Here is a 56,002-nt window from a genome sequence, read left to right as displayed (position 1 = left end):
AGACGGTCAGCGCCAGCGCGTCCCGCCCGGCACGGAACTCGAAGGACGTCGGCGGCATCAGATCGCCGGAACGCAGCAGCTCGTCGGCGATGTACTCGGCGTACAACCAGGCCATGGGGACGAGGAGTTCGCCCCCGCCGGTGCCGTCCGTGCTCTCTTGACCTCTGTGCAGCATCCCTTCCTGCCTTCCTCCGGTGCGTGCGCGTCGCCCGTCGCCGGGACCTTTGGGGTCCTGGCGCAGGATTCCCACCTGCCGCGCGGCGTCTGGCACGCGCGCTCGCCGCGTTGCCGAACCGCCCACGTGGCTCCGCCACGAGGACGCTCCGGCGCCTTGCGATCGCACGCACCAGACGCCGCGCGGCCCGCCCTTCGGGCGGACGGTGCGAATCCTGCGCCAGGACCCCATCCGGAACACGGATGAGGACAGCCGATTACTCAATCGGGGTCCTCAGCAAGGCGCTTTACGGAGGTTTGACTTTCCCATTGGTTTCACCGCAGGTCGGCCGCGTATCCCGGAAGCACCCGGCGCAGGGCCCGCAGCGCGTAGTACGCGCGGGACTTCACCGTACCGGGCGGAATCCCCAGCATTTCGGCGGCCTCCGCCACACTCGCCCCCTGGAAATACACCAGCACCAGGACTTCACGGTGCTCCGGAGTGAGTGTCTTCACAGCCTCGCGTACGTCGAGGGCGGCGGCCGCCCGTTCGGCGTGATCGGCGCACACCCGGGCGTTCTCCAGCACCGCGTCGCCGACCTCGGCGGGGCGTGCCTGCCGGGCCCGTCGCGCGTCGATCGCGAGCCGACGTCCCACGGTCAGCAGCCATGGCCGTACTGACTCGAAGGCGTCGGCGCGCAGCGCCTCGGGGTGCTGCCAGGCGCGCACGAGGGTCTCCTGCACCAGGTCCTCGGCGCGTTGCCGGTCGCCGTCACTGAGCCGGAGCAGGAGCGCGAAGAGGGGCCGGCCGTGCTCCCGCTGCAGTGCGGCGAGCTCGTGCTCGGCGGTCGTCCCGTTCGTGAGGGTGGTTCCGGCCGTCATGGCCGTATGGCACCTCAGCACGCGGCCGGGGGACAGGGCACGCACAAGGATCTGCGGCGGACGGTCGATCGCGTCGACGAACGGTTCGATGAACGGTCCCTTCCGCGTCCCTTCCCCGTCCCGTCCTCGTCCCTTACCCGTCCCGCCCACCCCGGACGGGTCAAGAAGGCGGCCAGGCCGTTTGCGGAAGCGGGCAAGCTCATACCTATTCGTCAGCAAATATGACCACAGTGGGGTGAGCTGATGATTGCACGCAGACGGCAGGTTGCCCTGGCCCTCACGGCGCTTCTCGCCGGGGGCGCCGCCTGTCAGGCGCACGACCACGAGACACCCGGGCGCCCGGCCCCGGTCCCGGCCGCCGCCGCACCGCGCGACTTCACACTCGTCGCCTCCGGTGACGTCCTGCCGCACAGTTCGATCATCGACCGGGCCCGCTTCGACGCGGGCGGGAGCGGCTACGACTTCCGTCCGATGCTGGCCGGGATCCGATCCGTCGTCTCCCGCGCCGACCTGGCGCTGTGTCACATGGAGACCGTCTACGGCGCGAACGGCGACTACACCGGCTACCCGACCTTCAAGTCACCGCCCGAGGTGGCCCAGGGCCTCGCCGTCACCGGCTACGACGGCTGCTCCACCGCCTCCAACCACAGCCTCGACGACGGCTCCGGCGGCATCCGCCGCACCCTCGACGCCCTGGACCGCGCGGGCGTACGGCACGCCGGATCGGCCCGCACCGAGGCCGAGGCGCGCACGGTCACCGTCCTGCGTGCCGGGTCGGCGAAGGTCGCCCACCTCGCCTACACCTATGACACCAACGGTTTCCCGCTGCCCCAGGGACAGCCCTGGGCGGTCGACCTGATGGACGAGAACAAGATCCTTGCGGATGCCCGGGCCGCCCGGAAGGCGGGCGCCGACGTGGTCGTCGTATCGCTGCACTGGGGCACCGAATGGCAGGACGAGCCCGATGAGCAGCAGCTGGCCCTGGCGCGCGATCTGACCGCGGCCCGCACCGGCGGGCGTCCCGACGTCGACCTGATCCTCGGCACCCACGCCCATGTCCCACAGGCGTACGAGAAGGTCAACGGCACCTGGGTCGTCTACGGCATGGGAGACCAGATCGCCGGCGAGATGTTCAACAACGAGGGCGCCCAGGACCCGCGCGGCAACCAGTCCACCCTCGGCCGCTTCACCTTCGTCCCGCCCGCCCGGCCGGGTGAGCGCTGGCGGGTCGCGAAGGCGGAGTTCCTGCCGCAGATGTTCGACGTGGACGCCGGCCGGGTGGTGAACCTCAACCAGGCGATCGCACGGGGCGCCGATCTCGAGGGCGTCCGCGACCGGATCCGGGAGGTGGTGCTGAGCCGGGGCGCGGCGAAGGACGGGCTGACGATGGGGGAGTAGCTCAGTCGGAGGCGGTGTCCTCCTGGTCGAAGGTCCGCAGCATCTCCTTCAGGACGCGCGCGCAGGCCCGCAGTTCGGCGTCCGTCAGATCGCCGCCGACCTGCCGGTTCAGGGCGTGCTCACGGGCGAGGATCGCGTCGATGACGGCCTCGCCCTCGGCCGTGATCCGGATCAGCGAGGACCGCTGGTGCGCGGGGTTCGGTGTGACCTCCGCCCAGCCCGCGGCCACCGCGTCGTTGACCATGCGCTGCACGAACTGCCGGGTCAGCGTCATGAGCCGGGCCATCTGAGGCACCGTCATGGCGCCGTACCTGCGCAGCAGGACCAGGACGGAGCGCACGCCGACGGAGACCCCCTCGATCTGCTGGCCCTGTTCGAGCTTGCGCAGGCCGCGTCGGTAGAGCGCGCCGATCAGGTCGAACACCTCGGAGACGCGGTGGCCGAGTTCGTCGGGGGGAAGGGGGGCGTCGATGTCGTTCACCCGCTCATCATGCACCGGCTCATCATGACAACCAGGTTGTCAAAATCGCCAGAAGATGACACCTTGGTTGTCATGACAGCTGCTTCGGAACTGAGCTTCTTCGCGTCCACCGACGGGGACATCGCCTATCTCGACACCGGAACCGGGGACCCCGTGGTCCTGCTGCACGCCGGCTACGTCGACCACCGCCTCTTCGAGGCCCAGGTGCCGGTCCTCGCCGCCGGACACCGTGTCGTCGCCGTGGACGTCCGCGGCCACGGCTGGACCGCCAACGCCATCAAGCCCTTCCGCTGGGCCGACGACCTCGCCGGACTGCTGCGCCACCTTGACGCGGGTCCCGCGGTCCTGGTCGGCGTCTCGATGGGTGGGGCCATCGCCGGTGACACGGCGATCGAGTATCCGGAACTGGTCCGGGGGATCGTGATGAGCGGGGCCTCGGTCAGCGACTTCCAGTACACCCACGAGGCGACCCGACAGATCGTGGCCGACTCCCAGCGGGTGCTGCACTCGGGCGACATCGAGGGCTGGCTGAAGGTGTTCCTCAAGTCCGTCGCGGGCCCCTTCCGCGAGACCGAGGAGACCGACCCGCGCATCCTGGACCACCTGCGCGAGATGGCCCTGCACACCATCGCCAAGCACACACCGGGCGAACGGAACTGGCACGTGCCCATGACCGACACCTGGCCCCGGGTCCCGAAGATCGACGTCCCGGTCCTCACCGTCAACGGCACACTCGACTCACCGGACCTGCTCGCCGACGCGGAACTCTTCGCCGGCACCGTCCAGAACGGCCGCTCGGTGCTGGTGGAGGGCGCCTCGCACTTCCCGAACCTGGAGAGGCCCGAGGAGTTCAACGCGCTCCTGCTGGACTTCCTGCGCTCGCTCTGACGCCTCACCGGCGCCGGCCGTGCCGATGACGCCGCCTACGCCGATTGCGGTCACTCCGGCTCTTCGGTGCAGTCGATCGGTTTGCGGCGGAGAATCCCTCGCCCATCCGGGACCCAGCCGTGCGCCTCATCTCTTCGCGTGCGGCAAACGGCTGACGGCGGATCATGACCGCGATAGGTGCTGGGGGCACTGGACTGAACGGCTGTTCAGGAGGAGGGGGCCGGAGTAGTTTGCCGCGCAACCACAGCGCAGCGGTCTCGGAGCATCCGACATGACCAGTGAGCCACACAGCCCTCTGCAGACCTTCCGGTTGCCCGCCGTCGTGCGCGGCACGCACGGCGACCGGGCCCTCGGCCAGGCTCTGGTCGCCGCCTGGCAGTCGGACGGCATCTTCCAGATCCGCGCCACGCGCCCTCAACAGGTGGCGACAGAGCGGGCGTTGGCCGCGTCCCGGGTGTTCTGTCGCAGAGCGCTGAACGAGAAGGCCGTCCATGTGTCGGACCTGAGCTACAGCGGTTACGTGGCCTCCGGCGAGGAGGAGACGGCCGGGCAGCGGGACGGCTCGGAGATCTTCACGGTGTGCCCCGACATCCCGGCGGACGACCCTCGCGTCATCGACCGGTGGCCCTGCCACGGACCGGTGCCCTGGCCCTCACCCGGCTACGCCCGCGCCATGAAGGACTACATGACGGTCGTCGGCGAGATCGGCGGGCGTCTGCTCCGGCTGACGGCACTGGGGCTCGGCCTGGACGACCCCGACCCCTTCACCCGGCTCACCACCGACGGCTGGCACCACATGCGCGTCCTGCGCTTCCCGCCCGCCGACGCCACCTCGGAACGCGGCATCGGCGCCCACACCGACTACGGCCTGCTCGTGATCGCCGCCCAGGACGACATCGGCGGCCTCCATGTCCGGCCGCCCGTCCCGGGAGAGGAACGCGGCCGCAACTGGCTGCCCGGCGAGTCCATGGCCGGCCGCTACGAACACGAGGAGCCCTGGACCTACGTCACCCCGGTCACGGCCGTGTTCACCGTCTTCCCCGGTGACATCATGCAGTTCATGACCGGCGGCGCCCTCCTGTCGACCCCGCACAAGGTCCGCCTCGCCGCACGCGAGCGGTACACCCTCGCCTACTTCCACGAACCGGCCTTCGACGCGGTGGCACGCCCACTCGACGCTCCGGACTCCGCCGAGTACCTCCACTACGGCACCCACTTCACCCGGATGTTCATGCGCTGCTATCCCGAGCGCGTGACCACGGCCCGTATCGAGGCGGAGGGCCGGCTGAAGGTACTGGACCGGCTGCGCGAGGAGGCGCTCGCCTGACCCCCAACGGGCTTACGGCACCACGGTCACCGGCCACCGCCCCGCCTTGACGAGGCGCACCGCGACGGAACCGACGATCCGGTGGCCGGCCTGCTCCGAGGCTCCGACGACGACCGCGTCGGCCTTGAGCTCGTCCGCCGCCTTCGTCAGCCCGCTGTAGGGGTCGCCGCGGAAGGTGTGGAACTCCCAGCGCACATCGAATATCCCCTTGTTCTGCTCGGTCGCCAGCCGGATCTGGGCGACCAGGTCCTCGGCGATCTCGTCGGTCGTCTCGGCGACCGGCGCGCCGAGCGCGGCGCCCGAGGCGATCACCGGCTGGACGTACACGACGGCGAGCAGCGCGTGCTGCCGCCGGGCCAGACCGCCGGCGTATGCCGCGGCGCGGAGCGAGGAGTCGGAGCCGTCCACGCCGACGACGATGACCTTGGGCCCGTCCGTGCCCCGCTCGAACTGGTGCGCATGCTGTTCCGTCACGGCTGTGAGGCTATCGGAAGCCGCAGGTCCGGCGGGCATTCGGGGACCCGTCGACAGGGGTGCGCAAGTTTTCCCGAAAAGGGGCACCCGAGGGGCGGGCCGCGAGCGGGCCGTCACCCAAGCCCGCCGCCGCCTTCGGCACCCGGCCTCGACGGAGGGGACGAGGCCGGGGACGAAGCCGATTGCCCCCGTACGACGTCGGCCTGACGTTCCGCCATGCCGCCGGGTACGTCTTCGCTGGGCCGGGTGGGTGTATTCGTGCCGCCACACCGGTGTTGCTGAGGTGCGTCGGTACTCCGCCGGGCGACTGATGAGTCATGACGAAGGATCAGTTGCTCACACGGCTGTCGTCGACGGCGGCGGTGCTCACCCGGCGTCGGGCCCTGCTGGCCGGTGCCGCCGTGGTAGGGGCCGCCGGCACGGCCGGAGTGCTCGCGGCGGTCACCGGCGAGGAGCCGGTCGGGCCGGCGCTGCCCGCCGCCGGCCCACCGGCCCGCCGCGCGGTCAAGTCCTCGGCCTACCGCCTCCGGCCCCTGACCGGATACGGCCCGCCGCACGCCACCCGCCGGAAGACGCCGGTGCGCCACGAACCGTTGCTGAAGGTCTCCGGACGCGGCAGGACCATGGTGCTGACCTTCGACGACGGACCCGATCCCCGCTACACCCCGCACATCCTGGACACGCTGGCCGAGTACGACGTACGGGCGATGTTCTTCGTGTGCGGGGAGATGGCGGTCGACAACCAGGACCTGCTGGCCCGGATGTCCGACGAGGGACACGTCGTCGGTAACCACACCTGGTCCCACCCCCTGCTCACCCGGCTCACCCGCTCCCGCATCCGCTCCGAGATGGAACGCACCTGCGACGTCATCGAGGACGCCTACGGCGAGCGGCCGGAATGGTTCCGTGCTCCCTACGGCGCCTGGAACCGCGCCGCCTTCCAGCTCGGCGCCGAGCTCGGCATGGAACCCCTGGCCTGGACCGTCGACACCCTCGACTGGACCACTCCGGGCACCCGCCGCATCGTCGGCACCGTGGAGAACGGCGCCGCCCCCGGCGTCGTGGTGCTCTCGCACGACGCCGGGGGCGACCGCTCCCAGAGTGTCCGGGCGCTGCGCGACTATCTGCCGCAGCTCATCGATTCCGGCTATCACCTCACCGTCCCGAGACGGCAGTACGTATAGCCGGAAGCGGGACGCGCCCGCCGGGTCGGGGAACGCTCAGCGGACCTCGACCAGGCGGGCGAAGGCGACGACGTTGCCGTCGTAGCCGTTGTTCTTGGAAAAGCCGCCCCCGCAGGTGATGACCCGCAATTCGGGGGCGCCCTTGGAGCCGTAGACACGGTCTCCGGGGAAATTGTTCTTCTCGAAGACCTCGATGCCGTAGATCTCGAAGACGGCCGTCTTTCCGTCCTTGCGCCTGATCTCGACGCGATTTCCCTTCTTCAGGGCTCCCAGTCCGTAGAACACGGCGGGGCCCTGTTTGTTGTCGACATGGCCGACGACGACCGCGGTGCCCTTCTCGCCGGGGGAGACCGCGCCGGTGAACCAGCCGGCCAGATTCGGGTCCTCCGGCGGCGGCGCACCGACCCAGCCGTCCGAGTCGAGGCCGACCGGCACCATCGGCGCGTCGACCCGGATCGCCGGGATGGAGACCCGGTCGGGCGCGGCGTACGGCAGGGGAGCGGGGGCGTTGCCGAAGGCGGAGCCGTGCACCCGGCTGTCCGCCGCGGCCGCCGACGCGGGCTGCGGCGGGCCGACGTCGAACTCCCCCGAACCGTTCCGGATGAGCGCGAGACCGGTCAGCAGAACAAGCGCTATCACGCCCCAGGGAGCGCGCTTCTTCCGCTGCTCCTCCTCTTCGGCCAGCCCGGCCAGCTCGGACGCAGACATTGACTTCCCCTCTCGACGCGGCCGTCGCCACGTCATTCGCGCATAAGAGAACGCTAAGTCCCGCTCACGAAACCGGCGACGGGGTGGCGGCGAACGGGTGGCCCCCGGACGCGGGTCGTGCGCCATCCGAGTTGCCGTGAGCAGGAATTTTCTGACGGTCCGTGACCTGCGGAGATATCCGATTGTGCGCTTTTCGTTCGGCGTGTCCTCTCACCAGTACGGACCAATGCCGAAATGCGGGCTTGCGCACGGCATCTGAGGGTCTGTCTGGGAGGCGTTTTCTCGCCGATACACCGGGGACCGTTCCCGGGGCGTCTCCCGCGGAGGATTCACATGCGTACTACTCGTGCCCTGGCGGCCGCCGGCGCCGCGGTCGCCGTGCTCGGACTCGCCGCCCCGGCGGCCGTCGCGCGGGACGGCATGAACCTGAGCCCCAGCAATGTCGTCGCCCTGCCCAACGTCATCGCCCGGGGCGGACAACTGACCATCACCGTCAACAACTGCACCGGCCCAGCCACCGCGAGCTCGGACGCGTTCCGGACGATCAGGCTGAGGACGGGGGCCAACAACCTGGCGACGGGACGCGCCACCGTCAACCGGAACGCGGCCACGGGATCGCACAGCATCAGCGTCGTCTGCGCCAACGGCACCGTGATCAACCCCACGGCCTTCACCGTCATCGGCGGAGTCCGCGGCGGCCTCGGTGGCAGCAGCTCCGCCGGGGCGACCCCGACCGACATGGCCATCGGTGGCGGTCTCGTGGCCCTGGCCGTCGTCGGCGGCGGGGTGTTCTGGATGCGCCGGCGGTCCGAGAAGCACATCTGATCTCCGCCCCCTTCGGAGATTTCCGACCGCACGTGGCACAGACCTTCGCCCCGGATTCCGAGAGGAACCACCGGGGCGGAGGTCTGCGCGCCCGGCACAGCCGTCACGCGTCGTCCTCGCCGGGGCGACGACGGGAGAAGTAGTACGCCGCCCCGATCGACCCCGTGATCAGCGCGGCGCCCATGCCGAGCTCCTTGAGGTCGAACCCGGCGATGCTGCTGCCGCCCTCACCGGCGTGCACACCCCGGTCGGGGTGGAGCGGCATCGGTGTGGGGCCGTCCGGGCGGCCGCCGGCGATGGTCACCCGCGTGGACCCGCTCACGCCGTCGCAGGTGAACGTCACCCGGAACACCGAACCGGGTCTGGCGTCCCAGTCGACAACGGCCGTCGCGTAACTCTTGTGCGGCGGGATGATGACGGTGTCGAGGACCGCCGATGTGACGGTCGCCGAGCCCCTGCAGCCGCCGTGGTTCCGTTCCAGCAGGAGCGCCACCTGTCCGCCCGCGGCGACGGTCGAGGGCAGGACGCTGAAACCGAAGGGCGTGATGTCGGTGTCCTTCGCCATGGCGGCCGGTGCGGAGAAGGTCAGGGCGGTCGCGCCCAGCAGTACGGCCGAAGCGAGGCGTATCGCGCGCATGGTGGTTCCTCCGGTCCCCGAGGAGCAGCTGCGGATCTTTTCCGCCTTCGTTGCACATGCACCTCGATGACCGAAACGCTAGGAATGGGTGTACGTCTGCGCGATCTCTGTCACTCCGAATGGGGTATGCGTGTGGGCCGCTCAGGGGACGCCGACGGTGTGTCGGACGCCGGACGTCCCCCGGCTGTGCCCGCGGTGGGACGCCGTCAGCCCTTGATGTCCGGGAAGAGGGCGAAGAACGGCTCCGCCGACGCCGTGATGCCACGGCTGTAGGGGGCGTCGAAGTCCCAGATCAGGAAGAGCAGGAAGGCGATCAGCGCGGAGAACAGGCCGGCCAGGATCAGCTCGCGTGTCGTCCGCCGGATCTGCAGCGCGAACACCATGCCGATGGTGACGACGCCGCCGCCCAGCAGGCCGAACCAGACCACCCCGGGCATGGTGGGCTCCACCGAGTCCGCACGGGCGTTTCGGGCCTGGTCCACGGCCGCCACCTGGTCGACGAGCGGCTGGTAGGCCTGGGCCTCGAAGTCGGTCCTCGGCTGGTAGGAGGTGACGTCCGTGCGCATCCGGTCGAGGAGCTCGGTGCCGCGCCCGGTCATGCGGCGGTGGTCGGCCATCTCCTTCCACTCGGTGGTGACGACGTGTCCGACATAGGCGTTGACATCGGCCCGAATGCGGTCACGGGTGTCGGCCGGATAGACCTGGACCCGCTCCGAGATCTCGTGCAGCGCCTGGGCCTCCGCCTGGACGTGGTCCTGGGCGGAGCTGCGGGCCTCCCAGACGCCCGCGATGGCCAGACCCAGGACGATGGCGTACACCACCCCGATCCACATCGTCATGTACTCGATGACGTCGGGGGTCTCGCTGGGATCCTCGTCCACGGGTGCCGCCTTGTGGCGGATGAGCGTGATGGCGACCACCACGGCGCATGCGGCCAGCATCGCGAGGATGAGAACAAGCCATTCCGGCAAGGGATGCCTCCAGGATCGGCACTAGCGGGGCCGCAGGGCGGCCACGGCGACCACCGCGGGCGCGGTGATGAGCAGGACGTAGATCACGGGCGAGGTCGTGCTGTGTGTGGGCCGGTCGGGCGCCTTCGCGTGGTGGTAGGCCGGGTAGGTCACCGGGGTCGCGGAGGGGGCCGGGGCCGGCCTCGGCGGCGGCTTCCGCGTCGGGGTCGGGGTGGGAGCCGGTGTCGGGGTGGGCGCGGGGGGCGGCGTGGGTCGCGGCCGCGGGGCGGGCGGTTGCGGTGCCGGTGCGGGCGGCGGGGGTGGGGGAGGCGGTGGCTCGGGGGGCGGTGTCGGCTTCGGCTTCGGCGGCTTCTGCGTCGGCGTGGGGTCGGGAGTCGGAGTCGGAGTCGGCGTGCACGGAGGCTCGGGGGGAGTGGGAGTGGGAGTGGGAGTGGGTGGGGGCGGGGGCTCGGGTTTCGGGCACGGCGGGAAAGTGGGCCAGGTGGGGCTGCCGGCGACCGCCACCGCCTGCGCGCCGTCGGGGCCGACGGAGGCGTACGCGCAGGCATCCGCCTCGGCCACCCCGGCCGTGGGACCGATGAGCGCCCACGTCAACGTCAGCAGGGCCAACACCCGTATGGCGGAGGCGGATTGGGGTGATTCGGGTCGATGCACGACGAAGATCATGAGGCCTGCCGCGCCGCCACACGCGCGGGCGCGAAGAGATTGGTCCGAAGGAGGGACAAGAGGCCGCCCGATGTTTGGATTCGGGGCGCTCGTCCGTCCGACGGTGGGTACATCTGTGCGGTCTGGGGTGGGTGTGGTCACAGCTTCCGAAAAGAAATATGCGGGACGGTTGAACACAACCCCTGCTCCGGTGCGTACCCATGGTCGTGCGGCGGCGCAGCAGGGCGCTGCAACACCCTTTTGAATTATGGGGAGTTGACGATGAAGACCTCCTGGCGGAACGCCTCACTCGTGGCAAGCGCCGCGGCGGTGCTGGTGCTGACGACGGCGTGCGGTCAGGAAGGCGGCACGTCGTCGGTGGGCAGCCAGAACGTCGGTGCCACGGCGGCGGCGGGCGGTTACGGCGGTGTCGGCTCCGGTATCGGGACCGGTACCAGCCCGAGCGCCAGCTCGACCGTGGGTGGTGGCCAGGGGAACCTGGGAGCCCAGTCGGCCTCGGCCGGCAAGCTCGAGGTCTCCGCGAACGCCGAGCTCGGCGACGTGCTGACCGACAGTGCCGGTCTCAGCCTCTACCGCTTCGACGAGGACACCGCCGAGCCGCCGAAGTCGAACTGCAACGGCGACTGCGCGACCGCCTGGCCGCCGGTGCCCGCGAACGACGCCTCGGCCGGCGCCGGTATCGACAAGGCGCTGCTCGGTGAGGTGACCCGGGCCGACGGCAGCAAGCAGCTGACCATCGCCGGCTGGCCGGCCTACCGCTATGCGAAGGACACCAAGGCCGGCGATCTGACCGGCCAGGGCGTGGGCGGCAAGTGGTACGCGCTGGCGCCCACGGGCAAGAAGGCGTCGGTCGCCAGCCTGCCCGGACTCTCCACCCGCAAGGACCCCAACCTGGGCGAGATCGTCGTCGACAAGAACGGCATGACGGTCTACCGCTTCGCCAAGGACAAGGCCTGGCCCGAGCCGGTCTCCAACTGCCTCGGTGCCTGCCTGGAGAAGTGGCCGGTCGTGGCGCCGGTGTCGGCGAACGACACCAAGGACGTCCAGAAGAAGGGCCTGATGAGCTTCACCCGCTCCGACGGCGTCAAGCAGCAGACGGTCAACTGCTCGCCCATCTACACCTTCGCGGCCGACAAGCAGCCCGGCGACACCAACGGCCAGGGCGTCGGCGGCACCTGGTACGCCGTCCGCCCCAACGGAGACATGGTCGGCGTCTCCGACAAGTGACGGCGGTCCCACCCGAACCACCGGTCCGCCCCCTCCGCGCCGCACGGAGGGGGCGGACCGGTTTTTGCCGTCATTCCCCCCAACTCCCCGCGAGTCGGCGCCCGCTCCGGAACTCTCCGGAGTGCGGCGCCTACTTTTCGTAGGGAGTCCACGGAGTTCCGCAGCGGCACGTGCCGCAGGCAGTGACCGGGAACGGACGGTCAATTTCCGTTTCCACTCGCTCCCTTGGCGGTCGATCAGTAGCCTCAGCTCGAACACCGGATCGTCTACGCCTTGGAGAGATACATGGAGCGTCCCGCCTGGGCTCCCCGGAGCATCGACATCTCGGTGCCCAGCGTCGCGCGTATCTACGACTTCTACCTGGGCGGTTCGCACAACTTCGAGGCCGACCGGGAAGCGGCCCGCAGGGCCATGGAGTTCGCGCCGGGGCTGCCGAAGACCATGCAGGCGAACCGGGCGTTCCTGCGGCGGGCGGTGCGGTTCGCCGCCGACGAGGGCATCACCCAGTTCCTGGACATCGGTTCCGGCATCCCGACCTTCGGCAGCGTCCACGAGGTGGCCCAGAGCGCCCGCCCCGGCGCCCGTGTCGTCTACGTCGACCACGACCCGGTGGCCGTAGCGCACAGCCAGGCGGTCCTCGAGGGCAACGCGGACGCGGGAGTCGTCGCCGCCGACCTCCGCAAGCCCCGCGAGATTCTCGACAGCCCCGAGGTTCAGCGCCTGATCGACCTGAACCGGCCGGTGGCCCTGCTTCTCGTTGCCATACTGCACTTCGTGGAAGACGCGGACGCCCCCTACGGAGCGGTGGCGGAGCTGCGCGACGCACTCGCGCCGGGCAGCCTGCTGGTGCTCACGCACGCCTCGTACGAGGGAATGCCGATTCCGCAGGAGCGGACCGAGGGCGCGGTGGACGTGTACAAGGACATCCGCAACCCGCTGATCATGCGCTCGCGCGACGAGATCGCGCGGTTCTTCGAGGGGTACGACATGGTGGAACCGGGACTGGTGTCGCCGCCGCGGTGGCGGCCCGAGTCGGCGACCTGGAACCCCGACGACGAGGATCCGTGGGCCTTCTCCGGGTTCGCCGGCGTGGGGCGTACGGCGTGACCGCCGAGCCGGACGGGCCGGAGGACAGACTGCGCCGGTTCGCGACGATCTGGAGCCGGGCCGTGTTCCCGGTGACGTCGACGTCCGCGACCCGGCCGGAGTTCGAGGAACAACTGCTGCCGCTGGCCCGCCGGTTGAGCCAGGCGCTCGCGGCCAGGGTCGTCGACACGGACGAGGGCCGGGCGGTCGGCGCCGCCCTCGTCGACGCGCACTGCACGGATCCGGAGGCGCTGACCCGCTCCCTGGACTGCGTCGACGCCTATCTGGTGCTCTACTGCGGCGGCGACGGCGACCGCGAGGACCTGCGGTCCCGTTCCGCACGCCTCCAGCACGCCATGGCCGCCGGGTTCGCGCAGGCGCTGCGGGAGCGGACGCTGGCCGAGCAGGAGGCCATCGCGCAGGCCGCCCTCGAGGCGCAGGGCGTGGTGGCGCAGGCGCTGCACGCGACCGAGGCCCGGTTCCGCGCGGTGTTCGAGGGCGCGGCGATAGGGATCGGCATCGCCGACCTGGACGGCAACGTCCTCCAGGTCAACGGCGCGCTGCTGCGCATGTTCGGCGTCACCGACCAGACGATGCGCGGCCGCCGGGTCCAGGAGTGGACCCACCCCGAGGACGCCCCGCAGACCTGGACGCTCTACGACGAACTCGTCCGCGGCGAGCGCGAGCACTACCACCTCGAAAAGGCATTCCACCGCCCGGACGGAACGGTCCTGTGGACCAACCTGACGGTCTCCCTGCTGCGCGACGCCGACGGCGTCCCGCAGTACCAGCTCGCCCTCATGGAGGACACCACCGAGCGCCGGCTGCTCAACCTCCGGCTGCGCTACGAGGCCACGCACGACGCGCTCACCGGACTGCCCAACCGCACGCTGTTCTTCGAGCGCCTGGAGAAGGCGCTGAACGCGGGCGAGGGCCAGCGGTTCGGCCTGTGCTACCTCGACCTCGACGGCTTCAAGACCATCAACGACAGTCTCGGCCACGCGGCCGGCGACCGGCTGCTCGTGGAGGTCGCCGACCGGCTCCAGTCGTGCGCGACCGCGCCGGGCGAGATGGTGGCCCGGCTCGGCGGTGACGAGTTCGTGGCGCTGACCACCGGCCCCGACACCGAGAGCGAGGTCGACGACCTCGCGGCGCGGATCATGAACGTGCTGCTCGCCCCGGTCCGTATCGACGGCCGTGAACTGACCGTGCGCGGCAGCATCGGCATCGTCGAGGGCCCCACGGGTGAGCGGGGTCCGGCGGAGGTCCTGCGCAGCGCCGACATCACCATGTACCGGGCCAAGTCGGCGGGCGGCAACCGCTTCGAGCTGGCCGACCCGGAGGCCGACGCCCGCGCCATCACCCGGCACGGGCTCACCACGGCGCTGCCCGCGGCTCTGGACCGCGGCGAGTTCTTCATCGAGTACCAGCCGCTGGTCCACCTCGGCGACGGCAGTGTGCGGGGCGCCGAGGCGCTGGTGCGCTGGCTGCATCCGCAGCACGGGGTGCTGGGCCCGGACCGGTTCATCCCGCTCGCCGAGCACACCGGGCTGATCGTGCCGCTCGGCCGCTGGGTGCTGGAGCAGTCGGTACGACAGGCCCGTGAGTGGCGAGAACGGTACGGGGAGAACGGTCCCCTGAGGATCAACGTCAACCTCTCGCCGTGCCAGCTCACCCACCCCGGCCTGGTCCAGGACACCGTCGACATCCTGGAGCGCGCCGGCGTCGAACCGGACGCCCTCTGCCTCGAAGTCACGGAGTCGGCCCTCATCGGCGCCGACGACGACCTCCTCAAGCCGCTGCGCCGGCTCGCCGAGATGGGCGTCGACATCGCCCTGGACGACTTCGGCACCGGCTACTCGAACCTGGCGAACCTTCGCCGCCTCCCGGTCAGCGTCCTCAAGCTGGACCGCTCCTTCACCCAGAGCATGCAGCAGTTCCCCGCCGACCCCGTCGACCTCAAGATCGTCGAGGGTATCGTTTCGCTCGCCCACGGCCTGAACCTCGCGGTGACGGTCGAGGGGGTCGAAACCGGGGCCCAGGCCGAGCAGTTGCGGATACTGGGCTGCGACACGGCCCAGGGCTGGTACTACGCCCGCCCGGGCCCGCCGGAGCGACTGCACGAACTGGCGCTGGTCGACGCGACGGGCTGAGTGCCGCCCGGTCCTAGGGCAACGGCAGTGACCGCAGGGAACCGTGGGCACGGGCCATGACGACGATGTGGCCCGTGTCCCCGCCCGGCGCGACGAGCACGGGGTGTTCGCCGCCTCTGGTCTGCGCGTACGCCGCGGACATGCGGGGCGCGGCGGTTCCGGTCCCCTGCGGACCGGCGTGCAGGTCGATCGAGAGCACGCGGCCCCGCCTGGCGCGGTCGTTGACGGGGGTGAAGGTCACGAACCGGCCCCCGGCCACGGCGGCGTCCGCCTCGGTGGCGTACGTGCTCCACAGCTTGCGGTCGTTCTCGAGGTCGTACGCGAACCAGTTGCCCGCGCTCGTGTCCTCGGCGCCGGCCTCGTACAGCACCAGGATCCCGTCGTCGGAGATCACCCCGTGTACGGGCTTGTCGATCGTGTTCCTCGGGGTCGGCAGCGCCCTCAGCGTCGCCGGATCCAGGCGCCGCATGGGCGGGAAGGTGTCCCCCGCGGAGAACGGGCTGCCGGTGCAGACCAGGTAGTGGCCGCCGGTGACGAGGTGCGGGCACTCGACGCCCGTGGGGCTGGTCGCCACGATGTCGCCCGTGCGGGCGTCGCGGGCGGTGACCCGGGTGCCGTCGGCCGTGTATACGCGGCCCCGGAAGGCGGCCAGGGGTTCGCCCGTGCTCCAGGCGACGGTCCGGTGCCAGAGGGGCGTGCCGTCGGATGCGCGAACGGCGTCGAGGACGGCGGTGTCGGTGAAGGGATCCGGTGCGTCGAGGGCGTAGACGATCCCGTCCGCAGCGGCGAGCGCGAGGTAGGCGCGGCCGGTGCGCAGTTGATGGGTCCACGCCTGCGCACCCGTTCGCAGGTTCGCCGCGCGGAGCCTGCCCGCGACCCCGGTCACGGCCCGTTCGTCGGCCGCGTCGACGGCCAGTCCGGCGCTCTTGCCGTGGTCGCCCGCGGACAAGGTCCAGGTGATACGGCCGTCGGCCCGCGAACGCCCCACGAATCCGCCGGAGTCGGTCGCGCACACCACCTGGTGCGCCGTCGCGCCGCAACTGCCGTGGGCCTCCCCGCTGGAGAGGGACGCCGCCCACGCGCGCCACGGGCCCGAGACGGACCTCGATGTCGTCTCCACCGTCGGCCCGGAGCTCCGCGATCCACCGGACGCGGGGGTGTCCGCGCACCCCGCGAGCATGACCAGCGCCGCGCCCACCACGACGATCCGCCGCTTCATCCGCCCACCCCCGCGCAAGAAAAACCCATGCTACGACCGCTCACCGCTCCAGGAGCATCCGCTGCAACTCCCGTGCCGCCCGCGGCGGAGCCACATCGCTGCGGTGGGCCAGCGCGATCGTCCGGTGCAGGCCGGGCCGGGCGAGCGGGGTGACCCGCAGCCCCCGCCCGGAGCGGGTGGCGACCATGCGCGGTACGACGGCCACGCCCAGCCCGGCCCGCACGAAGCCCAGCACCGCGTCCATCTCCCCGCCCTCCACCGCGAAGTCCGGCTCGAAGCCCTCGGCGCGGCATGCGGCCACGGTCAGCTCGCGCAGGTCGTAGCCGTGCCGGAACATCACCAGGGGCTCGCTCTCCAGGTCGGCGACGCGCACGGTACGGCGGCCCGGGCCACCCGGGGCCGGCGCCTCGGGGGAGGACACGACGACCAGGTCCTCGCGCAGCAACTCCACCGTGGTCAGCGCCGGGGACGGCGACGGCAGCGGGAGGACCACCAGGGCCAGGTCGAGGGCGCCGCGCGCGAGCAGCCGTACGAGATCGTGCGAGCCGCCCTCCTCGATCATCAGCCGGATGCCGGGATAGCGGTCGTGGAAGGCGCGCAGCACGTCCGGCAGCAGACCGGTGCACAGGCTCGGGGTGGCGCCGAGCCGGACCCGGCCGCTGCGCAGCTGCACCAGCTCCTGCACCTCGTGCCGGGCGGTGTCCGCGTCGGCCAGGATGCGGCGGGCCAGCGGCAGCAGGGCCTCGCCCGCGTCGGTGAGGGCGATGTTGCCCCGCGCCCGCAGGAAGAGGTCCGCCCCGAGCTCCCGCTCCAGGGCCCTGATCTGCTGCGACAGGGAGGGCTGGGCCACATGGACCGCCTCGGCGGCGCGGGTGAAGTGCCGGGTCTCGGCGACCGCCACGAAGTACTGGAGCTGCTGGAACTGCATCCTCGTACGATAGCCGCTCTCTATGGAATCAAGCCGGACCATGTCTTGGACCGATGGGGCTGGTCGGCCCTAGCGTCTTGCCCATGGCTCTGGCAACGCGGACGGGCCGACGGCCGTCCATGGCACGCACCGTGTGGGACAGCTCCGTCGGCAAGAAGACCGTGATGGCCGTCAGCGGGCTGATCATGCTGCTGTACCTGGTCGTCCACATGATCGGCAACCTGAAGATCTTCTTCGGGGCGGGCGAGTTCAACCACTACGCGCACTGGCTGCGCACGGTCGGGGAACCGTTCATGCACTACGAGTGGACGCTCTGGATCATCCGCGTCGTGCTGGTGGCCGCCGTCGTCGCGCACGCCATCTCGGCGTACCAGCTCAGCCGCCGCGACATTCGGGCACGGCCCGGCAAGTACGTCCACAAGAAGCCGCGGGCGAGCTACGCGACGCGGACCATGCGCTGGGGCGGGATCATCCTCGGCCTGTTCATCGTGTGGCACATCCTCGACCTGACGACCGGCACCGTGCACTCCGGCGGCTTCCAGGAGGGCCACCCGTACCAGAACGTCGTGGACACCTTCTCCACCTGGTACGGCAACGTCATCTACATCGTCGCGATGCTCGCCCTCGGCCTGCACGTCCGGCACGGCTTCTGGAGTGCCGCACAGACCCTCGGCGTCGGCAGCCGCACCCGCGACCGTGCCCTCAAGGCCGTCGCCAATGTCCTCGCACTGCTGCTCACGGCCGGCTTCATCGCCGTACCCGTGGGTGTCATGACCGGAGTGGTGAGCTGAACATGACCTACGTCGACTACACGACCGGCGCGCCGCTGGCGGACGGCAAGGCTCCTTCCGGGCCCATCGGCGAGCGCTGGGACAAGCGCCGTTTCGAGGCCAAGCTGGTCAACCCCGCCAACCGCCGCAAGCACACGGTGATCGTCGTCGGCACCGGCCTCGCGGGCGGCTCCGCCGGTGCCACCCTCGCCGAACAGGGCTACCACGTCGTCCAGTTCTGCTATCAGGACTCCCCGCGCCGCGCCCACTCCATCGCCGCTCAGGGTGGCATCAACGCGGCCAAGAACTACCGCAACGACGGCGACTCGATCCACCGCCTCTTCTACGACACCGTCAAGGGCGGCGACTTCAGGGCGCGCGAGTCCAACGTCCACCGCCTGGCACAGATCTCGGTGGAGATCATCGACCAGTGCGTGGCGCAGGGCGTGCCCTTCGCGCGGGAGTACGGCGGTCTGCTCGACACCCGCTCCTTCGGCGGGGTGCAGGTCTCCCGGACCTTCTACGCCCGCGGCCAGACGGGTCAGCAGCTCCTGCTGGGCGCGTATCAGGCGCTGTCGAGGCAGATCGCGGCCGGGAACATCGAGATGCACCCGCGCACCGAGATGCTCGACCTGATCGTCGTCGACGGACGGGCGCGCGGGATCGTGGCCCGCGACCTCGTCACCGGTCGCGTCGACACGTACTTCGCGGACGCGGTGGTGCTGGCCTCCGGCGGCTACGGCAACGTCTTCTATCTGTCGACGAACGCCATGAACTCCAACGCCACCGCCATCTGGCGGGCCCACCGGCGCGGCGCCCACTTCGCCAACCCCTGCTTCACCCAGATCCACCCGACCTGCATCCCGCGCACCGGCGACCACCAGTCCAAGCTCACGCTGATGAGCGAGTCGCTGCGCAACGACGGCCGGATCTGGGTGCCGAAGGCCAAGGGCGACACCCGTCCGCCGAACCGGATCCCCGAGGACGAGCGCGACTACTACCTGGAGCGCATCTACCCCTCCTTCGGCAACCTGGTGCCGCGCGACATCGCCTCCCGCGCCGCGAAGAACGTCTGCGACGAGGGCAGGGGGGTCGGGCCGGGCGGCCAGGGCGTCTACCTCGACTTCGCCGACGCCATCCAGCGCATGGGCCGGGCAGCCGTGGAGGCGAAGTACGGCAACCTCTTCGACATGTACCAGCGGATCACCGACGAGGATCCGTACGAGGTGCCGATGCGGATCTACCCCGCCGTGCACTACACGATGGGCGGACTGTGGGTGGACTACGACCTCCAGACCACCATCCCCGGCCTGTTCGCGATCGGCGAGGCCAACTTCTCCGACCACGGGGCCAACCGGCTCGGCGCCTCCGCGCTGATGCAGGGCCTGGCCGACGGCTACTTCGTGCTGCCGGCGACCATCAACGACTACCTCGCCCGCAACCCGCACCAGGACGCGGTGACCGGCGAACACCCCGCCGTGCAGGAGGTGTTGGCGGAGACCGAGGACCGGCTCAACCTGCTCCTCGCCGTCGACGGGGACCGCACGCCGGACTCCTTCCACCGCGAGGTCGGCGAACTCATGTGGGAGTTCTGCGGGATGGCGCGCACCGACTCGGGGCTCCGCAAGGCGCTGGAGCGCATCCCGCAGATCCGCGAGGAGTTCTGGCGGCGGATCAAGGTCCCGGGCACCGGCGAGGAGTTCAACCAGTCGCTGGAGAAGGCGAATCGGGTCGTCGACTACCTGGAGCTCGCCGAGCTGATGTGCCTCGACGCACTGCACCGCGCCGAGTCCTGCGGCGGCCACTTCCGCGAGGAGTCACAGACGCCCGACGGCGAAGCCGCCCGCAGGGACGACGAGTTCGCCTACGCGGCGGCCTGGGAGTTCACCGGCACCGGTGAGGCACCCGTCCTGCACAAGGAAGACCTGGTCTTCGAGTACGTCCACCCCACTCAGCGGAGCTACGCATGAAGCTCACCCTGCGCGTCTGGCGGCAGAAGAACGCCGACGCCGACGGCGCGATGTCCACGTACGAGGTGGACGGCATCTCGTCCGACATGTCCTTCCTGGAGATGCTGGACACCCTCAACGAGGAGCTCATCCTGCGCGGTGAGGATCCGGTGGCCTTCGACCACGACTGCCGTGAGGGCATCTGCGGCGCGTGCTCGCTCGTCATCAACGGCGACGCCCACGGACCGGAGCGGACGACCACCTGTCAGCTGCACATGCGGTCCTTCTCGGACGGCGACACGATCGACGTCGAGCCGTGGCGGGCGTCCGCGTTCCCGGTGATCAAGGACCTGGTCGTGGACCGCTCGGCCTTCGACCGGATCATCCAGGCCGGGGGATACATCACCGCGCCCACGGGTGCGGCACCCGAGGCCCATGCGACGCCGGTACCCAAGCCCGACGCCGACTTCGCCTTCGAGAACGCCGAGTGCATCGGCTGCGGGGCGTGTGTCGCCGCCTGCCCCAACGGGGCGGCGATGCTGTTCACCTCGGCCAAGGTGAATCACCTGAACGTGCTGCCGCAGGGGGCGCCGGAGCGCGAGACCAGGGTTCTCGACATGGTGGAGCAGATGGACGAGGAGGGCTTCGGCGGCTGCACGCTCGCGGGCGAGTGCGCGACGGCCTGTCCCAAGGGGATTCCGCTGGTCTCCATCACCAGCATGAACAAGGAATGGCTGCGGGCGACCCGGAAGGTCGCCAGGCGCTGAGAGACGTTCGCCGACAAGGTGCGGACGGGTGGGGCCGGACGTGGTGCTCAGGTCCGGCCCCGCCAAGGTCACGTGGAGGCCTCGTCGATCAGGTCGGTCGCCCTCCGGTCACCGGCGGGACACCGGCAGGACGACGGAGTCGGAGGCCCCGGACACCTTGCCCGAGCCGTTCAGCCTCCGCACATCCGCACTCTCGGAACCCGTCACGTACACGCCAACCGGCGTCGGGAGAACAGGGACAGCGGCACCGCTCGCCGCCTCCGCCTGTGACCTGGAGAGTGCCATGAACGGCGTTTCCACCCTGGACCGTCCCCCGCAGAGCGTCGCCCCCACCCGCTACACCGTCAGCCTGGCCCGTGACGAGGACGACGTACGGGCCGCGCAGCGGCTGCGCCACGACGTGTTCGCCGGGGAGATGGGCGCCCTCCTGTCCACCCCGGAACCCGGCCTCGACGTGGACGGCTTCGACGCCTACTGCGACCACCTGCTCGTCCGCGACACCGTGACCGGCCAGGTCGTCGGCACCTACCGGCTGCTGCCCCCGGAGCGGGCCGCGGTGGCCGGACGCCTGTACTCGGAGGGCGAGTTCGACCTCGCGCCGCTCGACGCGATCCGCCCGGGCCTCGTCGAGGTCGGCCGCTCCTGCGTGCACCCCGACCACCGCGACGGGGCCGTCATCGGTCTCATCTGGGCCGGGATCGCCCGCTACATGGTGGACCGCGGCCACGACTGGCTGGCCGGCTGCTGCTCGATCCCGCTCGCCGACGGCGGCGCGCTCGCGGCCGGCACCTGGGACCGGGTGCGCACCAAGTACCTGGCTCCCGAGGAGTTCCGGGTACGGCCCCTGCTGCCCTGGGCGCCGGCAGAGGGTACGCCCGCCGCCCACACCGAGCTGCCCCCGCTGCTGCGCGGCTACCTCCGCCTCGGCGCCTGGGTGTGCGGTCAGCCCGCCCACGACCCGGACTTCGGGGTCGCCGACATGTACGTGCTGCTGTCGATGCGCCGGGTCAACGCCCGCTATCTGCGGCACTTCCTCTCGCTCGCCCCGGCCTGATGAGCGTCTGGCTGCCCAGCGCGCCCTGCACCCCGGGGGCGTGTGTGGAGCGGACGGGGGCCGCCACGGCCGTACCCCGTGCCGTGCTGCGGCTCCTCGCGGTCGCTTCGGTGCTGCTCGCCGGGATCGCGTTGCTGCCGGTCGGCCGGTTGATCCCGGCCGGCGCGGTCAGGTGGTGGTGCCGGGCGGTGGTGCGGGCCTCGGGGGTCCGGGTCCGCATGTCCGGCGCCGCCACGCCCCCGGGCGGGGTGCTCCTGGTCGCCAACCACATCTCGTGGCTGGACATCCCGCTGCTCGCCGCGGTACGCCCCGCGCGGATGCTCGCCAAGTCCGAGATCCGGCAGTGGCCCGTGGCGGGATGGCTGACGGCCCGCAGTGGCGCACTGTTCATCGAGCGGGACCGGCTGCGTGCCCTCCCGGACACGGTCTCCCGGATCGCCGACGCGCTGCGCGGCGGCTCCGCGGTCGCCGTCTTCCCCGAGGGCAGCACCTGGTGCGGCCGCGCCCAGGGCCACTTCCGTCGCGCGGTGTTCCAGGCGGCCCTGGACGCCGGCGTGCCCGTCCAGCCGGTGAGCCTGCGCTATCGGCTCGCCGACGGCGGCTCCAGCACGGCCCCCGCCTTCATCGGCGACGACTCCCTGCTCACGTCGGTGTGGCGGGTGGTGTCGGCACGGGGGCTGATGGCCGAGGTGGAGGTCGTGGCCCCGGTCACCCCGGGCAGCCACCCCGACCGCCGCTCACTGGCCCGGGCGGCGCAGTCCTGCTCGTGCCACGGGCGCACCGGGGAGCACACGGCCGACGACTGACACTTTGACGGCCACGGCGGCAAGGCCGACCGCCCGGCGGCCAACAGCCCTGGCCGACGACTGACACTTTGACGGCCACGGCGGCAAGGCCGACCGCCCGGCGGCCAACAGCCCTGAGCCTGCCGAGCGACGGCACACGGCGGGGTCCGTCAGGGGGCGGGCACCGCCCGTACCCAAGCCCCGGGCCGGCGGTCGGGCTGATGGAGGCGGGGCTTGTATATCGGTGCCCAGGTCAGGGCGGCGGGCTTTGGGTTGGGGCCGGCAGATCCGGGTGCCCGCGCCCAGTGCCCTGGGCGGACTGGCGGCCGGGGTGTCGGGTCGGCGGAGTGAGGTGTCTGTGTCTGGTGCCTGGGTCGGGTGGCGGGTTCCGGGCTGGGGCCGGCGGCTTCGGGTGTCTGTGTCTGGTGCCCGCGGTGGGCTGGGGGCCAGCGTGTCGGATCGGCGGTGTCAGGTGCCTGTGGCCGGTATCCGGCCAAGGTGACCGGCCTTGAGCTGGAGCCGGTGGATTCGGACGCCCGTGTCGCGTGCCCGGCCGGAGTCACGGCCCCCGGACCAGGGCTCACCGAGTTCAGGTGCCCGACGTCAGTGCCCGGGCCAGATAGGGGGCCGTGGCGCTCCCCTCCACCTCGGCCACTTTCCCCGGCGTTCCTGCCGCCACGATCCGTCCGCCGGCGTCCCCGCCGCCCGGGCCCAGGTCGATGACCCAGTCCGCGCCCGCCACGACCGACATGTCGTGCTCGACGACGATCACCGTGTGACCGGCGTCGACGAGGCCGTGGAGCTGGCGCATGAGGACCTCCACGTCGGCCGGGTGGAGGCCGGTCGTGGGTTCGTCGAGGAGGTACAGGGTGTGGGCGCGGCGGACGCGCTGGAGTTCGCTCGCCAGCTTGATGCGCTGGGCCTCGCCGCCGGAGAGTTCGGTGGCGGGCTGGCCGAGGCGGAGGTAGCCGAGGCCGACGTCGAGGAGGGTGGCCAGACTGCGGGCCACGGCCGGGGTGTCCGCGAAGAAGTCCGCCGCCGACTCCACCGTGAGGTCCAGCACCTGGGCGATGTTCCGTCCCCGGTACGTCACCTCGAGCGTGGCGGGGTTGTAGCGGGCCCCGCCGCAGTCCGGGCAGGGCGCGTAGGTGCTCGGAAGGAAGAGCAGCTCGACGCTGACGAACCCCTCTCCCTGGCAGGTCTCGCAGCGCCCTCCCGCCACGTTGAAGGAGAACCGGCCCACCCCGTAGCCGCGTTCACGCGCCTCCTCGGTGCCGGCGAAGACCTTGCGCACGACGTCGAACAGGCCCGTGTAGGTCGCCAGGTTGGAGCGCGGGGTCCGGCCGATCGGCTTCTGGTCGACCGAGACCAGCCGGCCCACCTCCTCCCGCTCCTCCGTGATCTCGCCGACCAGCGTGGACTTGCCCGAGCCCGACACCCCGGTCACCGCGGTGAACACGCCGAGGGGGAACTCGGCCGTCACCCCGCGCAGGTTGTGCCGGTCGACCGGACCGACCGTCAACCGGGCGCGCCACGACCGCACTTCACGCTTCACCACGGGGGACCGGTCGAACAGGAACCGAGCCGTCGCCGACTCCGCGACCGTGGCCAGCTCCTCCACCGGACCGCTGTGCAGCACCCGCCCGCCGTGCTCACCCGCCAGCGGCCCGACGTCCACCAGCCAGTCCGCCCCGCGCATGACGTCCAGCTGGTGCTCCACCACGAACACCGAGTTGCCGGCCGCCTTGAGCCGCGCCAGCACGGTGAGGAGGGCCTCGGTGTCCGCGGGGTGCAGTCCGGCGGAGGGTTCGTCGAGGACGTACACGACTCCGAACAACCCGGACCGCAACTGGGTGGCCAGCCGCAGCCGTTGGAGTTCACCCGCGGACAGGGTGGGCGTCGCGCGGTCCAGGCTGAGATAGCCGAGACCGAGCTCGAGGACGGGCGCGATACGGGACCTCAGGTCGTCGGTGAGGACCCGCGCGGTTTCGCCGCGGGCGACCAGCGAGGCGGCCAGCTCCGTCAGCGGCAGTGCCGCGAGGTCGGCGATCGTGCGGCCCGCGAAGGTGACCGCCAGCGCCTCCGGACGCAGCCTGCTGCCGCCGCAGACCGGGCACGGGGTGGAGACCAGGAACCGTTCCGCTTTCGCCTTCAGCGTCTGGCTCTTGGAGTCCGCGAACGTCTTCAGGACATAGCGGCGGGCGCTCATGTACGTACCCTGGTACGGGCGTTGAATGCGGTCCGCGTCCCGCACCGGGTGCACGGTGACGACCGGTTGCTCGTCGGTGAACAGGATCCACTCGCGCTCTTCGGCGGGCAGTTCGCGCCACGGCCGGTCCACGTCGTGACCGAGCGCGTCGAGGATGTCCCGCAGGTTCTTGCCCTGCCAGGCACCGGGCCACGCCGCGATCGCGCCCTCCCGGATCGACAGCGACGGGTCGGGCACCAGCGACTGCTCGGTCGTACGGTGGACGCGGCCCAGGCCGTGACACTCCGGGCAGGCGCCGACCGCCGTATTGGGGGAGAAGGAGTCCGAGTCGAGCCGTTGGGCGCCCGGCGGGTAGTCACCGGCCCGGGAGAACAGCATGCGCAGCGAGTTCGAGAGATTGGTGACGGTCCCCACGGACGAGCGGGACGTCGGCGCCGAGCGACGCTGCTCGAGCGAGACGGCGGGCGGCAGTCCGGTGATCTCCCCGACCTTCGGCGCGCCGACCTGATGGATCAGTCGGCGCGCGTACGGAGCCACCGACTCGAAGTACCGTCGCTGAGCCTCCGCGTAGATCGTCCCGAACGCCAGCGACGACTTGCCCGACCCGGACACCCCCGTGAACACGGCCAGCACATCCCGCGGAATGTCGACATCGACCCCTTGGAGATTGTGCTCACGGGCACCGCGGACGCGGACGTAGGGGTCGTGGGAGCCGTGGGGGGCGTACATGTAAACGACTTTAACCGGAGGTGATCGTCGCCAGCCGCCGATAGGAGTCCAGCAGGGCCTCGCGGTCGTACGTACTGGTCGTGACCAGGACCTCCTGCGCCGCCGTCTCCTTGAGCACCGTCTCCAGCTCGTGGGCGACCTGTTCCTCGGTGCCGGCGATGTGCCCGGCGAGACCGCCCTCGTAGAAGCCTCGTTCCTTCTCCGTCATCGCCAGACCCTCGACGCGCTCCACGGGCGGGAGCGGCGGAAAGGTGCCGTGGGTGCGGGAGTACGCCATCGCCCAGGCCTCCGGGACCAGCAGGCGCCGTGCCTCCTGTGGGGTGGCGGCCACCGCGACCGTCCCGGAGATGACGACGTACGGCTCCCGCGCCCAGGAAGAGGGCCGGAAGTGCGCGCGGTAGTGGTCGATGCCGCGCTGCATCCTGTCGCGGCTCCTGAGGTCGCCGATGACCATCGGCAGGCCCGCGCGCGCCGCGATCGCGGCTCCCTCGCCCATGGCCAGCACAAAAGGCGGCACGGTGAGGCCTTCGGCCGGTCGGGCGTGCACGCCCGTCGGGGAGGTGCCGCGGAACCAGCCCAGCAGCTCCTCCAGCTGTACGGCGAAGTCGTCGGCGTCGTCCTTGCCGCGGCCCAGCGCCTTGCGCACACCGTCGGTGAACCCCACCGAGCGACCCAGGCCCATGTCGATCCGGCCGGGGAAGAGGGACTCAAGGACTCCGAACTGTTCGGCGACGACCAGGGGTTGGTGGTTGGGCAGCATCACACCGCCGGTGCCGACCCGGATCCTCTCCGTCGCGGAGGCGACGGCGGCCGCCAGCACGGTCGGCGCGGAGCCCGCGACTCCCGGCACGCCGTGGTGCTCCGAGACCCAGAACCGGTGGTAGCCGAGCCCCTCCAGCTCACGCGCCAGCCGGACGGTGTCCCGCAGCGCCTGCGCGTTCGTGCCGCCCTCGCGGGTGCGGGAGCGGTCCAGGACGGAGAAGCGGGTGGCGGCGATCACGGAACTCACACAGGGTTCAACACGTGACCGGGGGCGGTATTCCCGCCGGAAAACCGGATGACCGCGATCGCCGCAGGTCAGCACAATGGACCGCGTGACCGTCCAGAACATCCTGCTCTCCGGCATCGTCGGCTCGACCGCGTACGGACTCGCCCGCGAGGGATCCGACGTGGACCGGCTCGGCATGTTCGCCGCGCCCACCGAGACCCTGCTCGGCCTGCACACGCCGAAGGAGTCCCACGTCAGCACGGCACCGGACCGCACCCTGCACGAGGCGGCGAAGTGGTGCCGGCTCGCCCTCGGTGGCAATCCGACCGTCATGGAGCTGGTCTGGCTGCCGGACGAGCTGTACGAGGTGCGCACCCCGCTGGGCGACGAACTCGTCGGCATCCGCGGGTCGTTCCTGAGCGCCCAGCGGGTCCGGGACGCCTATCTCGGGTACGCCACCCAGCAGTTCAGGAAACTGGAGAGCCGCGCCGGCGACCATCGCACCGCCAAGCACGCCCGGCATCTGAAGCGGCTCTGCCACCAGGGTCTGGAGCTGTACACCACCGGACGGCTCGCGGTGCGGGTCGTGGACCCCGAGGAGTACCACCGCTTCGGGGACGCCGTCGCCGCCGATCCCGCCTCGGCCCGGTCACTGCTCGCCCACTACGAGACCGCGTTCGCCGAGACCCGCAGTGTGCTGCCGGACCGGCCCGACGAGCGACCGGCCGAGGCGTGGCTGCGCCGCGTCCGCGCGGAGTTCTACGACACGGCGGCGTGAGCGGGTCTCCAGTTGAACCAGCTGGGCCGGGCCCTCAGTCCTCGGGGCGCAGCAGGCCGCGCTCGTACGCCTTGACCAGGTGCTGCGGGACGAGATGGGCGACGCCCTCGATCGTGACCGGCACCAGCTGGGTGGTGGTGGCCTTCCACTGCGAACGGCGGTGGCGGGTGTTGCTGCGGGACATCTTCCGCTTGGGGACAGCCATGGCGTGAACCTCCTCGGTGGGTGAGCACCGAGGACGCTACATGAAAATGGATCCCATTAACAATCAACGCCGGCGACGGGACCGTACCCGGGCCTCCCGCGGGGGCTCGATGAACTGCAGCTCCAGCGTGAGCGGCGGCTCGGCAACCCCCGGTCCGCCCGAGGCCACCCACCGCACGACGTCCTCGGTGCCCTCGTCGTCCATGACGAACCCGATCCACGCGGCCCGGCCACCCGCCCGGCGCCCGGCGGCGGAGGGCCGCACGACGATGACGTTCGCCTGGTCGCAGGGGCCCAGGCAGTCGGTCGTACGGACCTGGAAGCCGTGCTCGGCCGCCCCCGCCCGCAGCAGCTCCAACTGCCAGGCATGGTCGGTGCCGGGGTTTTTGTGGGCATCGCCGCAGCAGCAGCCCCGGCAGACGACGACGGTGCAGGAGGCGGAGCCGATCAGGGAGGTGCGGGGCGTCGAGGGCATGGGAGAAGCATGATCCATACGGTGCGCGCCCCGTGCTACCGGGTCGGCCGGATCAGAACCTCGCTCCTACGGCGGCCCCGCTCCGCGGCACCAGGAACGACGGCGCCGACGGCAGTGAACCGTCGGCCCCGCGTGCGCCGGTGAGCGGCGCCGGGTCAGTGCTCAGCACCGAGGACGTGTTCCAGGTGCCGCCCAGATCCCAGGAGTTGCCGCTGGAGACGGTCGCCGAGCCGAGTGCGGCGGCCTTGGTGTCGGCGACGGACAGGTTCCCGGTCAGCTTGGCCTTGCCACCCGAGACGTCGGCGTCGAACCCCGTACCGCCGTTGGCCCACGTCGAGTTGCGGGTCAGGGCGAGGGCGCCGGTGTTGCCGTTGTCCGTCACGCCGTGCGCCGCGTTCTTGAAGGCGATCGAGTTGCGCAGGGTGTGCGCCACCGCTGGTGCCGGGCTGCCGCCGCCGAGCTTGAAGCCGTTGCCGTCGCCCGCGAAGTCGGGGAAGTTCCAGCGGTTGAATCCGTTGCCGTACGCGATCGTGTTCTCGACGGTGACCGGCGAGGTGAACTTCCAGTCGTCGAAGCCGTCGTCGACGTTGTTCCACAGCCTGGCGCCCCGCACCACGTTGCCGGTCCCCGAACCCTCCTTGATGGCCAGCCCGTCCGCGCTCTCGCCGTTCTTGCGCGGGTCGCGGTTGGCGTAACTGTCCAGGTTCAGGATCTGGTTGTTGCTGGAGGCGCCCTGGAGCTGGAAGCCGGACTCGTAGTTGTCATGGGTCTTCAGACGGGCGAAGACATTGCCGTTGCACCCGTCGCAGTAGACGCCGTAGGGCCCGTTCACGATCTCCAGGTCCGAGATCCGCCAGTAGGAGGCCTCCTGGTGGATCGCCCCGCGCTCGGCCCGCGGGATGCTGCCGCCGACCGGGGTGTGGCTCGCGGCGAGCTGCTCGCCGTCGATCACGACCCGCTCGCCCTGGTAGGCGCCGAGAGAGATGGGCTGGGACGCGGTGCCGGAGCCGGCGATGGTGATGTTGTCGGTGAGCGCGTAAGTCCCGGCCCGTACGGCGATGGTGTCGCCGGGCTTCGCCAGGTCGACGGCCCGTTGGACCGTGCGCAGCGGCTGGGCGAGGGTGCCGGGGGCGCTGTCGTTCCCGTTCGTCGCCACGATCAGGGTCGTCGGCGCCGCGGACGCCTCGGTCACCGGTAACGCCAGGGCCGCGCCCACCAGTGCCGCCGTCCAGATCGCCGTGTACACACGCATGGAGTCTCCCGCCTCGGCCTACTGCTCTGTCGAGGGGGAGTGGTCGCCCGGGGCGGGAAGGTTGCCGGGTCTAGGGTGGGTCGTGTGACCGAAAGCGACAAGCGCCCGCTCGCCGTGTTCGACCTGGACAACACCCTGGCCGACACGGGCCACCGGCAGCGGTTCCTGGAGCGCAGGCCCCGCGACTGGGACGCCTTCTTCGCGGCCGCGCCCGAGGATCCGCCGATCCCCGAGGGCATCGCGCTGGTGCGGGAGCGCGCCGAGGAGTGCGAGATCCGCTACCTCACCGGGCGGCCCGAGCGCTGCCGGCGCGACACGCTCGCCTGGCTCGCCGCACAGGGGCTCCCCGAGGGGCGTGTGTACATGCGGCGCAACGACGACCGGCGGCCCGCCCGGCGCACCAAGCTGGAGATCCTCAAGCGGCTCGCCCGCACCCGCGAGATCCGGGTCCTGGTGGACGACGACGAGTTGGTCTGCGAGGACGCCGAACGGGCCGGATTCACCGTCGTACGGGCACGCTGGACCGCCCCTTCCGCCGCGCTGGAGGTGGCGCAGGAGCGGGAGGGGCGGACCTGAGAACCGTCAGTCGGACTCGTCCAGGCGGAAGCCGACCTTCAGCCCTACCTGCCAGTGCTCGATCTGTCCGTCCTCGATCTGGCCCCGCACCTGGGTCACCTCGAACCAGTCGAGGTTGCGGAGGGTCTGCGAGGCACGGGCGATGCCGTTGCGGATCGCCTGGTCGACGCCGTCGGGTGAGGTGCCGACGATCTCGGTCACCCGGTAGGTGTGGTTCGTCATGGTTCCACCGTGCCCCAGGCGGCGGCGGAACGCGAGCCGTCCGAACCTATCGTTGACCCATGGACGGTATGCCGCGTGACACCTCCCCCACCGAACTGAATCCCCTGCGCCGGCTCACCCTGGAGCAGCTCCGACGGCGTACGAGCATGAAGTGGCGGACCTACCCGCAGGACGTACTGCCGCTGTGGGTCGCCGAGATGGACGTCCCCCTGGCCGAGCCGGTCGCGCAGGCCGTCCGGGACGCGGTGGCGCTGGGGGACACCGGGTATCCGGCCGGGACTGCGTACGCCGAGGCGCTGGCCGGCTTCGCGAGCAAGCGGTGGAACTGGGACGGCCTCGCGGTCGAGCGCACGGCGATCGTCCCGGACGTGATGCTGGGCATCGTAGAGATGCTCAAGCTGGTCTGCGGACCGGGCGATCCGGTGGTCGTCAACTCGCCCGTCTACCCGCCCTTCTACCAGTTCGTCGGGAACATGGACCGGCGGGTCGTCGAGGCTCCGCTCGGTGCGGACGGCCGGATCGACTTCGAGGTCCTGGAGGACGTCTTCCGGCGGGTGCGGAAGGGCGCGGCCCGGCCCGTCTATCTGTTGTGCAGCCCGCACAACCCGACCGGCACCGTCCACTCCGCCCAAGAACTGGTGGACGTGGCGGCGCTGGCGCGGACGTACGGAGTGCGGGTCGTGGCCGACGAGATCCACGCCCCGCTCATGGCGGCGGGTGCGACGTTCGTCCCCTACCTGAGTGTGCCCGGCGCGGGGAGCGGGCTGTCGCTGATGTCGGCCTCCAAGGCGTGGAACCTCGCCGGACTCAAAGCCGCCGTGGCCGTCGCCGGGCCCGACGCGGCCGACGACCTCGCGCGCCTTCCCGAAGAGGTCGGTCACGGTCCCAGCCATGTCGGCGTCATCGCCCACACCGCCGCGCTGCGGGACGGCGGCGCCTGGCTGGACGCCCTGCTCACCGGCCTCGACGACAACCGCCGGCTGCTGGCCCAGCTCCTCGCCGAGGCGCTGCCCGCCGTGCGCTACGCACCGGCCCAGGCCACCTACCTCGCCTGGCTGGACTGCCGCGCGCTGGACCTGCGCGGCGATCCGGCGGACGTCTTCCTGGAACGTGGCCGGGTCGCCCTGAACTCCGGTATCCCGTTCGGCACCGGGGGCGCCGGCTTCGTACGGCTGAACCTCGCGACCTCGCCCGAGCTGATCACCGAGGCGGTCCGGCGGATGGCCGCGGCCCTCGACTGACCGCGGGGACCGGCGCGAACCGGCCCCCGCGGGTCCGGGCTACCGCACCACGCTCAGCGACAGCGCGAACCGGCCCTCGCTGTCCGTCCACCAGTGCGCCAACTCCAGCCCGACGGCCGCCAGTTCGGCACGGACGCCCTCCTTGCGGAACTTCGCCGAGATCTCGGTGTGCAACTCCTCGTCCGCCGCGAAGTCGACGGCCAGGTCGAGCGCGGGGACCTTCACGGTCTGCTCCGTACGGGAGCGCAGCCGCATCTCGATCCACTCGTTCTCGGCGTCCCACAGGGCCACGTGGTCGAAGGCGCCGGGATCGAAGTCGGCACCCAGCTCGCGATTGACGACGGTCAGGACGTTCTTGTTGAAGTCGGCCGTCACCCCGGCCGCGTCGTCGTACGCCCTGACCAGCACCTTCTCGTCCTTGACCAGGTCCGTGCCGAGCAGCAGCGCGTCACCGGGCGAGAGCAGGGCATGGACGGAGGCGAGGAACGCGGCGCGCTCGACCGGCAGCAGGTTGCCGATCGTGCCGCCGAGGAAGGCCACCAGGCGCGGACCCGGCGTCTCCGGCAGGGACAGGCCGCCCGTGAAGTCGGCGATCAGCGCGTGCACGCTCAGCTCCGGCCGCTGGGCGATGAGCGCGTGCCCGGCCTGGGTGAGGGCACTCTCGCTGACGTCGACCGGCACGTACGTGTGCAGCCCGGCCAGCGCGTCGAGCAGGTACCGGGTCTTCTCCGACGAACCGGAGCCCAGCTCGACCAGGGTGCGGGCACCGGTCGCCGCGGCGATCTCGCCGGAGCGCGCGACGAGGATCTCCCGTTCGGCGCGGGTCGGGTAGTACTCGGGCAACTCGGTGATCTGCTCGAAGAGTTCGCTGCCGTGGGCGTCGTAGAACCACTTCGGCGGCAGGGTCTTCGGTGTGTGTGTCAGGCCCTTGAGGACATCGGCGCGCAGGGCGGCCTCGGTGGCGTCCTCGGGCAGGGTGCGGGTCAGAAGGAACGGACTCACGTGCTGGGCTCCTCGAGTGGTTCCGCGGACGGTTCCTTGAGCGGTGTGAGCAGGACATCGGTGCGGCTCGCCGCGAGCAGAGTGCGGTCGGGGACCTCCTGCCAGTGCGGATCGTCGTCGTACGGCTCGGAGGCCACGACCGTGCCGCCGCCGGGACGCTGGAAGTACCAGAGGGTGTCGCCCCAGGCGGTCGCGGCGATGGACTCCCCGTTGGTCAGCAGGAGGTTGAGCCGGGAGCCCGGGGCCGCCTCGGCGACCTCCAGGACCGTGTCGGCCAGCGCCTGACCCTCCTCGTCGCCGCCGTGCAGCCGGTTCAGGACCAACGCCCACACGAACGCCGAGTCGTTGCGGGCCTCCATCGACAGCAGATCCGCCGGGGGCAGCGCGGCGGTCAGGGGCGCCAGGGAATGGGGCCACCCCTTGACCGCGCCGTTGTGGCTGAACAGCCAGGGCCCCGAGGCGTACGGCGCCGCGGCGGCCTCGGCGTCGGCTCCCGCCAGGGTCGCGTCCCGTACGGCGGCCAGGATCGCCGTGCTGTGCACGACCCGTGCCAGGTCCGCGAAGGACAGGTCCGCCCAGATGGGGCCGGCCCGTCGGTACCGGGCCGGGACCGGGTCGCCCTCGGCGTACCAACCGACCCCGAAACCATCGGCGTTGACGGTGCCGTACCGCTGCCGTCTGGGCGCCCAGGACTGGCGGTAGAGACTGTGCGGGGGCGCCACGAGGAGGCTGCCGAGCGGCTCCGCGGGTCCCAGGTACGCCAGATGACGGCACATCAGACGGCACCCGAAGAACGGGCCGTGCGGAAGCCGGAGAAGATCTGCCGCCGGATCGGATAGTCCCAGTTGCGGAACGTGCCCCGGCAGGCCACCGCGTCCACGGCGAACGAACCACCCCGCAGCACCTTGTGGTCGGGGCCGAAGAACACCTCCGAGTACTCCTTGTACGGGAACGCCTGGAACCCGGGGTAGGGCTCGAAGTCGCTCGCCGTCCACTCCCATACGTCACCGATCAACTGCCTGACACCGAGCGGCGATTCGCCCTGCGGGTAGCTGCCGGCGGGGGCGGGTCGCAGGTGCCGTTGGCCCAGGTTGGCGTGCTCGGGCGCGGGGTCGGCGTCGCCCCACGGGTAGCGGGTCGAGCGGCCGCCGGCCGGGTCGTGGCGGGCCGCCTTCTCCCACTCGGCCTCGGTGGGCAGCCGCCGTCCGGCCCAGCGGGCGTAGGCGTCGGCCTCGTACCAGCAGACGTGGACCACCGGCTCGTCGGGCGGCACGACCTCGGTGACGCCGAAGCGCCTGCGCAGCCACTGCTTGCCGTCGCGGCTCCAGAACAGCGGGGCGTGGATGGAATGCTTGCGGATGTGTGCCCACCCGGCCGGAGCCCACCAGCCCTCGGTGTCGTAGCCGCCGTCCTCGATGAAGGCCTGGTACTCGGCGTTGGTCACCGGAGTGGTGTCGATGTAGAAGGGGTCCACCTCACGCCGGTGCGCCGGGCGTTCGTTGTCCAGCGCCCACGGCTCGTCGGAGGTCCCCATGGTGAACGGGCCGCCGGGCACGAGGACTTCGGCCGGGCCGGTGAACAGCGGGGCCGGTTCCGGGTCGGGGGCGGTCAGGGCCTGGGGCCCCTTGCGGAGCTGATGGGTGATCAGCATCGTCTCGTCATGCTGCTGTTCGTGCTGCGCGATCATCCCGAACGCGAACCCGGCCTCGGTGAGCCGGGTCCCGTGGAGCGCGGCGCCCTCCAGGACGTCCAGCACCCGCCCGCGTACCTCCGCCGCGTAGCGCCGGGACTCCGCGGGCGACAGCAGGGGCAGTGTGGGGCGTTCGGAGCGTGGGTGCTCGAAGGCGTCGTAGATGCCGTCGATCTCGGGCCGTATCGCCTCCTGTCCGGCGACGGTCCGCAGCAGCCACTGCTCCTCCTGGTTGCCGATGTGGGCGAGGTCCCACACGAGCGGCGACATGAGCGGCGAGTGCTGGGCGGTCAGGTCGGGGTCCTCGACACAGCTGGTGAGGAGGGTCGTGCGGTCCCGGGCGGTGACCAGGGTGGTCACGGCCCGCTCGCGGAAGGCCTCGGGATCGACGGAGGGGTCGTTGGAGGGGTCGACGGACGGGTTGGTCATGTGCGGATTTCCTTCCCGAGCGAACCGTGCGTCCGGTCCAGCAGATCGTCGGCGGGGCACCGGCCCCGGATCACATAGCGATGCAGATACGTTTCGACGGCGTCCGTGACCTCGGGCGTGGCGCCCAGCCGTGGCAGCGCCTCCAGGGCCGTCCCGAAGCAGGCGATCGCCGCCTCGTGCAGTTCGGGGTCGGCCAGGCCGTGGCGGGCCGCGTCGATCCACAGCGGGTTGTGCGGCGCGGGCAGCGAGAGGGTGCGTTCGGCCAGCGGCTTCACCACCCGGTAGGCGGTCTCGGCGGCCTCGGGGTCGTCGAAGAGCGCCGTCGTCACCGCGAGCGGCACGATCCAGCCGTCCTCGCCCGGCTGGGCGTCGATCATGCGCAGCTCGAGATGGCCGCGCGGTCTGACCGGCGGGAACAGGGTGGAGACGTGGTAGTCGAGATCCTCCCGGGTCGGCTGCCGGGGCACTGACGACCTGGCCCACTCCCGGAAGGTGAGCCCCTCCGGGACGTCCCAGGGGCCGCTGTCCCGACGTATGCACATCACCGGCGCGTCCAGGACGTGCCGGGCCCAGGCGGTGCGGGGGTCGGTGTCCAGGGAGGGGCCGCCCGCCCGCTCCTTGCCGATCTCCGTCCACAGCAGCTGGCGGGTCGAGAGCCAGCCGGTGGGCTCGGCACCGGCGAGCGGGGAGTTGGCGAAGGCGGCCACCAGGACCGGGCCCAGCTGGTGCGCCAGCCACCAGCGTCGTCCGAGGCCGAGGGGACCGGGCTCCTCGTGTCCGGCGTCCACGCACACCTGCACGGAGGCCGAGGTGCACATCATCGCGCGGCCCGCCGGGCCGGTGCGGTCGAGGCAGGTCTCCAGGGCGTCGTAGCGCGGTTCGTGCAGATACCTGCGGGGCGGATGCCAGGGGTCGTGGCCGATGCCGACGAGGCCGAGGCCGTGCTCGGCGAGGGCCGCCCGGACGGCGGCGAGGTCGGCGGAGACGGTACCGATGCACTCCATCAGGGAGTCAGCGGGCTGAGAACTCAGCTCCAGCTGACCGCCCGGTTCGACGGTGAGCGCCGACTTCAGGGGCACGGTCCGCAGTGCGGCGTAGGCCGCCGCGAGTCGTTCGGATGTGACGGGGAGCCGAGGGCTGCTCAGCTCGTGCACGAGCCATTCCACTTCCACCCCGATACGGCGGGGCGGGCCCGTCTTGAAGCAGATGCCACGGACCAGGGCCTCGAGCTCGGCTTCGGGCAGGGATGTACGGGGCTTCGTACAGTCGCCCGGCGTACAGCCGCTGGGTGTGTCGGACATGTCGGGATCCTCCTGAGATTCCACCATGCCACCAGTCCGGGGATCAGGTGGGTCGGACCGGCAACGCTCGTCCCACCCAAGACGCTCATCTCGTTCCGCACAAGGGGGCACACCCTTGCATTAGGGGCTGTGGATCTCCGTTTTCCCGGGGTTTTCGAGGCGTTTTCCTGCTGTGGCGGGCCCCGGAAACTCTGTTGCACCGCATCCGTGTCATCGCCCACGATTCCTCCATGAGTACGACGGGGGAGACCGCGCGGCGTGCGGTCATGGCGCTCACGGGGGTGGCGCCATGAGCGCGCGGCTGCGCGGGATCGCCCAGGAGACGGAACAGATCGTCGCGGCGGGGCGCTATCGAGCCCCGGACGGGCACGAGGTCTCCGTTGCCGCCGAGATCGAGGCGGCACGGGCGGGCACACGGATGTACGGACCGGGGCCCGTGGAGGTGCCGGCCTTCGTCGCCGTGGACACGTTCTTCGAGGTCACGGGCGAGAGCAGCCTGGAGGCGGCCCATCGGCTCGGCGGGCGCACCGCCGTGCTGAACTTCGCCTCGGCGCGCAATCCGGGCGGCGGTTACCTGAACGGCGCCCAGGCACAGGAAGAGGCCCTGTGCCGGGCGTCCGCGCTGTACACCTGCCAGTTGGAGGCCCGCGCGTTCTACGACCACCACCGGGCCCACCGCGACCCGTTCTACACCGACCGGGTCATCCACTCACCGGCCGTGCCGGTGTTCCGGGACGATCGCGGCCGTCTGCTGGAGGCGGCACATCTCGTGGGGTTCCTGACGGCGGCCGCCCCGAACGCCGGGGTGGTCCGGCGCACGGCACCCGAGCGGGCCGCCGAGCTGCCACGAGCCCTCGCGGCGCGGGCCGGGCAGGTGCTGTCGGTCGCCGTCGCGGAGGGCTACCGGCGGCTGGTGCTGGGCGCCTGGGGGTGCGGGGTCTTCCAGAACGACCCCGCCCAGGTGGCGGGGGCGTTCCGGGCGCTGCTCGAGCCCGGCGGACGGTTCGCCGGGGCCTTCGAGCACGTGGTGTTCGGTGTGCTGGACCGGACGCGGGACGCAACGGTGCGGGCGGCGTTCGAACGGGCGTTTACGGCGGAGCGCCTGCTCCGGAAGGGGTAGCCGTCAGGTCCAGCCGTACCGCTCATGAAGCCGCTGCCTGACCAGGTTGAACCGCCCCCGGTCCAGCTCGCACGCCTCCCGGCGCATGCCGTCCTCGTGGAGGCGCAGGACGCGGTCGACGTCCACCCAGGAGTCCCGCCCGGTCCGGTCCCAGGGCCCGCTGCCGATCGGCACCCACTCCCGGTCCCCGTCGTGCCGCTTGCTCGACAGCTGTACGGCCAGGAAGGTGCCGGCCGCCTCCCGGGCGACCACGAGCACGGGACGGTCCTTGCCGCGTCCGTCGTTCTCCTCGAAGGGCACCCAGGTCCACACGATCTCGCCGGGATCGGGGTCGCCGTCGTGCGCGGGGGAGTACTCGGTGCGCACCCTGCCGACCTCGCGGGGATCGGCCTCGGTGGTGGCGGTGGCGCCGAAGCGGCCGGGGACGTTCTCATCGGTAAACGCAGTCACGTGGGGAACCTTAAGGCGTCCCGCGAACCGGGCGAGCGGTACGGTCGGTTGGATGAACCCAACGTCGGCAGCGACGGCGAGCGCGGTCACCTTCGTGTGGCTGGGGATGGTGCTGGCGATCTCCTTCCTGGAGGCGCCGCTGAAGTTCCGCGCCCCGGGCGTGAGTGTCCGCATCGGCCTGGGAATCGGGCGACTGGTCTTCCGGGCCCTGAACGTCGTGGAGTGCGTCCTGGCCACCGCGGTGGTCGTGGCCGTCGCCGCCGGTGACCCACCGGGCCGGATCGTCGGCTGGACCGTGGCCGCGGTGGTGCTGCTGGTCGGTCAACTGGCCGTGATCCGCCCCCGTCTGAACCGTCGCTCCGACCGCGTCCTATCCGGCGAGGACCTGCCCCGCTCGCGCGGCCACCTCTTCTACGTCGCCTTCGAGGCGGCGAAGGTCGTCGCGCTGCTCGGCCTGGGTGTCACGTTGTCGGCGCTGTGAACACAGGCCGGCCGGGGTCCCTTTCCTCAAGGACCCCGGCCGGCCTGCCCGTTACTCCTGGACCGGCACCTTCTGGGAGGGCGGCGACGCCACCCCGTTGAGCGAAGTGCCGTTGACGCTTTGCCCGTTCTGGTTCATCGACGCCAGCAGCTGACGGGCCAGACCCAGCCCTGTGCCGCCCATGGTGAGCGCCTTGGCGAACATGTCCGCCATGCCGTCGGCGCCGTTGAGGATCACCATGTTGTCGGCGTTGCCGAACGCGGACGCGCCGGCCCTGACGATCTCCGGCCAGTTCTCGGCGAGTTGCTGGGCGACAACCGCCTCCTGGTTCTCGGCGAGGGCGGCGGCGCGGGCCTTGATGGCCTCCGCCTCCGCGAGACCCTTCGCCTTGGCCGCCTCGGCCTCCGCGAGACCCTTGGCCTGAGCCGACGCGGCCTCGGCCTCACCGGTGGCCCGGGTGGACGCGGCCATGGCCGTACCGCGGGCCTTGGTGGCCTCGGCCTCGGCCATCGCGGCCGTCTTGACCCGGGTGGCCTCGGCCGCCGCGGCGAGCTCGGTCTCCTTCGCCTTGGCCTCGGCCCCGGAGATCCGCGCGTCACGCTCGGCCTCGGCGAGCGTGCGCTTCTCGTAGGCCTTGGCGTCCGCCGGCTTGCGGACGTCCGCCTGGAGCTGCTGCTCCCGCCGGTTCGCCTCCAGTTCGGCGATCCGGGTCTCCTGCACGACGACCTCCTGCCGGGCGGCGGCGTCGGCGAGCGGACCGGCCTGGCGTGCCTTGGCGCCCGCCTTGTCCCGCTCGGCCTGGTAGCCGGCCTGGAGGATCTCGCTGTCCCGGGTGGCCTGCGCCATCCGGGCGTACGCCTGCTGCTCGGCCTCGGTGGCCAGCCGGTTCGCCTCCGCCTGCGCGATCCGCGCGTCCCGCTGGACGGCGGCCGCGTGCGGCATCGCCAGGTTCTGCATGTACCCGGTCGGGTCCTCGATCTCGTGGATCTGCAGGGAGTCGACGATGAGCCCCAGCTTCTCCATCTCCGTGCCGCAGGCGGCCCGCGTCTGACCGGTGAGCTTCTCCCGGTCGCGGATCATGTCCTCGACGGTCAACCCGCCCACGATGGACCGCAGATGACCGGCGAAGACGTTGTGCACCCGCTCCGACATCAGCTTCTGCTGGTCGAGGAAGCGACGGGCCGCGTTGGCGATCGACACGAAGTCGTCGCCGACCTTGAAGATGACCACGCCCCGCACCTTGAGCGGAATGCCCTGGTGGGTCACGCAGTCCACGTGCAGTTCGGTCTCGTTCAGGTCGAGCGACATCTTGCGCACCGCCTGCACACCGGGCAGCACCAGCGTGCCGCGCCCGGTGACGATGCGGAATCCCATGCCCGCCTCAAGACCCTCGGTCTTGTGATTGGACCCGGAGATGACCAGTGCCTCGTTGGGTTCCGCGACACGCCACATCAGTTTGAACAGACCGATCAGAACGGCGATGGCAGCTACGGCCACCCCCGCAACGACGCCGACAACCATCGGCATACGCCCCCTTTGCATGGTGCCCTTTCGGCACCGAACGAAGGGAGTGTGCGCCTGTTCGAGGCCCCGGTGAAGACGCTGGCGCATCCTTGTCGAAACCTTGAGGCACACGCCTCTCACCTGCGCGTGAGCAGGCTCAACTGTCGTACGCAGCCTGTACGTAGACCGTCCTCGGCGGCAGGTACTCCACCACCATCACCACCGTCCCCCGCTCGATCCGGTCGGTGCCGGAGGCGGGGTAGGCGAGGAAGTGCTCGGCGCCGCCCCGGACCCGGACGATCACCTCGCCGACGAGCCCCGGTCCGATCGCCCCCGTGACCCGCCCCATGAGCCCGACCATCGACGCGTCGTCCATGGTCACAGGGTACGGGCGGAATGCTGTCAGGCGACCGGGGAATCCACGGTCGCCTCCTGGGGCGGCCACCTCTCGTACCAGCGCAGGTCGTCCTCCAACTGCGCGGCCAGCGACAGGAGAAGCGGTTCACTGTTCGCGGGTCCGAGCAACTGCGCCCCGACGGGCAGCCCGCCCCCGACGAACCCGGCGGGCACATTGACCCCCGGCCACCCCAGCACGTTCCAGGGCCAGGCGTAGGGACAGGCCGCGATCATCGCGCGGTCCGTGGCCAGTCCGCTCAGCTCCAGCATCGCCCCGATGCGCGGTGGGGGAGCTGCCGTCGTCGGGGCGAGGACGACGTCGTACGACGTGAAGAACCCGCCGATACGGCGGTGCAGGACCGCCTCCGCGCGCCGCGCCACCCGCAGCGGGACCCCGCCGAGCAGTCCGCCGAGCCGGGCCGCCTCCCGGGTGCGGCGATCGAGGAGTGCGGGGAAGGGCGCCTCGCGGACCCGTTCGGCGATCCCGGCCGTGGCGCGGGGGATGAAGGTGAGCCCGATCTGCCCGTACGGCGGATCCGCCTCCTCGACCGTGTGCCCCAAGTCGCTCAGCTTCTCGGCGAGTTCGACGACCCGTGCCCGCACCTGGGGCTGGAGCCGGGCGGGCAGCGCGGTGAACGGCGGCTTCAGGGCGAGCGCGATGCGCAGCCGGCCGGGGTCGCGGCCGACCGCCGCCGAGGCATCGATGGCGGGCGGGCGATGCGGGTCCAGGACGTGGTTGCCGGCGGCCGCGTCGAGGAGGAGGGCCGCGTCGGCGACCGTGCGGGCGAGCGTGCCGTTGACGGTGATGCCCTGGAAGGACTCGCCGCGCGGCCAGGTCGAGATCCGGCCGCGCTGGGGTTTGATGCCGACGAGATGGGTCCAGGAGGCGGGGATCCGTACCGAACCGGCCCCGTCCGAGCCGAGCGCGGCGGGCACCAGACCCGCGGCGACGGCCGCGGCGGACCCGCCGGACGAGCCGCCCGGCGTGTGCTCCGGGCTCCACGGATTGCGGGTGGCGCCGAAGGCGGGCCCCTCGGTGAACGGCCACTGCCCGAACTCGCAGGTGTTGGTCTTGCCGACGATCACGGCCCCGGCCGCGCGCAGCCGCCGTACCGCCTCCCCGTCCCGGGCGACCGCCGGGAACTCCCCCCGGCAGCCGAACGCCGTGGGTTCACCGGCCACATCCATGTCGTCCTTGACCGCGACGGGCACCCCGAGCAGCGGCTTGCGCACCCCGGCGGCCAGTTGGGCGTCCGCGGCCTCGGCCTCGGCGAGAGCGGCCTTGGTCCGTACGATCCGGAAGGCGTTGAGGGAGGCCTGGGACGTCTCGATCCGCTCCAGGGCCTGTTCGACGAGGGCCCGGGAGGTGATCGTGCCGTCGGCCAGTGCACGGGCGGTCTCCACCAGGCCTGCGGAACGGTCGCGCGTCATACGGGGCACCTCCGGGACTCCGGGACGACGTTGCCTACCGAACGGTAACGTGGGAAAGCGCTTCTCCGGAACGTGCCAGGCGGGTGTGGCGGCCGGACGGGTGCCACAGCTTTCGCGCAGGGCGCACCGGGTCCTGTGCGAAGCATTGACGCGTTCAGGTCACAGCCCTACCTTCTGATCGACTTCCCGAACTGCGTTCGACATGTCGGACATGCAGGTGGTCCGTCAGAGCCGCGTCAGTTCTTGTCCGAGGGAGAGCCGCCCGTGAGCACACGACCCCCCACGCCGTCCCGCCGCACCCTGCTGCGCGCGATGGCGACCCTGCCCGCCTCCGCCGTCCTGCTGGGCGAACTGCCCGGCGCGGCCTTCGCCGCCGCCCCGCCGAGCGGTTCCGCGACGCGCTACACCATCGTGCCGTTCCTCAACAGCAACGACGGGACCGTGAACGTCTACCAGTCCGACGACGCCACGGACTTCCGGCTGCTCAAGTCCTCCGCCTACACACCGCCCGGCAACAGGATCCGCGACGCGAGCGTCTTCAAGCACACCGACGGCTACTACTACCTGACGTACACGACCCACACCTGGCAGGACGTCAGCACCAGCATCGGCTTCGCGCGGAGCTCCGACCGGGCCAACTGGACTTTCCTGTACGACTACACGGTCCCGATCGCCAACCTGTCCCGTGCGTGGGCGCCGGAGTGGTTCGTCGACGGCGACGGCAGCGTGAACGTCATCGTGTCCTGCTCTGTCACGAGCAACGAGTGGATCTTCACGCCCTACCGGCTGAAGGCGACGAACTCGGCGCTGACGGCATGGAGTTCACCCGTCGCCCTCTCCGGGATCGGCTCGAACCACATCGACACGTACATCGTGAGGACCGGCTCGACGTACCACGCCTTCACGAAGAACGAGACGACCAAGTACATCGAGTACGCGACCGCCTCCTCGCTCACCGGCCCCTACACGATCTCCCGAACCGGCGACTGGGCGGGCTGGGGCAGCTATCGCGAGGGCCCGTCCGTGATCCAGCTCGACAACGGCGGCTGGCGGATCTTCTTCGACGGCTACAGCGACGGCACCTACTACTCCAGCGACAGCTACGACTCGTTCGCGACGTGGTCCGCCCCGACCGCGCTGCCGGTGGTCTCCGGCACCGCCCGGCACTTCACGGTCATCAAGGAGACGGTGTCCGGCGGGCCTTCGCTCGCGAGGAACGTCACGCGGTCCTTCCAGTCGGCCAACTACCCGACGCGCTACTGGCAGGCGCAGTCCTCGCTGCTCAACCTCCCGGTGGTCACCGGCTCCAGCACGGCCGCCGAGAAGTCGGCGTCCACCTTCACGGTCGTCGCGGGCCTCGCCGACCCGAACGGCTACTCCTTCCGCGACTTCTCCGGCAACTATCTGCGCCACTGGGACTTCCGCGCCCGCTTCGACGCCAACGACGGCACGTCGACCTTCGCCAAGGACGCCACGTTCATCGCCCGCACGGGCTCGTCCTCGGGCGCGATCCGCTGGGAGTCGTACAACTATCCCGGGTACTACCTGCGCCACTACAACTACCAACTCCGGGTGGAACGGACGGCCGCGACGGATCTGTTCCGGCAGGACAGTTCGTTCGTGCCGGTGGGGGCGTGGGGCTGAGCTGCACTGCCGCTGACCTGGGGAGGAGCGATGGCGGCACGGGAGTAGCTCCCGAGCAGACCTTCGCTCCACTCCGACGGTTCCCCTCACTGGCCTGCAGCCTCATCTGCTGGAGACCGATGGTCACCATCCGCGTCAGGACCGACCCCGCCCCCTGTCCGCGTGTCCGCGTCGAGGGCGGCGATCGCGGAGTGATGTCGCACACCGGGGCGGTGTTGCCGGCCGAGATCCGTAGCGGTCCGGTTTTCGGTCACGGCAGGTAACGCGACACGTCACGTAAAGTCGGGGTGGGGCGGAAGATCAGCAAGGGGGAGGACCGGTGGAGCCGGTGGAGTTCTCGGTTCTGGGGGCGGTCCGGGTACAGCGGGCGGGGGCGGGGATAGCCCTCGGCGGTCCGCAGGAACGGGCCCTGCTGGCGCTGCTGCTGGTGCGCGCCGGGCAACCGGTGGCCGTGAGCGAGATCGTGACCGTGCTGTGGGGTGCGCGTCCGCCGCACAGCGCCGTGAACGTGGTCCGGCGTCATGTCGGCTCCCTGCGCCGCCTGGTGGAGCCCGGCCTGCCCCGCCCGGGCCGTAGGGAGGTGGCTGGCCCGGGCCCCGGGCGGTTACCTGTGGACGGCCGACGCCGACTCGCTGGATCTGCTGCGGTTCCGCCGACTGCGGGACGAGGCCCGGCGGGCGGAGCCCGGGCACGCGGTCGACCTGCTCGTCGAAGCCCTTTCGTCGTGGCAGGGACCGGTCGCCGGGGACATCGCCGCCGAGGTGCGTGAGCGCGCCGGCTTCGGTGCCGTCGACCGGGAACGTCGGGCGGCGGTGCAGGAGGCCGCCGACGCCGCGCTGCGCGCCGGTGTGCCGGGGGCGGTGCTGCCCCTGCTGCGAGAGGCCGCCGCCGACGACCCGCTGGACGAACCGGTGCTCGCCCGGCTGATCCTCGTGCTGGCGGCCATGGGGCACCGGTCCGAGGCTCTCGACACCTACCGCACCGCCGCCACCCGCCTCGCCCACGACCTCGGCATCGACCCCGGGGCCGGACTGCGCGAAGCGCACCGCGCGTCGCTGCCGGACGCCGTACCGTCGACCTCCTTGCCGAGGCCCGCCCAACTCCCGCACGACCTGCCGACGTTCACCGGCCGCGAGAGCGAACTGGACGACGTGCTGGCCCGGTCGGAACCGACCGGCAGGGTGGTCATCACGGCGATCGGCGGTATGGCCGGCATCGGCAAGACCACCCTCGCCGTGCACCTGGCCCACCGGGTCGCCGAGCGGTTCCCCGACGGGCAGCTCTACGTCAATCTGCGCGGCTTCGACCCGTCCGGCGCCGTGATGACAGCGAACGAGGCGGTCCGGCTCTTCCTGGACGCACTTGGGGTGCCGCCCGAACGGGTGCCGCACGAGGTGGAGGCCCAGGCCGCCCTCTACCGAGGCCTGTTGGCCGGGCGGCGGTTCCTGGTCCTGCTGGACAACGCGCGCGACACCGATCAGGTACGCCCGCTGCTGCCGGGCACCCCCGGCTGTCTGACGATCGTCACCAGCCGCAGCAGGCTGTCCGGGCTGGTCGCCGCGCACGGAGCGCACGCGCTGACCCTGCGCCCGCTCACCGCCGGGCAGGCCAGGGCGTTCCTGGAGCGCCGGCTCGGCGCGGCGCGGCTGGCCGGCGAGTCCCGGGCGGTCACCGAGATCACCGCCCTGTGTGCCGGGCTGCCGCTCGCGCTGGCATGCGTGGCGGCGCGCGCGGCGACCCATCCGCACTTCCCGCTGTCCGCGGTGGCGGCCGAGCTGCGGGCGGCGCACGGCAGCCTCGACGCGTTCAACAGGACCGACCCGGCCGTGAACGTCGGCGCGGTTTTCTCGTGGTCGCTGGGTGCCGTCTCGCCCGGCGCGGCCCGCCTCTTCCGGCTGCTCGGCCTGCACCCCGGCCCGGACGTCTGTGCCCCGGCCGCAGCCGCGCTGGCAGGCGTTCCGGTACCGCAGGCGAGCGGTCTGCTGGCGGAACTCGCCGACGTGCACCTGGCGCGCGAGCACACTCCCGGCCGGTACGCCCTGCACGACCTGGTGCGCGCCCACGCGGCCGAACTGGTGCAGGCCGAAGACGACACTGCGGCGGCTGTCGACCGGCTGTACGCCTACCACCTGCACACCGCCCACGCGGCCGACCGGCTCCTCGCCCCGCACGCCGATCCCCTGCCACCGGACCCGCCTCCGCCCGGCGTCATCCCGCAAGCCCTGTCCGACGACCAGGACGCGCTGGCCTGGCTGGCCGCCGAGTACCGGGTCCTGCTCGCCGTGATCGACGCGGCGGCGCACTCCGGCCGTGACCGCCTCGCCGCTCAACTCGCCTGGTCCCTGGAGCCGTTCTTCGACCGACGGGGCCACTGGCACGACGGGGCGGCCGCGCAGCGCACGGCGCTCGGCTGCGCGCTCAGGCTGTCGGATCCGGCCTGGGAGGCGCGCGGACTGCGCGGGCTGGCCCGGGCGGAGGGCCGGCTGGGCCTGCACGACAGCTCCCTGGCCCGGCTACGGCGCGCCCTGGAACTCTTCACCGAACTGGGCGACACGACCGGGCAGGCCCACACCCACCGCAGCTTCGGCTGGCAGTGCGAACAGCAGGGCGACCTCCCCGGCGCCCTCCGGCACAACGAGCAGGCCCTGCACCTGTTCCGGCAGAGCGGACCGCCGGCCGCACAGGCCAGCGTGCTCAACTCGGTCGGCTGGTACCACGCGCTGCTCGGCCGGTACCGGCAGGCCCTGAGCCACTGCTTCGAGGCCCTTCCCATGCTCCAGGACCTGGGCGACCGCTACGGCCAGGCGGTCACCTGGGACAGCATCGCCTACGCCCAGCACGGACTGGGCCGCCACCCGCACGCCCTGCTTGGCTACCACAACGCGCTGACCTTGTACCGGGAGTTGGGCGTCCCCTATATGGAGGCCTGCACCCTCGCCCACATCGGCGACACCCACCTCGCCATGGGCGCCCTTGGGGAGGCGGAAACCTCGTGGCGCCAGGCGCTCGCCCTCTTCGTCTCCCTGGGCCACCCGGACGCGGAACAGGTCCGGGAGCGGCTGCTCGCCGCCCGGGGCGGCAGCCGCGATCTCGCCTGAAGGGGGGCGACCGAGCTTGGCACACGACGAATCGCTGCGTTTCGAGGTACTGGGCCCCCTGCGGGCGACGCTCGGCCAGAGCGAACTCGACCTCGGCTTTCCCCAGCAACGCGCCCTGCTGGCCCTGCTGTTGGCACGGGCGGGGCGGCCCGTACCCGTGGGCGAGATCGTCGCCGCACTGTGGCCGGGGGGTGCGCCCGCCAGCGCCATGAACGTGGTCCGCCGCTACGTCGGTGCCCTGCGCCGCCTGCTGGAGCCGGGACTGCCGCCGCGCGCTCCCGGTCGCCGGCTGTCGCGCGGCGCCGACGGATACCGGCTGGAGGCGGCCGAGGACGAGGTCGATCTGCTCAGGTTCCGGGATCTGACCAGGCGGGCCAAGCGGGAGGCGGCCACCGGACGGCCCGAACCGGCGCTGCGGCACTTCGTCGAGGCGTTGGACGAGTGGCGGGGCCCGGTGGTGGCCGGCATCCCCTCGCCCGCGCGGGATCACGCCGTGTTCGCCGAGATCGAACGCGAACTCGTCCGTACGACGGTGATGGCCGCCGACGCGGCCCTGCTGTGCGGCACACCCGAACACGTCCTGCCCCACCTGGGCCGCGCGGCCCGGCTCGACCCCCTCAACGAGTCCCTGCACGCGAGGAACGTCCTGGCACTCGCCGCCTGCGGCCGGCAGGCCGAGGCGCTGGCGGCGTACGAGTCCGTACGGCTGCTGCTGGGCCGGGAGCTGGGTGTCGCGCCGGGAGCGGAGCTGACCGAGGCCCATACGCGTGTACTCCGCCAGGAGGTGGGATCCGTGCCGCGGAAGCGGGAACCCCTCGCACGGCCCGCCCAACTCCCGCCCACCCCGAAGCAGTTCATCGGCAGAAAGGCCGAACTGGACAGCCTGCGCACGGCACCCGACTGCTCGACCGTCCTGCTCACCGGTATGCCGGGCATCGGGAAGACCACGCTGGCGGTGCGCTGGGCTCACGAGGTCGCCGAACGGTACCCGGACGGCCAACTCCACGTGAACCTCAGGGGTTTCGACCCGCTCAACGACCCGCTGACCCCCGAGGCGGCCCTGCGCTTCCTGCTTCCCGTTCTCGGCGTGCCCGGGCACCGCCTGCCGAGCGGTCCGGACGCGCTCACCGGGCTGTACCGGAGCGTGCTGTCCGGTCGCCGGATGCTCCTCCTGCTCGACGACGCCTTCGACACCGAGCAGGTACGTGCCCTGCTGCCCGCGTCGCCCGGCTGCCTGACCCTGATCACCAGTCGGCGCGGCCTGTCCGGCCTGGTCGCCGCCGGGGCCCGGCCGCTGCGCCTGGACCTGCCGTCCACCGCGGACGCACTCGCCGTCCTGGCCCGGCACATCGGCCGGGAACGGCCGGCCGCCGAACTCCCGGCGGCACAGGAGATCGTGGCGCACTGCGGCCGGCTGCCGCTGGCCCTGGCCGTCGTGGCCGCCCGGGCCGCCGCCCGCCCCGGCCTCCCGCTCGCGGCCGTGGCCGCCGAGCTGCGCCGGTCCCGGCATGGCCTCGACGCCCTCGCCGACGTGCGTACCGCGTTCGCCGCCTCCTACCAGCGCCTGCCGGACGCGGCCGCCCGGCTGTTGCGTCCGCTGTCCGTCGGGTGCGGCCCGGACCTCACCGCGGATGCCGCCGCCGCCCTGGCCGGCCTGTCCGTCCGCACGGCCGGCCGACTCCTCGAGGAACTCGCCGACGCGCATCTCGTCGACGAATCCGAGCCGGGCCGCTACACCGCCCACGCCTTGCTGCGGGTGTTCGCCGCCGAGCTCGACCGCCGACCATAACCCCAGGCCAGAGGGCCACCATCACTTCCCTGTCACTCTTTTTTCACACCTTCGCACCTAGGCTCCGAGGTGATGAGAGATTCTGTTCGATTCTGTTCGGAGGTGTAGCGGATGCCCTTGGGTGTCGAGATCGTCGTCACCGAAACGGCGCCGGTGCGGCTGCCCGGCGAGCGGTGGCCGCGGACCCGGGCGCACCGGCTGTCCGCCCGCGCCGGTGGCGAGTTCCTCTTCGTCGGCGTGCGGGGCGGCACCCCCGAGCCGGAGGGCTTCGTGGACATCCCACTCGACCCCGGGGACATCTGCTTCTACGACACGGACCGCCCGCCCTCGCTGGAGCTTCCCGGGCAGGCCCGGCTGAAGGTGTTCCTCGTGACACGCGAGGCGCTGGGGCTGCCGGACCACGCGCTACGGCGGGTCATGGCGGCGCCGGTCAGCCGGTCCTCCCGGCTGGGCGGCCTGCTGTCGCCGTTCCTGTCCGAGCTCGCCGACACGGTCTCCGTCTCGCCGCCCGCGACCGGCGAGATGCTCTCCTGGAACGCCGTGAACCTCCTGGCGACGCTGGCCACCGATCAGTCGGGCGAGCACGCCGCGGAGCCGTCGGGCACGCAGTCGCCGCTGCTGTCCAGGATCCAGGGGTTCGTCGACCGCCATCTCGCGGATCCGGACCTCTCGCCCGAGACGATCGCCGCGGCGCACCACATCTCGGTGCGCTATCTGCACAAACTGTTCCAGGACGAGGACACGACGGTCGGCCGGTGGATCCAGCGCCGTCGCCTCGAGGAGTGCCGGCGCGATCTGCTGCACCGGGTGCGGGGCCGACGCACCATCGCGGCGGTCGCCGCCCGTTGGGGCTTCCTCAGCGCCCCGCACTTCAGCCGGGTGTTCCGCGCCGCGTACGGGATGTCCCCCAGCGAGTGGCGCGACACGGCCGGCGGACGGACGCCGTGCGCCGACCCGCCTTCGACGGGCGCGCATTTCGGTGCGCTTGTGGATCAGCGCCCATGCACGGGCGGACAACCCACCCCCGCCCCGCGCTCCTAGCGTGCTCGTCGACGCGACCGCGCAGCACCACTGAGAAATTTCGGGAGAACTCCATGTCCGAGACCGCCGAACCGGTCAAGCCGGTCCTCGAACCGGCCGCCCAGGCCTTCGTCGAGGCCACCGCCAACCCGCCCTACCTCTTCGATCTGCCGCCCGCCGAGGGCCGCAAGGCCGTCGACGAGGTGCAGTCCGGCGACATCGCCAAGCCCGCGATCGACGAGGAGTGGATCACCGTCTCCGGCGGCCCGACAGGCAGCGTCCGGGCCCGCATCGTCAAGCCCGCGGGCGCCACCGGGCCCCTCCCGGTCATCCTCTACATCCATGGCGCGGGCTGGGTGTTCGGCAACGCCCACACCCATGACCGACTGGTGCGCGAACTCGCCGTCGGCGCGGGCGCGGCCGTGGTCTTCCCTGAGTACGACCTCTCCCCCGAGGTGCGCTACCCGGTCGCCATCGAGCAGAACTACACCGTCGCCAAGTGGATCGTCGAGCAGGGCTCCACCAAGGACCTGGACGGTTCCCGGCTGGCGGTGGCCGGTGACTCGGTGGGCGGCAACATGACGGCCGCGCTGACCCTCATGGCCAAGGAGCGGGGCGATGTCCCACTGGTGCAGCAGGTGCTGTTCTACCCGGTGACCGACGCGAGCTTCGACACCGGCTCCTACCACCAGTTCGCCACCGGCTACTTCCTGCGCCGGGACGGCATGCAGTGGTTCTGGGACCAGTACACCACCGACGAGGCGGAGCGGGCGCAGATCACCGCGTCCCCCCTGCGGGCGTCGACCGAGCAGCTCGTCGGGCTGCCCCCGGCCCTGGTCATCACCGGTGAGGCGGACGTGCTGCGCGACGAGGGCGAGGCGTACGCCAACAAGCTGCGCGAGGCCGGGGTCGCCGTCACCGCCGTGCGCTACCAGGCCATCATCCACGACTTCGTGATGCTCAACGCCCTGCGCGAGACCCACGCCGCCGAGGCCGCCATCAACCAGGCCGTCGCCACCCTGCGCGCGGCCCTGCACACCAACTGACCCGGGAGACAACGGACATGACCACCACACCCACCGCCCTTCTCGTGCACGGCGCCTTCGCCGACGCCGGCAGCTGGGCCGGTGTCGTCGCGGAGCTGCAGAACCAGGGCATCCCCGTGATCGCGCCGCCGAACCCGCTGCGCGGGCTGGCCGCCGACGCCGCGTACGTCGCCTCGGTGACCGCGCAGATCGACGGCCCGGTCGTCCTGGTCGGGCACTCGTACGGTGGCGCGGTCATCTCCGTCGCCGGTACGACGGAGAACGTCGTCGGCCTCGTCTACATCGCGGCGTACGTCCCCGAAGAGGGCGAGAGCCTCGGTGAGCTGCAGGGCCGCTTCCCGCTCTCGCAGCTCGTCAGCAAACTCAAGGAGTGGACGTACCCGGTCGATGGCGGGGAGGCGGCGGTCGAGGTCACCATCCAGGCCGAGGCGTTCCCCGGCATCTTCGCCGCCGATGTGCCCGCCCCGGTCACCAAGGCCCTGGCGCTTTCCCAACGCCCGCTGGCCGCCTCGTCGTTCACCGAGCCGGCGTCGGCCGCCGCGTGGAAGACCAAGCCGTCCTGGGCCCTGGTCGCCGCCGCGGACCAGGCGATCAACCCGGAGGTGGAGCGCTTCGGCGCGAAGCGTGCCGGGGCGACGATCGTCGAGCTGGAGGGCGCCTCCCACGCGGTCGCCGTCTCCCGGGCCAAGGAGGTCGCCGCCCTGATCCGCGACGCGGTACGGGCGACGAGCTGACGGCTCTGAGGGCCTTCGGCGCCGTCCGCGCGGCTGTGGAGACGCGTTCAATCTTCCGTCGGCGCGTTCCCGCCAGTGCACCGGCTGGCTGAACGGCGAGGTGGTCGGGCTACGGCCGGCGCCCCGTGCGCGTGGAGGGGCGCGCGGGGCGTGGATGCCGCAGGAGCGGGTGTCCGAAGTGACGGTTCACCCGCCGGGGGTCAGGAGAGACTCCACTGCCGGCTCGTCGCGCCGGTGCCCGTCTCCTGGACCACCGCCACGCCCTCGGTGGTCGAAGCGCCTGTCATGCCGGGGTGGGCAGCCCGCTGCCGGCCGTCCAGGTGCCGGCGGTGGCATCGAGGGACCAGGTGGGGTACTGGCCGCGTTCACCGTCGTTCCCCTGATGGTCATCGGTAGCGAGATCAGCTTCGCGGAGCCGAGGTCAACGGTGACCGCGCTGTCCACGGACAGGTACTCGGGCCCCGCGGCCCGCCCGGGCAGCGGCTTTTTTGGTCGCAGCGCGGCGAATGGGCCTGACACAGTGATCCGTATGGAAGTCCCTCCCGACACGGTGCTCGTCTTTGATCGCGACGAGGAACTCTTGGTCTTCGCATCTTTCGTCCACGCCACGAACTGGATCGAGGCGATGGACATCGACGAGGGTGAGTACGCGGCCGTGTACTCACCGGACGGTGGCGTGTTGGCGCTGACTGCCCCGGAAGGCCCAGAAGGACCGGTCGTTCTGGTCAGGACCAGCAGCGTCGACCTGGGCGATCTGGAGCGGAGAGTGGCCCGCTACTGGCGCCGTCACCAGACAGGTCAACTGCCACGTGACCCGCTGCAGACAGCGCGGTTTCTGATCGAGAGGGACAACAAGCCGCGCAGAGGATGGTGGGGCCGGGTCACCGGCCTGCTGCGACGCGATGCCGCTGGGGCCTGACCAACACCTTCTGCGGGCATCGCGGGGAGGTGCCCTCGACGAACCGGTGACCTCGTCGCACCTCGACGCGTCCGCGACGGATCTCGCTCGCGCCTCGCGCAGCAAGTGTTCTCACAGGCCGCAGACGCCTTCCGGCATGAGGGCGACGCCATCTTCGGGTCCCTCCCCACTGACTGCTCACCGCCACGACGATGAAGGTGGTGTGGCGGTTCCTGACCCAGCTTCCGAAGCGGTTCCGGAGCGGGCGTCACCTCTGGGGCGTACCGACGCCGGTTCGGTGCCCACGAGTTCGGCCACTGGCCCGGCTCGCGGGGCGGGTGGCTGTCGTACTCGGTCGGCACGAGCATTTCGGTGCGCTGCAGGAGTGAACGCCGCAAGCGCTCCCGCGAGATGGTTCGTGGAAGGACGGGGCTACTTGGTGAGCACCGCGGTGCGCCGGGACCAGAGCCCTCGGCGGCAGCGCTGAGCAGGAACGTGGCGTCATCGGCCCGGGCTTGGTGGTCGGCAGCACCGCGTCGCCTGCGGCGTCAGCGGGTTCGGCGTTCCGCGACGGCCGTCACGCTCAGGGCGACGACGGTCAGCAGGCACAGCAGCGCCCAGGCCGGGGTGAAGCTGGCGGTGAGGTCGACCAGCAGGCCGAGAGCGGGCGGCACCGTGACGATGGCGATCTGGTTGACGGACATGGCCAGTCCCAGGGCGAAGCCGGTCTTGCCGGGAGGGGCCGCTTCGGCGACGTAGGCCACCCACGGGCCGTACCACCCGAAGCCGAAGAAGCCGAGCCAGACGAAGACGCCGGAGGCGACGACCGGTGCCCGCCCGGCAGGCGTCATCAGCACAGCCAGCCCGGCGATCACGGCGACCATGCACACCAGCACGATGCCATGACGCCCGGCCCCGCTTCGATCGCTCCAGGCCGCAAGGCAGATCCGGCCCACCACGCCCGCCCCCTGGGACGCCACCAGGATCAGGGCCGCCCGCCCGGCGTCCACCGATGACGTCCGGTGAAGGTGCAGCACCGTCAGGACGCCCACACCGGTCTGCACCGAGATCAGGCTGGTACCCGACAACATGATCTTGACCGCGGACGGTTCGCGCAGCATCCGTAGCCGGGCGCGGAGCTGTGCCGCGAGCGGAACGGACGGCTCCCTGTCGAAGGGGCCAGCCGGTGCGGGTGGTCGTCGGTAGCAGCCCATGAAGAGTCCGGCTCCGAGCAGCGCGACGAAGCCGCCGGTCAGCAGCGTCGCCCGCCAGCCGAACTCCTCGGCGACGAGAGGGAGCACGGCCGAGGCCAGCGCCGCGCCGAGCGGCAGCCCGGCCTGCCGGATGCCCATCGCGAATCCCCGCTGCGATGCGTGGAACCAGGACGCCACCGACTTGCTGCCACCTGGCTGGACGGTGCTGTATCCCGCACCGACCAGCAGCAGGGCGACCAGCAGTGCCCCGTATCCCGGCGCCAGGCTCCCCGCGCCCAGAGCCACCGCGACCACACAGGCCCCGATCCCGACCACCCAGCGCTCGCTGTGGCGGTCCAGCAGTTCGCCCGCGACCAGCAGCCCTGCCAGCGGCACCAGTTGGGCCGCCGAGACCAACAGGCCCAACTGTGTCGTGCTCAGCTCCAGGGCGCGCTGGAGGTGGACGCCCAGCGCCCCGATGCCGCCCACGAAGAAGCCGGACGAGGCCTGGGTGAAGGTGGCGACGCCCAGCACCGTCCAGCGATAGCGCCAGGGGTCAGGGGCCTGGGATCCGGCGGGGCCGGTGGTCTGCAGTGACATGCCGATCACACTGCTGTAATGGTCTTATGACGCTCAACCCTTACGGCGACGTTTGCCTCGGGAGTCGGCCCGGCGCTCGTCCTCGCACCCCGCCATGCCGCTCGGTCGCCACACAGGTCGGGCGAGGACAGAACCGCGGCCCCCGTGCGCGTCCCCGGAGCCCCGGCGGGGGAGAATGAGGGCCGTACTCAACGGTCGACCTTGCGGAGGAGCCGGGAAATGCAGAACGCGCGAGCGGGGCAGGTCGCCGGGCCCGAGGACCTCATCGATGTGGCCCGTCTGGTCACGGCGTACTACACGCTGCACCCCGACCCGGCGGAACCGGGACAGCGGGTGGCCTTCGGCACCTCGGGACATCGCGGTTCGTCCCTCGGGGCGGCGTTCAACGAGGACCACATCGCGGCCACCAGCCAGGCCATCTGCGAGTACCGCGCCGCCCAGGGCACGGACGGCCCCCTCTTCCTCGGAGCCGACACCCACGCCCTGTCCGAGCCCGCTCGGGCCACGGCGCTGGAGGTGTTCGCGGCCAACGACGTGACCGTCCTCATCGACCAGGCCGACGGCTACACGCCCACCCCGGCCGTCTCGCACGCCATCCTCACCCACAACCGGCACCGGACCTCGGCGCTCGCCGACGGAGTCGTCGTCACCCCCTCGCACAATCCGCCCGCCGACGGCGGCTTCAAGTACAACCCGCCGAACGGCGGCCCCGCAGGATCGGAGGCGACCTCCTGGATCCAGGACCGCGCCAACGAGATCATCACCGGCGGCCTCAAGGACGTACGGCGCATCCCGTACGCCCGTGCCCTGGCCGCACCCGGCACCGGCCGCCACGACTTCCTCGGGGCCTATGTCGCCGACCTGCCGAACGTGCTGGACCTGGAGGCGATCCGGTCCGCCGGAGTGCGCATCGGCGCCGATCCGCTGGGCGGCGCCTCGGTCGCCTACTGGGGCCGGATCGCCGAACAGCACCGGCTCGACCTGACGGTGGTCAATCCGCTCACCGATCCCACCTGGCGCTTCATGACGCTCGACTGGGACGGCAAGATCCGCATGGACTGCTCGTCGCCGTTCGCCATGGCCTCGCTCATCGAGCAGCGCGACCGGTTCGACATCGCCACCGGCAACGACGCCGACTCCGACCGGCACGGCATCGTCACGCCGGACGCGGGCCTGATGAACCCGAACCACTATCTGGCCGTGGCGATCTCGTACCTGTTCTCGCACCGGGACCAGTGGCCCGCGGGGGCCGGGATCGGCAAGACCCTGGTGTCGTCGAGCATGATCGACCGGGTCGCGGCGGACCTCGGCCGGACGCTGGTCGAGGTACCCGTCGGCTTCAAGTGGTTCGTGGACGGCCTGTCGGACGGCACGATCGGCTTCGGCGGCGAGGAGTCGGCCGGCGCGTCCTTCCTGCGCCGTGACGGCTCGGTGTGGACCACCGACAAGGACGGCATCATCCTGGCCCTGCTCGCCTCCGAGATCACGGCGGTCACCGGCAAGAGCCCCTCGCAGCACTACGCCGAGCTCACCGACCGCTTCGGCGCCCCCGCGTACGCGCGCGTCGACGCCCCGGCGTCCCGCGAGGAGAAGGCCCTGCTCGCCAAGCTGTCCCCGCGCCAGGTCACCGCCGACACCCTGGCCGGAGAGCCGGTCACCCAGGTCCTCACCGAGGCGCCCGGCAACGGCGCCGCCCTCGGCGGTATCAAGGTGGCCACCGCCAACGCCTGGTTCGCGGCCCGTCCTTCCGGCACCGAGGACGTCTACAAGATCTACGGGGAGTCGTTCCTCGGCGCCGACCATCTGCGCCGGGTCCAGGAGGAGGCCAGGTCCGTGGTGCTGACGGCGCTGGGCGCCTGACCCGAGAAGGCTGACTTTCGGACACGTGCAGGTGTGACGGATGGGGGGCCGCATGAACGATCGCGACGTGCCGTCGAACGAGGAGGCCGACGAGATCCGCCGTTTCTGGGGCGGGCTCGGTCTGCCGGGTCTGATCGACGTCCACACCCACTTCATGCCCGAGCGGGTCCTGCACAAGGTCTGGGACTACTTCGACACCAACGGGCCGCTGATCGGCGGGCTGGGGTGGCCGATCACCTACCGGAAGGAGGAGGCGGAGAGAACGGCGCTGCTGCGGGCGTTCGGGGTCAGGTCCTTCACCGCGATGCTCTACCCCCACAAGCCCGGCATGGCCAGATGGCTGAACGGGTGGGCGGCCGACTTCGCCCACCGCACCCCCGACTGTCTGCACACCGCCACCCTCCACCCCGAGCCGGACGTCGAGACCTACGTCCGGGAGGCCGTCGAAGCAGGGGCACGGGTGTTCAAGGCGCACGTCCAGGTGGGCGGGTACGACCCGGCGGACGAACGCCTCCAGCGGACCTGGGGGCTGCTGGCGGAGGCAGGCATCCCCGTGGTGATCCACTGCGGCTCCGGGCCCGCACCCGGCAAGCACACCGGCCCCGAGCCCATCGCGCGGGTGCTGGCACGGCACCCGAAGCTGCGGCTGATCGTCGCGCACATGGGCATGCCCGAGTACGAGGAGTTCCTCGACCTCGCCGAGCGGTACGACCAGGTGCGGCTGGACACGACGATGGCGTTCACCGACTTCACCGAGGGGTTCATGCCGTTCCCGCGCCGGGCCCTGCCCCGGCTGGCCGCACTCGGCGACCGCATCCTGCTGGGCTCCGACTTCCCCAGCATCCCCTACTCCTACCTGCACCAACTCCAGGCCCTGGAACGGCTGGACCTCGGACCCCAGTGGCTGCGGGCCGTGTGCCACGACAACGCTAAAGATCTGTTCGGCGCCTGACACGTCGCCGGTCGAGTGGGGGAAGGACCGCCTCGACCTCCCCAGGTGTGACGGCCCTTCCCCCGGGCAAGCATCGACTCTGCTACCCGGAAGATCCGGGCTCATGCCCGGCTGCCTCCGTGCCTCGCCCTCGCGGCTCGCGTTGAAGATGCTTTCGGG

The 56,002-nt window shown here is 71.5% G+C and carries 52 protein-coding genes and 1 pseudogene (1 of these 53 only partly in view); 28 read left to right on the top strand and 25 right to left on the bottom strand.

Annotation, left to right across the window (positions count from 1 at the left end):
• Both ACIBJB_RS14020 and ACIBJB_RS14015 read right to left on the bottom strand, forming a co-directional pair.
• On the bottom strand, positions 1-175 hold the 5' portion of the coding sequence (locus ACIBJB_RS14020) for a hypothetical protein (protein ID WP_398930059.1). It extends 341 nt beyond the left edge of the window; the window shows 175 of its 516 coding nt (coding positions 1-175); the start codon lies at positions 173-175; its stop codon lies off the left edge, out of view.
• Positions 176-489: 314 nt separating this feature from the next.
• Positions 490-1,035, bottom strand: a complete 546-nt coding sequence (locus ACIBJB_RS14015; RefSeq protein ID WP_398930057.1) for a sigma-70 family RNA polymerase sigma factor — start codon at positions 1,033-1,035, stop codon at positions 490-492.
• Between the two features lie 243 nt (positions 1,036-1,278).
• Between ACIBJB_RS14015 and ACIBJB_RS14010 the strand changes: the two genes are divergently transcribed.
• The gene (locus ACIBJB_RS14010; RefSeq protein WP_398930055.1) at positions 1,279-2,433 is read left to right on the top strand and encodes a CapA family protein; all 1,155 of its coding nucleotides are present in this window, start codon (positions 1,279-1,281) and stop codon (positions 2,431-2,433) included.
• Position 2,434: 1 nt separating this feature from the next.
• Here ACIBJB_RS14010 and ACIBJB_RS14005 read toward each other — a convergent pair whose 3' ends face one another.
• Positions 2,435-2,914: a MarR family winged helix-turn-helix transcriptional regulator gene (locus tag ACIBJB_RS14005; RefSeq protein WP_398930053.1), complete on the bottom strand. Its 480-nt coding sequence runs from the start codon at positions 2,912-2,914 to the stop codon at positions 2,435-2,437.
• Between the two features lie 72 nt (positions 2,915-2,986).
• Between ACIBJB_RS14005 and ACIBJB_RS14000 the strand changes: the two genes are divergently transcribed.
• Entirely contained in the window at positions 2,987-3,802 is an 816-nt protein-coding gene (locus tag ACIBJB_RS14000; RefSeq protein WP_398930051.1) for an alpha/beta fold hydrolase, read from the top strand.
• Between the two features lie 271 nt (positions 3,803-4,073).
• Entirely contained in the window at positions 4,074-5,129 is a 1,056-nt protein-coding gene (locus ACIBJB_RS13995; protein WP_398930049.1) for a 2OG-Fe(II) oxygenase family protein, read from the top strand.
• Between the two features lie 12 nt (positions 5,130-5,141).
• Here ACIBJB_RS13995 and ACIBJB_RS13990 read toward each other — a convergent pair whose 3' ends face one another.
• Positions 5,142-5,603: a universal stress protein gene (locus ACIBJB_RS13990; RefSeq protein WP_007386389.1), complete on the bottom strand. Its 462-nt coding sequence runs from the start codon at positions 5,601-5,603 to the stop codon at positions 5,142-5,144.
• Positions 5,604-5,920: 317 nt separating this feature from the next.
• Here ACIBJB_RS13990 and ACIBJB_RS13985 point away from each other — a divergent pair, with 317 nt between their 5' ends.
• Entirely contained in the window at positions 5,921-6,787 is an 867-nt protein-coding gene (locus ACIBJB_RS13985) for a polysaccharide deacetylase family protein (protein WP_398930047.1), read from the top strand.
• Between the two features lie 36 nt (positions 6,788-6,823).
• Here ACIBJB_RS13985 and ACIBJB_RS13980 read toward each other — a convergent pair whose 3' ends face one another.
• Positions 6,824-7,495, bottom strand: a complete 672-nt coding sequence (locus tag ACIBJB_RS13980; protein WP_398930045.1) for a class F sortase — start codon at positions 7,493-7,495, stop codon at positions 6,824-6,826.
• A 333-nt stretch (positions 7,496-7,828) separates the two neighbouring features.
• Between ACIBJB_RS13980 and ACIBJB_RS13975 the strand changes: the two genes are divergently transcribed.
• Positions 7,829-8,320: a hypothetical protein gene (locus ACIBJB_RS13975; protein ID WP_398930043.1), complete on the top strand. Its 492-nt coding sequence runs from the start codon at positions 7,829-7,831 to the stop codon at positions 8,318-8,320.
• Between the two features lie 103 nt (positions 8,321-8,423).
• Here the strand turns inward: ACIBJB_RS13975 and ACIBJB_RS13970 are convergent, their stop codons facing one another.
• The 3 genes from ACIBJB_RS13970 to ACIBJB_RS13960 form a co-directional block, all read right to left on the bottom strand.
• Entirely contained in the window at positions 8,424-8,957 is a 534-nt protein-coding gene (locus tag ACIBJB_RS13970) for a hypothetical protein (protein ID WP_398930041.1), read from the bottom strand.
• A gap of 206 nt (positions 8,958-9,163) precedes the next feature.
• Positions 9,164-9,928 carry a DUF4239 domain-containing protein gene (locus ACIBJB_RS13965; protein WP_398930039.1) on the bottom strand — a complete coding sequence of 255 codons (765 nt, stop codon included), beginning with the start codon at positions 9,926-9,928 and terminating at the stop codon, positions 9,164-9,166.
• Positions 9,929-9,949: 21 nt separating this feature from the next.
• Positions 9,950-10,081, bottom strand: coding sequence for a hypothetical protein (locus ACIBJB_RS13960; RefSeq protein WP_266511426.1), 132 nt, complete (start codon positions 10,079-10,081; stop codon positions 9,950-9,952).
• 774 nt (positions 10,082-10,855) lie between these two features.
• On the opposite strand from ACIBJB_RS13960, the gene ACIBJB_RS13955 reads away from it, so the two are divergent.
• The 3 genes from ACIBJB_RS13955 to ACIBJB_RS13945 all read left to right on the top strand — a co-directional run bounded on the left by ACIBJB_RS13955 (position 10,856) and on the right by ACIBJB_RS13945 (position 15,060).
• Positions 10,856-11,821, top strand: a complete 966-nt coding sequence (locus tag ACIBJB_RS13955) for an SCO0930 family lipoprotein (RefSeq protein ID WP_398930036.1) — start codon at positions 10,856-10,858, stop codon at positions 11,819-11,821.
• Between the two features lie 285 nt (positions 11,822-12,106).
• Entirely contained in the window at positions 12,107-12,928 is an 822-nt protein-coding gene (locus ACIBJB_RS13950) for an SAM-dependent methyltransferase (RefSeq protein WP_398930034.1), read from the top strand.
• Complete coding sequence (locus tag ACIBJB_RS13945) at positions 12,925-15,060, top strand: putative bifunctional diguanylate cyclase/phosphodiesterase (RefSeq protein ID WP_398930032.1); 2,136 nt, start codon at positions 12,925-12,927, stop codon at positions 15,058-15,060. The genes ACIBJB_RS13950 and ACIBJB_RS13945 overlap by 4 nt, the downstream gene beginning before the upstream one ends.
• 13 nt (positions 15,061-15,073) lie before the next feature.
• Here ACIBJB_RS13945 and ACIBJB_RS13940 read toward each other — a convergent pair whose 3' ends face one another.
• The gene (locus ACIBJB_RS13940; RefSeq protein WP_398930030.1) at positions 15,074-16,279 is read right to left on the bottom strand and encodes a PQQ-binding-like beta-propeller repeat protein; all 1,206 of its coding nucleotides are present in this window, start codon (positions 16,277-16,279) and stop codon (positions 15,074-15,076) included.
• A gap of 40 nt (positions 16,280-16,319) precedes the next feature.
• On the bottom strand, positions 16,320-17,207 hold the full coding sequence (locus ACIBJB_RS13935) for a LysR family transcriptional regulator (protein ID WP_398930028.1): 888 nt from the start codon (positions 17,205-17,207) through the stop codon (positions 16,320-16,322).
• A gap of 119 nt (positions 17,208-17,326) precedes the next feature.
• Between ACIBJB_RS13935 and ACIBJB_RS13930 the strand changes: the two genes are divergently transcribed.
• The 5 genes from ACIBJB_RS13930 (at position 17,327) to ACIBJB_RS13910 (ending at position 22,553) form a co-directional block, all read left to right on the top strand.
• Positions 17,327-17,998, top strand: a complete 672-nt coding sequence (locus ACIBJB_RS13930) for a succinate dehydrogenase (RefSeq protein ID WP_398930983.1) — start codon at positions 17,327-17,329, stop codon at positions 17,996-17,998.
• 2 nt (positions 17,999-18,000) lie between these two features.
• Entirely contained in the window at positions 18,001-19,947 is a 1,947-nt protein-coding gene (locus ACIBJB_RS13925) for a fumarate reductase/succinate dehydrogenase flavoprotein subunit (RefSeq protein WP_398930026.1), read from the top strand.
• A complete protein-coding gene (locus ACIBJB_RS13920; RefSeq protein ID WP_398930024.1) occupies positions 19,944-20,693 on the top strand; it encodes a succinate dehydrogenase/fumarate reductase iron-sulfur subunit in 750 nt (249 codons plus the stop codon). Before ACIBJB_RS13925 ends, ACIBJB_RS13920 begins: the two co-directional genes overlap by 4 nt.
• 283 nt (positions 20,694-20,976) lie before the next feature.
• Complete coding sequence (locus ACIBJB_RS13915; RefSeq protein ID WP_398930022.1) at positions 20,977-21,747, top strand: GNAT family N-acetyltransferase; 771 nt, start codon at positions 20,977-20,979, stop codon at positions 21,745-21,747.
• On the top strand, positions 21,747-22,553 hold the full coding sequence (locus ACIBJB_RS13910) for a lysophospholipid acyltransferase family protein (protein WP_398930020.1): 807 nt from the start codon (positions 21,747-21,749) through the stop codon (positions 22,551-22,553). The genes ACIBJB_RS13915 and ACIBJB_RS13910 overlap by 1 nt, the downstream gene beginning before the upstream one ends.
• A gap of 568 nt (positions 22,554-23,121) precedes the next feature.
• Here the strand turns inward: ACIBJB_RS13910 and ACIBJB_RS13905 are convergent.
• Entirely contained in the window at positions 23,122-25,470 is a 2,349-nt protein-coding gene (locus ACIBJB_RS13905; protein ID WP_398930018.1) for an ATP-binding cassette domain-containing protein, read from the bottom strand.
• A 10-nt stretch (positions 25,471-25,480) separates the two neighbouring features.
• Positions 25,481-26,479, bottom strand: a complete 999-nt coding sequence (locus ACIBJB_RS13900) for an LLM class flavin-dependent oxidoreductase (RefSeq protein ID WP_398930016.1) — start codon at positions 26,477-26,479, stop codon at positions 25,481-25,483.
• Positions 26,480-26,564: 85 nt separating this feature from the next.
• Between ACIBJB_RS13900 and ACIBJB_RS13895 the strand changes: the two genes are divergently transcribed.
• Positions 26,565-27,236 (top strand): DNA polymerase beta superfamily protein, encoded by a 672-nt coding sequence (locus ACIBJB_RS13895; RefSeq protein WP_398930014.1) that lies wholly within the window; start codon positions 26,565-26,567, stop codon positions 27,234-27,236.
• 34 nt (positions 27,237-27,270) lie between these two features.
• Here the strand turns inward: ACIBJB_RS13895 and rpmF are convergent, their stop codons facing one another.
• The 3 genes from rpmF to ACIBJB_RS13880 form a co-directional block, all read right to left on the bottom strand.
• Positions 27,271-27,441 carry a 50S ribosomal protein L32 gene (gene rpmF, locus ACIBJB_RS13890; RefSeq protein ID WP_398930012.1) on the bottom strand — a complete coding sequence of 57 codons (171 nt, stop codon included), beginning with the start codon at positions 27,439-27,441 and terminating at the stop codon, positions 27,271-27,273.
• A gap of 63 nt (positions 27,442-27,504) precedes the next feature.
• Complete coding sequence (locus tag ACIBJB_RS13885) at positions 27,505-27,915, bottom strand: (2Fe-2S) ferredoxin domain-containing protein (RefSeq protein ID WP_398930010.1); 411 nt, start codon at positions 27,913-27,915, stop codon at positions 27,505-27,507.
• A 52-nt stretch (positions 27,916-27,967) separates the two neighbouring features.
• Positions 27,968-29,167 (bottom strand): right-handed parallel beta-helix repeat-containing protein, encoded by a 1,200-nt coding sequence (locus tag ACIBJB_RS13880; RefSeq protein ID WP_398930008.1) that lies wholly within the window; start codon positions 29,165-29,167, stop codon positions 27,968-27,970.
• An 84-nt stretch (positions 29,168-29,251) separates the two neighbouring features.
• Between ACIBJB_RS13880 and ACIBJB_RS13875 the strand changes: the two genes are divergently transcribed.
• Entirely contained in the window at positions 29,252-29,743 is a 492-nt protein-coding gene (locus tag ACIBJB_RS13875) for a hypothetical protein (RefSeq protein ID WP_398930006.1), read from the top strand.
• A 6-nt stretch (positions 29,744-29,749) separates the two neighbouring features.
• On the opposite strand, the gene ACIBJB_RS13870 is transcribed toward ACIBJB_RS13875, so the two are convergent.
• Positions 29,750-29,965, bottom strand: coding sequence for a dodecin (locus ACIBJB_RS13870; RefSeq protein ID WP_398930004.1), 216 nt, complete (start codon positions 29,963-29,965; stop codon positions 29,750-29,752).
• Between the two features lie 68 nt (positions 29,966-30,033).
• On the opposite strand from ACIBJB_RS13870, the gene ACIBJB_RS13865 reads away from it, so the two are divergent.
• Positions 30,034-31,206 carry a MalY/PatB family protein gene (locus ACIBJB_RS13865; RefSeq protein ID WP_398930981.1) on the top strand — a complete coding sequence of 391 codons (1,173 nt, stop codon included), beginning with the start codon at positions 30,034-30,036 and terminating at the stop codon, positions 31,204-31,206.
• Positions 31,207-31,245: 39 nt separating this feature from the next.
• On the opposite strand, the gene egtD is transcribed toward ACIBJB_RS13865, so the two are convergent.
• The 4 genes from egtD to egtA are packed head-to-tail and all read right to left on the bottom strand — an operon-like array spanning position 31,246 to position 35,628.
• The gene (gene egtD, locus ACIBJB_RS13860; protein ID WP_398930002.1) at positions 31,246-32,208 is read right to left on the bottom strand and encodes an L-histidine N(alpha)-methyltransferase; all 963 of its coding nucleotides are present in this window, start codon (positions 32,206-32,208) and stop codon (positions 31,246-31,248) included.
• Entirely contained in the window at positions 32,205-32,984 is a 780-nt protein-coding gene (gene egtC / locus ACIBJB_RS13855) for an ergothioneine biosynthesis protein EgtC (RefSeq protein WP_398930000.1), read from the bottom strand. The genes egtD and egtC overlap by 4 nt, the downstream gene beginning before the upstream one ends.
• Positions 32,984-34,327 carry an ergothioneine biosynthesis protein EgtB gene (gene egtB / locus ACIBJB_RS13850; protein ID WP_398929998.1) on the bottom strand — a complete coding sequence of 448 codons (1,344 nt, stop codon included), beginning with the start codon at positions 34,325-34,327 and terminating at the stop codon, positions 32,984-32,986. Before egtB ends, egtC begins: the two co-directional genes overlap by 1 nt.
• A complete protein-coding gene (gene egtA / locus ACIBJB_RS13845; protein WP_398929996.1) occupies positions 34,324-35,628 on the bottom strand; it encodes an ergothioneine biosynthesis glutamate--cysteine ligase EgtA in 1,305 nt (434 codons plus the stop codon). The genes egtB and egtA overlap by 4 nt, the downstream gene beginning before the upstream one ends.
• Positions 35,629-35,917: 289 nt before the next feature.
• Here egtA and ACIBJB_RS13840 point away from each other — a divergent pair, with 289 nt between their 5' ends.
• Positions 35,918-36,748 carry a TIGR02452 family protein gene (locus tag ACIBJB_RS13840; RefSeq protein ID WP_398929994.1) on the top strand — a complete coding sequence of 277 codons (831 nt, stop codon included), beginning with the start codon at positions 35,918-35,920 and terminating at the stop codon, positions 36,746-36,748.
• Positions 36,749-36,751: 3 nt separating this feature from the next.
• Here the strand turns inward: ACIBJB_RS13840 and ACIBJB_RS13835 are convergent, their stop codons facing one another.
• Positions 36,752-37,198: a type II toxin-antitoxin system PemK/MazF family toxin gene (locus ACIBJB_RS13835; RefSeq protein ID WP_398929992.1), complete on the bottom strand. Its 447-nt coding sequence runs from the start codon at positions 37,196-37,198 to the stop codon at positions 36,752-36,754.
• 52 nt (positions 37,199-37,250) lie between these two features.
• Here ACIBJB_RS13835 and ACIBJB_RS13830 point away from each other — a divergent pair, with 52 nt between their 5' ends.
• Complete coding sequence (locus tag ACIBJB_RS13830; protein ID WP_398929990.1) at positions 37,251-37,679, top strand: hypothetical protein; 429 nt, start codon at positions 37,251-37,253, stop codon at positions 37,677-37,679.
• A 51-nt stretch (positions 37,680-37,730) separates the two neighbouring features.
• Here the strand turns inward: ACIBJB_RS13830 and ACIBJB_RS13825 are convergent, their stop codons facing one another.
• The 3 genes from ACIBJB_RS13825 to ACIBJB_RS13815 form a co-directional block, all read right to left on the bottom strand.
• Complete coding sequence (locus tag ACIBJB_RS13825) at positions 37,731-39,206, bottom strand: SPFH domain-containing protein (RefSeq protein WP_398929988.1); 1,476 nt, start codon at positions 39,204-39,206, stop codon at positions 37,731-37,733.
• A gap of 133 nt (positions 39,207-39,339) precedes the next feature.
• Positions 39,340-39,558 (bottom strand): hypothetical protein, encoded by a 219-nt coding sequence (locus ACIBJB_RS13820; RefSeq protein WP_242436198.1) that lies wholly within the window; start codon positions 39,556-39,558, stop codon positions 39,340-39,342.
• A gap of 26 nt (positions 39,559-39,584) precedes the next feature.
• Positions 39,585-41,009: an amidase gene (locus tag ACIBJB_RS13815; protein WP_398929986.1), complete on the bottom strand. Its 1,425-nt coding sequence runs from the start codon at positions 41,007-41,009 to the stop codon at positions 39,585-39,587.
• Positions 41,010-41,273: 264 nt separating this feature from the next.
• Between ACIBJB_RS13815 and ACIBJB_RS13810 the strand changes: the two genes are divergently transcribed.
• The 8 genes and pseudogenes from ACIBJB_RS13810 to ACIBJB_RS13775 all read left to right on the top strand — a co-directional run bounded on the left by ACIBJB_RS13810 (position 41,274) and on the right by ACIBJB_RS13775 (position 51,259).
• On the top strand, positions 41,274-42,653 hold the full coding sequence (locus ACIBJB_RS13810; RefSeq protein WP_398929984.1) for a glycoside hydrolase family 43 protein: 1,380 nt from the start codon (positions 41,274-41,276) through the stop codon (positions 42,651-42,653).
• 319 nt (positions 42,654-42,972) lie between these two features.
• A pseudogene (locus ACIBJB_RS13805) lies at positions 42,973-43,146 on the top strand (hypothetical protein); the annotation flags it as partial.
• Between the two features lie 28 nt (positions 43,147-43,174).
• A complete protein-coding gene (locus ACIBJB_RS13800) occupies positions 43,175-45,751 on the top strand; it encodes an ATP-binding protein (RefSeq protein WP_398929982.1) in 2,577 nt (858 codons plus the stop codon).
• 16 nt (positions 45,752-45,767) lie between these two features.
• A complete protein-coding gene (locus tag ACIBJB_RS13795; RefSeq protein WP_398929980.1) occupies positions 45,768-47,540 on the top strand; it encodes a BTAD domain-containing putative transcriptional regulator in 1,773 nt (590 codons plus the stop codon).
• A 111-nt stretch (positions 47,541-47,651) separates the two neighbouring features.
• Entirely contained in the window at positions 47,652-48,581 is a 930-nt protein-coding gene (locus tag ACIBJB_RS13790) for a helix-turn-helix domain-containing protein (protein WP_398929978.1), read from the top strand.
• A 53-nt stretch (positions 48,582-48,634) separates the two neighbouring features.
• Positions 48,635-49,606: an alpha/beta hydrolase gene (locus ACIBJB_RS13785; RefSeq protein ID WP_398929976.1), complete on the top strand. Its 972-nt coding sequence runs from the start codon at positions 48,635-48,637 to the stop codon at positions 49,604-49,606.
• Positions 49,607-49,623: 17 nt separating this feature from the next.
• Positions 49,624-50,340 (top strand): alpha/beta fold hydrolase, encoded by a 717-nt coding sequence (locus ACIBJB_RS13780; protein WP_398929974.1) that lies wholly within the window; start codon positions 49,624-49,626, stop codon positions 50,338-50,340.
• A gap of 382 nt (positions 50,341-50,722) precedes the next feature.
• Entirely contained in the window at positions 50,723-51,259 is a 537-nt protein-coding gene (locus ACIBJB_RS13775; protein ID WP_398929972.1) for a hypothetical protein, read from the top strand.
• A 527-nt stretch (positions 51,260-51,786) separates the two neighbouring features.
• Here the strand turns inward: ACIBJB_RS13775 and ACIBJB_RS13770 are convergent.
• Positions 51,787-53,031: an MFS transporter gene (locus ACIBJB_RS13770; RefSeq protein ID WP_398929970.1), complete on the bottom strand. Its 1,245-nt coding sequence runs from the start codon at positions 53,029-53,031 to the stop codon at positions 51,787-51,789.
• A 219-nt stretch (positions 53,032-53,250) separates the two neighbouring features.
• Between ACIBJB_RS13770 and pgm the strand changes: the two genes are divergently transcribed.
• Positions 53,251-54,891, top strand: a complete 1,641-nt coding sequence (gene pgm / locus ACIBJB_RS13765) for a phosphoglucomutase (alpha-D-glucose-1,6-bisphosphate-dependent) (protein ID WP_398929968.1) — start codon at positions 53,251-53,253, stop codon at positions 54,889-54,891.
• Between the two features lie 52 nt (positions 54,892-54,943).
• Positions 54,944-55,843 (top strand): amidohydrolase family protein, encoded by a 900-nt coding sequence (locus tag ACIBJB_RS13760; RefSeq protein WP_398929966.1) that lies wholly within the window; start codon positions 54,944-54,946, stop codon positions 55,841-55,843.
• Positions 55,844-56,002: the final 159 nt, after the last annotated feature.

The organism is Streptomyces sp. NPDC050759 (assembly GCF_044456945.1).
GTDB lineage: Bacteria > Actinomycetota > Actinomycetes > Streptomycetales > Streptomycetaceae > Streptomyces.
Note: the sequence above shows the minus strand (reverse complement) of the source record. Positions and strands in the feature narration are given on the sequence as shown.

Coding starts and splice junctions, on each gene's coding strand:
- ACIBJB_RS14015 (WP_398930057.1), bottom strand. CDS start 1,035: ATGACGGCCGGAACCACCCTCACGAACGGGACGACCGCCGAGCACGAG.
- ACIBJB_RS14010 (WP_398930055.1), top strand. CDS start 1,279: ATGATTGCACGCAGACGGCAGGTTGCCCTGGCCCTCACGGCGCTTCTC.
- ACIBJB_RS14000 (WP_398930051.1), top strand. CDS start 2,987: ATGACAGCTGCTTCGGAACTGAGCTTCTTCGCGTCCACCGACGGGGAC.
- ACIBJB_RS13995 (WP_398930049.1), top strand. CDS start 4,074: ATGACCAGTGAGCCACACAGCCCTCTGCAGACCTTCCGGTTGCCCGCC.
- ACIBJB_RS13985 (WP_398930047.1), top strand. CDS start 5,921: ATGACGAAGGATCAGTTGCTCACACGGCTGTCGTCGACGGCGGCGGTG.
- ACIBJB_RS13980 (WP_398930045.1), bottom strand. CDS start 7,495: ATGTCTGCGTCCGAGCTGGCCGGGCTGGCCGAAGAGGAGGAGCAGCGG.
- ACIBJB_RS13975 (WP_398930043.1), top strand. CDS start 7,829: ATGCGTACTACTCGTGCCCTGGCGGCCGCCGGCGCCGCGGTCGCCGTG.
- ACIBJB_RS13970 (WP_398930041.1), bottom strand. CDS start 8,957: ATGCGCGCGATACGCCTCGCTTCGGCCGTACTGCTGGGCGCGACCGCC.
- ACIBJB_RS13955 (WP_398930036.1), top strand. CDS start 10,856: ATGAAGACCTCCTGGCGGAACGCCTCACTCGTGGCAAGCGCCGCGGCG.
- ACIBJB_RS13950 (WP_398930034.1), top strand. CDS start 12,107: ATGGAGCGTCCCGCCTGGGCTCCCCGGAGCATCGACATCTCGGTGCCC.
- ACIBJB_RS13940 (WP_398930030.1), bottom strand. CDS start 16,279: ATGAAGCGGCGGATCGTCGTGGTGGGCGCGGCGCTGGTCATGCTCGCG.
- ACIBJB_RS13935 (WP_398930028.1), bottom strand. CDS start 17,207: ATGCAGTTCCAGCAGCTCCAGTACTTCGTGGCGGTCGCCGAGACCCGG.
- ACIBJB_RS13930 (WP_398930983.1), top strand. CDS start 17,327: ATGGCACGCACCGTGTGGGACAGCTCCGTCGGCAAGAAGACCGTGATG.
- ACIBJB_RS13925 (WP_398930026.1), top strand. CDS start 18,001: ATGACCTACGTCGACTACACGACCGGCGCGCCGCTGGCGGACGGCAAG.
- ACIBJB_RS13920 (WP_398930024.1), top strand. CDS start 19,944: ATGAAGCTCACCCTGCGCGTCTGGCGGCAGAAGAACGCCGACGCCGAC.
- ACIBJB_RS13915 (WP_398930022.1), top strand. CDS start 20,977: ATGAACGGCGTTTCCACCCTGGACCGTCCCCCGCAGAGCGTCGCCCCC.
- ACIBJB_RS13910 (WP_398930020.1), top strand. CDS start 21,747: ATGAGCGTCTGGCTGCCCAGCGCGCCCTGCACCCCGGGGGCGTGTGTG.
- ACIBJB_RS13905 (WP_398930018.1), bottom strand. CDS start 25,470: ATGTACGCCCCCCACGGCTCCCACGACCCCTACGTCCGCGTCCGCGGT.
- rpmF (WP_398930012.1), bottom strand. CDS start 27,441: ATGGCTGTCCCCAAGCGGAAGATGTCCCGCAGCAACACCCGCCACCGC.
- ACIBJB_RS13885 (WP_398930010.1), bottom strand. CDS start 27,915: ATGCCCTCGACGCCCCGCACCTCCCTGATCGGCTCCGCCTCCTGCACC.
- ACIBJB_RS13880 (WP_398930008.1), bottom strand. CDS start 29,167: ATGCGTGTGTACACGGCGATCTGGACGGCGGCACTGGTGGGCGCGGCC.
- ACIBJB_RS13870 (WP_398930004.1), bottom strand. CDS start 29,965: ATGACGAACCACACCTACCGGGTGACCGAGATCGTCGGCACCTCACCC.
- ACIBJB_RS13865 (WP_398930981.1), top strand. CDS start 30,034: ATGCCGCGTGACACCTCCCCCACCGAACTGAATCCCCTGCGCCGGCTC.
- egtC (WP_398930000.1), bottom strand. CDS start 32,984: ATGTGCCGTCATCTGGCGTACCTGGGACCCGCGGAGCCGCTCGGCAGC.
- egtB (WP_398929998.1), bottom strand. CDS start 34,327: ATGACCAACCCGTCCGTCGACCCCTCCAACGACCCCTCCGTCGATCCC.
- egtA (WP_398929996.1), bottom strand. CDS start 35,628: ATGTCCGACACACCCAGCGGCTGTACGCCGGGCGACTGTACGAAGCCC.
- ACIBJB_RS13840 (WP_398929994.1), top strand. CDS start 35,918: ATGAGCGCGCGGCTGCGCGGGATCGCCCAGGAGACGGAACAGATCGTC.
- ACIBJB_RS13830 (WP_398929990.1), top strand. CDS start 37,251: ATGAACCCAACGTCGGCAGCGACGGCGAGCGCGGTCACCTTCGTGTGG.
- ACIBJB_RS13825 (WP_398929988.1), bottom strand. CDS start 39,206: ATGCCGATGGTTGTCGGCGTCGTTGCGGGGGTGGCCGTAGCTGCCATC.
- ACIBJB_RS13820 (WP_242436198.1), bottom strand. CDS start 39,558: ATGGACGACGCGTCGATGGTCGGGCTCATGGGGCGGGTCACGGGGGCG.
- ACIBJB_RS13815 (WP_398929986.1), bottom strand. CDS start 41,009: ATGACGCGCGACCGTTCCGCAGGCCTGGTGGAGACCGCCCGTGCACTG.
- ACIBJB_RS13800 (WP_398929982.1), top strand. CDS start 43,175: ATGTCGGCTCCCTGCGCCGCCTGGTGGAGCCCGGCCTGCCCCGCCCGG.
- ACIBJB_RS13790 (WP_398929978.1), top strand. CDS start 47,652: ATGCCCTTGGGTGTCGAGATCGTCGTCACCGAAACGGCGCCGGTGCGG.
- ACIBJB_RS13785 (WP_398929976.1), top strand. CDS start 48,635: ATGTCCGAGACCGCCGAACCGGTCAAGCCGGTCCTCGAACCGGCCGCC.
- ACIBJB_RS13780 (WP_398929974.1), top strand. CDS start 49,624: ATGACCACCACACCCACCGCCCTTCTCGTGCACGGCGCCTTCGCCGAC.
- ACIBJB_RS13775 (WP_398929972.1), top strand. CDS start 50,723: ATGGTCATCGGTAGCGAGATCAGCTTCGCGGAGCCGAGGTCAACGGTG.
- ACIBJB_RS13770 (WP_398929970.1), bottom strand. CDS start 53,031: ATGTCACTGCAGACCACCGGCCCCGCCGGATCCCAGGCCCCTGACCCC.
- pgm (WP_398929968.1), top strand. CDS start 53,251: ATGCAGAACGCGCGAGCGGGGCAGGTCGCCGGGCCCGAGGACCTCATC.
- ACIBJB_RS13760 (WP_398929966.1), top strand. CDS start 54,944: ATGAACGATCGCGACGTGCCGTCGAACGAGGAGGCCGACGAGATCCGC.